Below are 53,899 nucleotides of genomic sequence, written 5' to 3'. Positions count from 1 at the left end.
GACGCCCTGGTGCGGTTTCGCGAAGGGGGCGGCAAGGTCTGCCTGATCACCAATGCGCCTGTGCCGAAACAGCAGGTGATCGACTATTTCGAACCCCTTGGCGTGCCTGCCGCGGCCTATGATGATTGCGTGTCTTCCGGCGATGCCACGCGGGAAGAATTGCAGCGTCGCAAGGATCAGGTCTTCTGGCGGATGGGCGTCAATTCACGATGGGAGCGCGACCCGTTCCTGTATGAAGGGCTGGACCTGTCCTTTGGCGAACCGGAGGAGGCCGATGTGCTGCTGTGCGTCGGGCTCAGGGACTCGCTGAATGACCACCCGTCAGATTATGCCGACGAGATGCGTCCCGGCGTGGATCGCAACATCCCGATGATCTGTGCCAATCCTGACAAACAGGTGCGAATTGGCGGCAAGCTCCACTGGTGCGCCGGCGCGCTGGCCGAATTGTACGAAGACATGGGGGGCCGCGTCATCTATCCCGGCAAGCCGCATGCCGCCATTTACGAGCTCGCAATTGCACGGCTGGGGACGGCTGCCGAAAACAGGGGGCGGATTCTCTGCATCGGCGACAGCCCGACCACCGATATGCGCGGGGCACGCCTGCAGGGATTTGACGGCCTGTATGTCGGCACCGGGCTGAAAGAGCATGGACAGGATTTTCAGACAGAGGTGGCGGACCTTCTGGCCGACTATGGCGAGATCGCCACCTATGCCATGACTGGCCTCAGATGGTGACGTGTTGCGCTGCAGCGTGTAACGAAACTGCCGAAAAGCAATCAGGAGCCCCAGCGGGATGAGCGTATTTACCGGTTACAAGTTTGAAGACCTCGACATCGGCATGTCTCACGAGACGGTCCACATCATCACCGAAAACGACATTCAGCGGTTCGCGGAAGTGTCAGGGGATTTCAATCCGTTGCACATGTCGGATGAATTCGCGGCACAAACCGTGTTCGGCAAGCGGATCGCCCATGGTGCGCTGACGGCCAGCTATATTTCCGGCATCCTTGGCAACAATCTGCCGGGCCCCGGCGCGATCTTTGTCGGCCTGTCCATGCGCTTCAAGCGCCCGGTTCATATTGGTGACGAGGTCACGGTGCGCGCGGAAGTCTCGGAGAAGAAGGCGCGCGGCAACCGCGTGACTCTGAAGGTCTCATGCACCGTGGATGGCAAGCGGGTCATTACCGGCGAAGCCGAAGTGGTGGCGCCGAGCCGGGAGGCCTGATGCCTGTCTTTGCCGATTATCGCGGCCTGCCGGCCTCCGCACGCGGCGCGTCGATTGCCCTTGGCAATTTCGACGGCCTGCATGCGGGCCACAGGGCCGTGATGTCGGCGGCGCGGGAAGCGGGCGAGGGCGCCTTTTCAGTTGCCACGTTCGAACCGCCGCCACATGCCTATTTCCGGCCGATGGACCCGCCGTTCCGCATATTCCGCCCGGAACGGCGCAATGAAGCGATCCTGGGCGAGGGCGCCGATGCGGTGTTCGAGCTGCCCTTCAATGGCGAAATGGCTTCGAAGACGGATGAGGAATTTGTCCGCCAGGTTCTGGTGGACGGTTTGGGGGTCAGTCATGTCTCCGTCGGGTTCGATTTCCGATTTGGCCGCGGCCGGATGGGGCATGCCCAACGTCTTGCCAGTCTTGGCCGCGCGCTCGGATTTGGCGTCACGATTGTCGAGGAAGTGAAGGCGCTGTCCGAAAAGGCCTCCTCGACTGCAATCCGGCAGGCGCTTCGGGCGGGCGAACCGGAAGTGGCCGCCGAGATACTGGGCCGGCCCTGGGTGGCAGACGGGCCGGTCATGCAGGGCGAGCAGAACGGCCGAAAGTTCGGCTACCCCACCGCCAACACAAATCTTGGCGAACTGATTCATCCCAAGCATGGCGTCTATGCCGTGCGCGTGCGCATTGACCGGGACGGCGACTGGATGCCCGGCGTGGCCAATTTCGGGCGGACACCGACCACAGGGCTGCGCGATCCGCTTCTGGAGGCGCATATCTTCGATTTTGACGGTGACATTTATGGCCGCTGGATCGAGGTCCAGATGATCGCCTATCTCCGGCCAGAACTGCATTTCGAGACGGTAGAGCTGATGACGGTCCAGATGGGCAAGGATGTGATCGAGGCGAAAAAGAAGCTGGTGGCCAGCTGATCGGCAGGCCAGCTTGCCCGCCTGTCAATTCACCGCCACATTCATCCCCTAGGTGATTCAACGCAATGGTTTGAGGGACGGCCATGTTGAAACTGATCGTGAGTGCGGGCCTGGTTCTGGCTGCCGCAATGCCAGCCGGGGCACAATCCGGTACGCCGGAACCGGAGACTCCTGAACAGATCGAACTGGTTCAGTCGGTTTCGATGGACGATCTCCGGCAATTGTTGACCGATCTCGATGCAAAATTCATCGCGGCGGGACGCACCGGCGACGGCGCTCCCTTTGTATTCGGCCAGTTCGATGAAGGGCTGACGTTCGGCGCCTATGCCGTGTGTGCCATTCCGGATGGATCGGATTGCCGCGGCCTGGAATTGATGGCGGTTTACGGCTCCAGGGCGGAATCTGAGGAGATTGCCGGGATTGACCGTGATTATCCTGCCATCTCTCTATACAAGTCCGATGGCCAGAAGGTGCGGGTGTCACGCTATGTCATTCTCGATCACGGGGTCAGCTGGGCCAATCTGGTCGAGAATGCGCGTGTGTTCCACACGCTGTGCGGCAAGGTATCGGAACGGCTGGCCGGGCTGGTCGAGCCCGAGGCCCCGCCTGAATGGGAATAGTGACTCGTTAAGCCGCGCCTGCTAGGCAGGCGGCATGGCACGGATATGCTGCATTCGAATTAGCCGCCCGGCTGCGCGCTGACCCGGTTTTCCCGGGGCCGCGAAGCCGGGAGCCCATGCTCTGTACGCATGAAAAAAAGCCGTGGCCATTGCCCGGCATTTCCGTAAAACACGCCAAAACTGCCATAGGCCCGACATGACCGATTCCCTGACCGACCGCGATTATCGCGACACGCTGTTCCTGCCTGCCACCGAGTTTCCGATGCGGGGCGGGCTGCCCAAGCGCGAGCCCGACTGGATCAAGCGCTGGGACGAGCTGAACCTGTATGAAAAGCTCCGCGCCGATGCGAAGGCGCGCGGGGCGAAGCCGTGGATTCTGCATGACGGCCCGCCCTATGCGAACGGCCATATTCACCTCGGCACGGCGATGAACAAGATCGTCAAGGACATCATCGTGCGCTCGCACCAGATGACCGGGCATGACGCCTCCTACCTGCCGGGTTGGGACTGTCACGGCCTGCCCATCGAGTGGAAGGTGGAGGAGGAGTTCCGCTCCAAGGGCAAGACCAAGGATGACGTCGCGCCCGGAGATTTCCGCGCCGCCTGCCGGGCCTATGCCGGCAAATGGGTAGACGTGCAGAAGGCGGAGTTCCGCAATCTCGGCATTGAGGGCGAGTGGGACAATCCGTACCTGACGATGAAATTCGAGAGCGAAGCCTCCATCGTGGGCGAGTTCCTTCGCATGGCGATGGGCGGCACGCTGGTGCGCGGCGCCAAGCCGATCATGTGGAGCCCGGTAGAACGCACGGCGCTGGCCGAAGCGGAAGTGGAATACCACGACCGCAAGGTGCCGGTGATCTGGGTGAAGTTTGGTGTTCCGTCGCGTGATGATGGTGCACAGCTGGTCATCTGGACCACGACACCGTGGACGATCCCTGCCAATCAGGCCGTGTCCTACAGTACTGGCATTTCTTACGGGCTCTACGAAGTCGAGACCGTGATGAGTGAGGAAGAGCTTGGATTTCCTCCGTACGCCGCGACGGGTGACAAGCTGATCCTTGCGGACAAGCTGGCAAAAGACGTCCTCGACGCTGCCAAGGTGACCGGTTTCAAACGCGTGGAAGACGTGGATCCGGCATCGCTGGGTTCGCTGACCCATCCGCTGGCGGGGGTGGACGCGTTCTTCCAGCATGAGGTGCCTTTGCTCGCGGGCGAACACGTCACCGATGATGCGGGTACGGGCTTCGTACATACGGCGCCGGCGCATGGTGAGGACGACTTCAATGTCTGGATCGCGTCCGGGCGCAAGGCTTCTGATATTCGCGACATCGTGAATCCGGATGGCGCTTATCAGCACCCGGAGCTGCCGGAGGCGCTGCAGGGGCTCGATATCATCCGCACGTCCGGCAAGAAGCGGGGCGAGCAGGGCAAGGCGAACCCGGAAGTCATCAAGCTGCTGGCCGAGAGCGGGAACCTGCTCGCGCGCGGCATGACGACGATCCGCGACGCGCATTCCTGGCGCTCCAAGGCGCCGGTGATCCGCCGTGCGACGCCGCAATGGTTCATCTCGATGGACAAGCCGGGCCCGAACGGCAAGAGCCTGCGCGAGAATGCGCTGAAGGCCATCGAAGACACCGAATTCTTCCCGGCAGTTGGCCGCAACCGGCTGCAGGCCATGGTGGAGGGCCGTCCGGACTGGCTGATCTCCCGCCAGCGCAACTGGGGCGTGCCGATCACAATCTTCGTCAACAAGGATGGCCAGCCGCACACGGCCGCGCTGGCTGCCGATCAGGCAGAGCAACTGAACGAAGCCATCAAGGCGGCGATCGCACAGGGCGGCGTCGAAGCCTGGTTCGATACGCCTGCGGAAGACTTCCTGTCGCCGCTCGGCCTGTCGGCCAATGAGTGGGACAAGGTGACGGACGTTCTGGATGTCTGGTTCGACTCCGGCACGACGCATGCCTTTGCCCTGCGTGAGCGCGGCATCATCGATGCGGAGACCGGGCAGGCGGACCTCTACATGGAAGGCTCTGACCAGCATCGCGGCTGGTTCCAGTCCTCCCTGCTGGAGAGCTGTGCGACGCGCGGCATGGCGCCGTACAAGCAGGTGCTGACGCATGGCTTCATCGTGGACGCCGACGGCAAGAAGATGTCGAAGTCGATCGGCAACACGATCGAGCCGCAGGAAATCCAGAAACAGTACGGCATCGAAATCCTCCGTATCTGGACGGCGTCCGGCGATTATACCGAAGACCTCCGCATCTCCGACGAGATCATCAAGGGATCGGTCGAGACGTATCGCAAGCTGCGCAACACGGTGCGCTACCTGCTTGGCGCGCTGGATGGCTGGAGCGAGGCCGAAGCCCTTCCGCATGACAAGATGCCGAGCCTTGAGCGTTGGGTGTTGCACCGTCTCGCGGAACTGGATGACCAGGTCCGTGCCGCCTACAATGTCTATGACTTCAAGCGCGTCATGGCGCTGTTGATCAATTTCGCAGGCGTTGATCTTTCGGCGGTCTATTTCGATATCCGCAAGGACAGCCTCTATTGTGATCCGCGCTTCGACACCGAGGCGGCCTGGGACACGGACACCGCTGTGTATGGCAACCGCCGCCGCGCCGCGCGCACGGTGATGGCCGCCGTGCTGGAACGCCTGTTGACCTGGCTGGCCCCGGTCATGCCGTTCACGATGGAGGAAGCCTTCCTCGAAAGCCACATGAAGGACCGTGCCGAGTCGGTGCACCTGCTGCAATTCCCGGAAACGCCGGAGGGCTGGAAGGATGATGCGCTCGCCGCACGCTGGGCGAAGATATTTACGGTGCGCCGCGTTGTGACCGGTGCGCTGGAAGTGGAACGCCGTGAGAAACGGATCGGTGCTTCGCTGGAAGCAGCGCCGAAGGTCCACATCGCCGACCAGGCCTTGATCGAGGCATTTGACGGGGAAAGCCCGGCCGACATCTTCATCACGTCCGGCGCCGACCTTGTGCATACGTCGAACGGCAATGGCGGCGGATTCACGCTGGACGACACGGCCGGGGTGGTCGTGTATCCGGAAAAGGCAAGTGGCATCAAATGCCGCCGCAGCTGGAAATATTTCGATCCGGCCACCGCCGATCCGGCGTTCCCCGACATCACGCCGCGTGATGCGCTGACCGTGAAGGCCTGGGACAAGGTTCACGGCTGAGTGCGGGGAATCGCTTGATCGACACGGCTGAAGCTGCAATCTGCGCGGGATGATGCTGATACGCGACAAACTCTGGGCGCTGGCCCTGATCCCGGTCTTCGTCCTGGTGGACCAGTGGTCGAAATGGCTCGTGCTCGGCGAGCCGCGCTTCAATGCCCTGACCTGTCTGGAGACGCGTCAGGGGTGTGGCCATATCCCGCTGCCCGGCCCGATCGACCTGTCCATGGTGTGGAACCGGGGCATGAGCTATGGCCTGTTCCAGTCCGAGGGGCTGGGGCGCTGGCTTCTGGTCGTGGTGATGCTGGTGATCGCCGTCGGCTTCCTGTACTGGCTTGTGCGGTTTGCCGACCATTGGCTGCTGAAACTGTCCCTCGCCATGGTGGTTGGCGGGGCATTCGGCAATGTGATCGACCGGATCCGGTTCGGCGCGGTTGTAGACTTCATAAACGCCGGTGACCTGTATTTTCCATGGGTCTTCAACGTGGCCGATGCTGCAATTAGTGTCGGTGCAGTCTTGCTGTTTGTGGACCAGTTCTTACTGTCGGGCCGGAAACAGGCTAAGTAGCAGTCTTGAGTGTATTAACCGTGATGGCGAGGACGCCCTGATATGAAGAAACAGATTCTCCTTCTGGCCGCTGGAGCCGCGCTGGCCGCTGCGCCGGCCTGCACGTCGTCCAATGGCAGCGGTGCCCGCACGCCCGACGAATTCCGCGTTGTCACCATGGCGCCCCTGACGGTGCCGCCGAACTACAAGCTGCGTCCGCCACAGGCAGGGGGTGCCCTGCCGCCGGAACTGGACGGTTCGCGCGCAGAAGTCACCGCGGCCTTCGGTTCGACCATTGGCCGCAATGCCAGCGCCTCCGAGCGCGCCCTGGTGGCCGCGGCAGGGGCAAATGCCGTTGACCCGGTCATTCGCACCCAGGTCGACTATGAAGAGACCAAGACGATCCGCAAATCCGCCAGTATCGCAGACCGTATCCTGTTCTGGCGCAGCGATGATGAGGAAACGGCCGAAGCACTGGCCACCGACAATGCCACCGGTGGAGAGCCAGTCGTGATCGAGCGGTCCAGCGAGGCACCGCGTATCAAACTGCCGGGGACCTGATCCGCCCCAAACAGCCATGTCGTTCGAACAGCCGAGAGGAACCAAGCCCATGAAACGGATACTTGCCGGGGGGCTTGTCGCGCTCTCGGCTCTTGTGAGCAGCGCTGTGGCCGAAGAGGCCGAATGGGCCCCGACCACGTTCAGCCTGGACAATGGCATGGATGTGGTGGTCATTCCTGACCATCGTGCGCCCGTTGTCACGCACATGGTGTGGTACAAGGTGGGCGCCGTGGATGAAGCCGAAGGCAAGTCCGGCATCGCCCATTTGTTTGAGCATGTGATGTTCAAGGAGACCGATGATCTGGCGCCCGGCGAATTCGACGATATCGTTTCGCGCAATGGCGGGGTCAGCAACGCCTTCACCAGCTGGGACTATACCGCCTATTTCGAGCGGGTGGCGAAACAGCATCTCGGCACGATGATGGCACTCGAAGCCGAGCGGATGACCGACCTGATCATCAATGACGATCCGGACGGTCCGTTCATTTCCGAGCGGGATGTGGTGAAGGAAGAACGCCGCCAGCGCATCGACAACAATCCGGGCGTGATCCTGCAGGAAATGGTCCTGTCGGAACTGTGGAAGGGCCATCCCTACGAAATCACGGTCATCGGCAAGATGGATGAAGTGGCTGCGCTCACGCCGGAAGACGGCATGGCCTTCTACAAGGAATATTACAGCCCGGAAAACGCAATCCTGGTCGTGGCCGGGGATGTGACACCCGAAGAGGTTCGTGTTCTGGCGGAAGAGCATTACGGCCCGATCGCGCCGACGGGCACCGCACATGGCGAACGGAAATGGGCGCCAGTCCCCTTGCTCAGCGAGACCCAGGAACTGGTCTATTCCGACCCGAAAGTGCGCCAGCCCAGCTGGAGCCGATATTATTCCGGCACGTCCGAGACCCGCGACCGCGAACTCTCCTATGCGCTTGACGTTGGCCTGGAAGTGCTAGGCGGGGGCATGACCAGCCGACTCTACCAGTCGCTGGTTGAAGAGCAGAAGCTGGCGATCAATGCCAGCACGTTTGCCTGGACCACGCTGCATGATGAAGGACCAGCCGTGATCTCGGCCAGCCCCGCACCGGGCGTGCCGCTGGACGAGCTGGAAGCCGCCATCATGGCTGAAGTGGAGACGGTGCTCGAGGAAGGCTTCACCGATGCAGAGGTCGAGCGGGCGCGCAACAAGCTGGCTGCGCAGGCCATCTATGCGCGCGACAGCCAGTCCTACATGGCCAATACGTTCGGATCGACGCTGGCCCTGGGCGGATCCGTCGAGGACGTTCTGAACTATCCCGATGGCATGCGGGCGGTGACAACCGAACAGGCGATTGCCGCAGTCCGTCAGGTCTTCGGTCCGGATCGTCACTATATTGAAGCGCACCTGCTGCCGGCTGAGGGGGAGTCCTGAGATGAAACCGAGTGAACTCGTGATTGGCGCCGTCCTGGCCCTGAGCCTGAATGCCTGCACATCCCTGGATACAGCGCCGGCCGAACCGGCTGTAACGCCTGACGCTGCGGCGCTGGATGTCCAGCCGGCAGAACCGGGCCTTGAGACGACGGTCTATGCCGGCGACTTTGTCGAGATCCAGCAATTCGTCACGCCGGGCGGCGTGTCGGTCTGGCTGGTCTCGGAACCTTCCATTCCGATCCTGTCGGTCGCCATGGCCTGGGAAGGTGGCTCGGCGGCCGACCCGGACGGGCTGGAAGGTCTGGCCGATGCGGTCGTCTACCATATGAATGAAGGGGCTGGTGACCTCGACTCGCTTGCCTATCAGACCCGGATGGAAGAGCTGAACATGAGTTTCGGCTGCAGCGCATCCGACGATTGGACCTCCTGTTCAGCGTCCATGCTTACCGACAATGCTGCTGACGCGATGGACCTCGTCGCCCTGTCGTTTGAGTCGCCGCGGTTCGATGACGGGCCGTTTGCCCGGTTCGTGCGGGAACGTGAAGTGTCGTTGAACACGCGTGAGACCAATGCGCGCTACCTTGCCAACCGGGCGGAGGCACAGGCGCTGTATCCGGACCATCCCTATGCCAGGGAGACGTCGGCCGAGAGCATTGCTGCCCTGACCCCGGACCTTGCCCGGGATCACATGCGCCAGCTGATGGTGAAGGACCGTTTGATCGTAACGGCGGTTGGGGCGGTCACGCCGGAAGAACTCGCCCCGATGATCGACAAGGTGGCAGCCAATCTGCCGGACAGCAGCGATCTGCCTGAAATCCCGGAGATCAGCTTCACGACAGACGACACGTTCGACCCGATCATTGTGGACCTTCCGCAACCCCAGAGCCTCGTGAATTTCGTGGCACCCGGACTGAAGCGGGAAGATCCGGATTTCTTTTCCGCCTATGTGCTGAACTACACGTTCGGCGGCGGCGGATTTGGCAGCCGGCTGATGGACACGCTGCGGGTCGAAAAGGGGCTGACCTACGGAGTCTATACGTGGCTGACCTTTAGCGACAATATCCAGACCTGGAGCGGCAGCGGACAGACCAAGAATGAAAGCGCCGGAGAATTCATCGAGGCGCTGATGGCCGAGACCGCGAAAATCGGCGAGGCCGGAATCACGGAAGAGGAACTGGCGGACGCCAAGGCCTATCTGACAGGCTCCTATCCGTTGGCCTTCGACTCGAATGCCAAGATCGCCGGCCAGATGATGACCGTGCGTCAGGAAGAGTTGGGCATCGACTATTTTGACCGGCGCAACACGCTGATCGATGCGGTGACGCTGGAAGATGTGAACCGGGTTGCTGCTGAATTCCTTCAGCCGGAGAATTTCAGCGTCATCGTGGTTGGCCAGCCGCAAGGGGTCGACGCGGAATAGCGATTGCGGCCTAGTCCGCGCTCCGGCGGGGTGCGGACAGGCCCGTCGTGGCGGAGCCGAACATGCTGTCCCGATTGTAGCTGTAAAGCTCGGCCGGGCGCCCGCCGGTGCTTGTTTCCATTGCCCCGGTTCCGACGACAAACCCAGTCTTGTCCAGTGCGCGACGGAAATTCTGCGTGTGCAGGGACAGGCCGAGAATGCCTTCCACTACGCGCTGCAGCGCTGACAGGGTAAACCGGTCCGGCATCAGCTCAAAAACGACCGGGCGATATTTGAGTTTCCCGCGCAAGCGTGAAATGGCCGTCGCCAGAATGCGGCGGTGGTCGGATGCCATCGGCTCGCCGAGACGGACATCCGGCTTCGGCAATCCGGCATCCCGGGCGCATTCGATGACGAGCCCCGCTTCATAGAGCAATTCGTACCGGTCCAGCACGCGCTCCTCGATCCAGCGAATTCCGTCCAGCGCAAACGCGGCGCGGGCCCGCTCCATGCGACGTTCATTTCCGGCCGCCCAGGTCATGAGGCGCGGGGCAATCTGGCTGTCGATGATGTCCGGCCGGCCATTGCGATGATCTTCCCACGGAAAATACCTGTACCAGCTCTGCCAGCGGGCTTCGAAGGAGTCTCCGGCGGGACGTGCATCCGGTGTCAGCGCCAGATACCCGACCGAGATCACGCGCGCATTCGGCGCAGCGCCCGCAAGGGTGGCTTCCGGCGTTTCGCGGTCCTTGTCGCCAAACGTGTAGAGCTGTTCGACATAGCCGAGTTCAAAACCTGTCTGCTCGCGTACCCAGCCACGCAGCGACAGGTCGAACGTCCGGTGACGGTCCGGATCAAACACGCCGAAGGGCAGGGCGTCCTCGCCTGTTTCCCGGCGGGTGACCAGGACGAGGGGGCTGTCCGTCTCAACAGCCACCATCACGGCTGACAGGCCGATCAGGAGGGGCGATGCCGGGCTCATGCGGCAACCTCGATCTGCTTGTTGATCTGGGCGTAGCGTTTCAGGAATGCGGTCTGGGCGTCGGGCACGGATTTCGGTGCCAGGCGCAGGCGCGTGCCGTCAGGGGGCGTGCCGAACAGCCGGTTCGCTTCGTCCTCTGAGAACCCTGCGAGTTGTACCGCTTCACTCCAGGCGCAGATGAGGTCGGCCTTCTTGATCAGGCGTTTCAGTCTTTGCGGAGTCACCGGACGCAGTCCGAAACGGATATGGATAGCCTCTTGTAGGCGGCCTTCAATCGACTTGTATCCTTCGCCCAGCAGTGCCTTGAAGGGAGAGATCATGTCGCCAATCACGTATTCCGGACTGTCATGCAGGAGGGCTGTCAGACTCTGCTGAGGCGTAAGTTCCGGTTGCAGCGTGCGGCAAATCTGTTCAACCAGCACAGAATGTTCGGCTACGGAGAATGCGTGTTCGCCGCGCGTTTGACCGTTCCATCGCGCCACGCGGGCAAGACCGTGGGCAATATCCTCGATTTCCACATCCATTGGGGAGGGATTCGCAAGATCCAGCCGTCGGCCCGACAACATGCGTTGCCAGACACGGGGGGCCTTAACAGATTGCTTCGCGCGAGAGGTCATCACTACCTTATTTAAAGCTTTCGAAACACTGGTAAAGAAACGGAGGCATTCCGGTTACGAACTCGTCGCTTTTCTGCCCCGATTGGCAAATGCGCTGTTAAGCGGTTTGGGGCAAAAGGGTCAGGTGAACAAGGGCCGCGTTCAAGCATTCGCGGCCGCCGACAACAAGAGGTGACCATGCTGGATTCTTTGACGAGTGTTGTATCTACCCAGGCTCTGGCGTTCGGGGTCCTGCTGATCGGATGCAGCATTGTCGTCGTGGAAGCCGTGCGCGCCAGCAAGGAAATCCTCTGGGGCGACATGTTCATGGACGATCTCGACGACTAGTCGGCCCCTGGTCCTGATCAGGCCGTTTTCTCCACAAACACCGTCCCAGCCGAATACCCCGCTCCGAAGGAGCAGATCAGGCCGCGCTCACCCGCCTTGAAGTCACCGGAATTCTTGTGGAAGGCAATGATCGAGCCGGCAGATGAGGTGTTCGCATAGGTGTCGAGCACGGTTGGGCTTTCCTCGTCCGTGGCCTCGCGACCCAGAACTTTCGAAGAGATGAGCCGGTTCATGTTCGCATTGGCCTGATGCAGCCACATGCGGCGCAGACCGTCTTTGGCAATGCCGAGTTCATCCATCTGGGTCGAGATCATGGTAGCCACCATGGGCACGACTTCCTTGAACACTTTCCGGCCTTCCTGGACAAAGAGCTTGTCGGGCGCATCGATGCCCTCCGGGGCGGCGCGGTTCAGGAACCCGAAATTGTTGCGGATATTGTTCGAGAACTGGGTCTTCAGCTTCGTGCCAAGAATTTTCCAGTGACCGACCGGCGCGATGCTCTCTTCCTCCACCAGAACGGCGGTCGCCACGTCTCCAAAGATGAAATGGCTGTCGCGGTCGGTAAAGTTCAGATGCCCTGAACAGATTTCGGGATTCACGACCAGAACCGATTTGGCGCTGCCCGAGCGGATGAAGTCTGCCGCTGTCTGAATTCCGAAAGTTGCGGAAGAGCAGGCGACGTTCATGTCGAAGGCAAATCCACCGCAGCCCAGCGCGTCCTGGATCTCGACCGCCATGGCAGGGTAGGCGCGCTGCATGTTGGAGGCGGCGCACAGGACGGCGTCCACATCTTCCGGTTTCCGGCCGGCACGCTCCAGGGCGTCGCGGGCCGCATTCACGGCAATCTCTGCCAGAACCGAGATCTGCTCATTGGGGCGTTCAGCGATGCGGGGCGCCATGATATCCGGATCCAGAATCCCGGCCTTGTCGATGACATAGCGGGATTTGATACCGGAGGCCTTCTCGATGAACTCCACGGAGGAATGAGTTTTCGGCTCAACCAGCCCGGCGCTGATGTCGGCGGCCCATTCGCGGTTCCAGTTGTCGGCCCAGGTGTTGTAGCTGTCCACCAGTTCCTTGTTGGAAATGGAGTTGGGCGGCGTCCAGAGACCTGTCGCCGAAATTACGGGTGTGTTCATACCGTCCTCTAATCCAGGGCCTCCGCCACGCGGTCAGGCCCTGTTCGACTCCTGAAATTGGTTTTGCGGCAGTTTTGGTCGACTTGTTCGGTTTTGCAAGCCTTGGCAGCTGTTGGCTATTGAGGCGCGCGCAATCCTGAATCGGTTGTTTCGCGGGCATCTTCGCGTGAAATGCCCTGGGCTTCGCGTATGGCTTCGCGCTCTTCCGCCGCTTTCCGATCGGCTGCCCGTGAGGCAGCTTCACGATCCTGGCGCGCTTCCAGCAGGGCGATTTCGGTCTCGATGCAGCGGTCCCGTGTCTCCGGATTGGGCGCTGTCCGGCACCGGCTCCAGGCTTCGGCACGATTGGCCTGATCCCTCGACGACGTGGCACAGCCCGCCAGTATCGGCGCAATCAGCAGGGCGGCAGCAAACAGCGGGGCTTTCATCACTTACATCTCCTGAACGGCCGAATGTCTGGGACAGGCTACATCATGGTCATTCACCATGCCAACAGCCTGGGCCCATGCATAGACAATGGTCGGGCCAACAAATTTGAATCCGCGTTTCTTCAGATCCTTCGACAGGGCAGCGGACCAATCGGTCTGGGTCGGTGCCTCCCGGAAATGGGTCCAGCGGTGCACGATGGGGCAGCCGCCCACCGCTTGCCAGCAGTAGTCCGAGAAGGACTGTCCAGCCTCTTCCATGGCCAGAAACGCCTGCGCATTGCCAATCACGGCGTCGACCTTTTTGGGGCTGCGTATGATGCCGGGATTCTTGAGGGCTCTGGCGGCGCGGGCCGGTGTCCATCGGGCCAGCTTTTCCGGATCGAACCCGTCAAACTCCTCCCGTATGCTGTCGCGCTTGCGCAGGATCGTGATCCAGGCGAGCCCGGCCTGCATGCCGTCCAGTTGCAGCTTTTCCCATAGGGTCCGGCCATCCCGCTCCGGTACGCCCCATTCCGTGTCGTGATAGGTACGATACAGGTCGTCCGACACGGGCGCCCAGGCGCAGGGAAAGGAATCAGTCATCGGCTGGCTCCGCGACGTGACTGTCGATTTCCGCGCGTTGCCAGTCAGTCAGGTCGAATGTAACGGGCGCGCCATTGCAGGTGAATTGCGCGCCGTCCTGTTCAGCCTTTGCCAGCCGGTCCGTGCGGACGAGCGCCAGTCCTGTCGTGCCGGCAACACTGGTGACCGTGCCGACCGGAGTGCCCGCCAGGATATCGGCGCCGGGGGTCAGCTTGTCGCCACGCAGCTTTACCGTGCGCTTGCGGATCTTGCCCTTGCGTTTCATGCGGCTGGCCACTTCCTGACCGACAAAGCAGCCTTTCCTGTAGTCGATGCCGCCCATCATATCCATGTTGATGTCGGTCGGGAAAACCTCGGCTGCGCGATAATCGGCCCCCCATTCCGGCACGCCGGCAGCAATGCGGGCAGCATGCCATTCCTCCTCAGGCATGGTGATGGCAGACACTCCGTCTGGCGTGATGGCCCGGTGTGGCATTTGCGGCGACCGGACATCAATCCAGCTGCCTTCGGTCACGACATCTCCGGTCAGGCGCTCGATTGCGACATCGCTGCGCATCCTGAACATTTTCAGCCGCTTTTCGAGATCGTCGGCCGCGTCCGCATGCACATCCAGATAGATATTGTCGAGCGCCAGCATCGCCAGATAGTCGGCGATCACCTTGCCCTGTGGTGTGAGCAACGCGCCATACCGCATTTCACCCGTCTGCCAGTTGTCGACCGAATGAGTGACCGTCCGCCCCAGCAGAAGCAGCATGTCTGGGCCGCTCAGGCGGAGGATGGCGCGGTTCGGGAGAATGCGTTTCATATGCCTGTTGTAGGAAGGGTATTGACCCATCTCAAGAGGCGGTTGCCATGGCATGATACGGAAAACCACCCTTGACTTGACCCCTTCGGAAGCACACCCCATTCGCCATGACCTATGATCTGATCCTGAAAGGCGGCACCGTCGTTTCTCCCGGCGGCATGGTGCAAACCGACATTGGCGTGGTGGGCGAGCGCATCGCCCATATTGGCGATCTGACCGGCGTGGATGCCGGCGAGACATATGATGCCACCGGACTGCACATCCTGCCCGGCGTCATCGACAGCCAGGTACATTTCCGGGAACCTGGCCTGGAGCACAAGGCAGACCTCGAGACCGAGGCCCGCTCCGCCGCGCTCGGCGGCGTTGTGGCCGTGTTCGAGATGCCGAACACCAACCCGTCCACGATCACGCCGGATGCGCTGACCGACAAGCTGGCCCGCGCGAAGGGGCGTATGGACACAGACCATGCCTTCTATGCCGGGGCGACCCACGACAATACCGACCTCCTGCCTGAAATGGAGCAGATGCTGGGCTGTTGCGGTGTGAAAGTCTTCATGGGCGCCTCGACCGGCGATCTGCTGATCCAGGATGATGAAGGGGTTGAAGCCGTGCTGCGCGCCATCAAGCGCCGGGCGGCATTCCATTCCGAGGACGAGTATCGTCTCGAGGAGCGCCGCAGCCTGGCTGTGCAGGGTGACTGGCAGAGCCATATCGTCGTGCGCGATGTGGAGGCCGCTGTCAGCTCGACGCGCCGCCTGCTGCGCCTGGCGCGCAAAACGGGTAAACGGATCCATGTCCTGCACATTTCAACCGCCGAAGAAATGGAATTGCTGCGGGACGCCAAGGATCTTGCCAGCGTCGAAGTCCTGCCGAACCATCTCACGCTGGCCGCGCCGGATTGCTATGAACGCCTGAAAGGCTTCGCCCAGCAAAATCCGCCGGTGCGCGAACAGCGCCATCAGGATGCACTCTGGCGCGCACTGAATGCCGGCATCGTGGATGTGCTGGCCACCGACCATGCGCCGCACACGCGCGAGGAAAAGGAGCGGCCCTATCCCGCGTCACCCTCCGGCATGCCGGGTGTTCAGACACTCGTGCCGGTCATGCTGACCCATGTGAACAATGGGAAGCTCAGCCTGCAGCGCTTTGTCGAACTGACCAGTGCCGGGCCGCAGCGTGTCTTCGGGCTCGCTGACAAGGGCCGCATCGCGGAAGGCTATCATGCCGATTTCACGGTGGTGGACCTGAAGCGCAAGGAAACCATCACGCATGACTGGACGAAGTCGAAATGCGGCTGGACGCCCTATGACGGGTTCGAGGCGACCGGCTGGCCGGTAGCGACCATCATCCGCGGAGGCTTTGTCATGCGGGACGGTGAAATCGTTCGGAAAGGTGGTGGCCAGCCCGTTCGCTTCAACGAGACACTGGAGCCGATGGGGTGATCCCTGCGCCGCTGCTGAGCGGATTGCGCGCGCGCCACGCCGAGCCGCAGCGCCACTATCATACATGGGCGCATGTCGAGGCTCTGCTGGGCCATTACCAGCGCTGGAAAGCGGAGTTCCACCGGCCAGAGCCGGTGCTGTGGGCGCTCTACTGGCACGATGCGATCTATGATCCGGCTGCACGGGATAATGAAGAACAGAGCGCCCGGCTGCTGGAGCATGATGCGGCCGGGCATCTCACGGCTGGTGATCTGGCCTTTGCCGCCACCATTATCCGCGCCACAGCCACCCATACTGTGCCGGACGGCCTGGCCGAACATGACGCGGCGGATCTGTCCCTGTTTCTCGATCTCGATCTGGCGATCCTGGCGGCGCCCCGGCCCGTCTACGACCGGTATGAACAGGATATCCGCGCCGAATATGCCTTTGTCCCGGAAGAGCAGTTTCGCGCAGGCCGGTCGGCGATCCTGAAGGGTTTCCTGCAGCGGGAACGGCTTTACTTCACGCCGCTGGCCCATAGAGAATGGGAAGAGGCGGCCCGCGCAAATCTCGCACGGGCGGTTGCGGCGCTGGAGGGGGCATGAAGAAGGAACGCAAGGGGCTCAATCGGGCACTGTTCTGGCTGTATGAGGGCACGGGCCGTTGGCCGTTCCTGTTCCGCTGGGCCATGCTGGCCTTCGACGTCATTACGATCGGATATTTCCTGTGGGCGCCCTTCGACCAGCGCGACCGCACGCACTTCGCCATCGACTATGTCATCGGCAGTGTGATCCTGGCGGACCTGCTGGCCCGCTTCTACATCGCACGCCATCGTTGGAATTTTGTGGTCCGCCCGATCAACATCGCCGATCTGATCGTGGTGATCACCATGTTCGCGCCGCTTCTGGTATCGAATTTTGCCTTCCTGAGGGTCCTGCGGGCGGTACGGGCAATCCGCGCCTTTACCTTCATCAAACGGGTGAAAGTGATCACGCCCTTCTTCCAGCGTCACGAACGGATCATCGACAAGGTGACCAATCTCGTCGTGTTCGTCTTCATCATGGCGGCGCTGGTCTACTCGACCCAGGTCGGCATCAATGACGGCATCCACACCTATATCGACGCGCTCTATTTCACAGTCACCAGCCTGACGACAACCGGGTATGGCGATGTACTGATGGTCGGCCCCGGCGGAAGGTTGCTCTCCATCATTGTCATGGTGCTGGGCCTGACCCTGTTCCTGCAATTGCTGCGCACCATTGTGGAGCCGCGCGACAAGGTGGAGCAGGAGTGCGAGGAGTGCGGTCTGCGTTTCCATGAACGCGACGCGGTGCATTGCAAGCATTGCGGAGAAGTGATCCATATCCCCACACCGGGCTTCGAATAGGCCGGACAGAAAAAACCATCACGGGAAGAAACGCGCTCACTATGCCAGACACGTTGGACATACCCTTCCGCGAAGTGCCCTATCTGCCACTCAAGCTGGAGGTCGACCGCCGGCCGGATGGCACGATCTATCTGAACAGCGGCCAGCCGCTGAAAGCCTGCCCGCCGCACATGCTGGCGCCGCTGGTGCACTGGGCCAAACATCGGCCGGACACGGTCTGGCTGGCAGAGCGCGATCCGGAAAATCCGTCAGCCGAGGGCTGGAACACGATGACCTATGCCGCCGGTCTCGAGTCCGTGCGCCGCCTCGTGCAGGGTTTTCTGGATGCCGGCGCAGGGCAGGACGCGCCACTGATGATCCTGTCGCGCAATTCCATCGCCAATGCACTGATCATGTACGCGGCCATGTGGGCCGGCAGCCCCGCTGTGCCGGTGACGCCAGCCTATGCGCTGCTGAGTGAAGATCTGGGACGGCTCAAATACATTGACGGTCTGACCCGACCGAAATTCATCTATGTCGAAGATGGTGCAGACTATCAGCGCGCACTGGACGGGATGGACCTGCAGGGGCGGCTTGTCATCTATAGCGGCCGCGCGCCGGAGCGCTGCGAAGCCATCCGTCTCGAACAATTCATGCGCGCGCCAACCGAAGCCGTCGATGCAGCCTATGACCGGCTGACTCCGGACACGGTCGCGAAATACATGATGACCTCCGGCTCCACAGGGGAGCCCAAGGCCGTGATCAACCTGCAGGGCATGGTGGCCTCGAATGCCCGCATGATCCGGTCCGTCTGGGACGAAGCGCGTCTGGACGAGATCACCGGTGGCCCGCAGGTCATGTGCAACTTCCTGCCGTGGAGCCACACCTATGGCGCGCATGCCATTCTGCATAACATGCTGGACTGGGGCGGTACGCTCTACATTGACCAGGGGGCACCAACCCCGGCGCGCCTGCCGGACATGTTGCGAAACCTGAAAGATGTCTCCACGACCCAGCACACGACGGTGCCGGCGGCGTGGGCCGCCCTGGCAACAGAGCTTGAGCGCGATGATCAGCTGGCGGAGGTGTTTTTCAGGCGTCTTGTCTGCATGGCATATGGCGGTGCTTCGATGGGGCAGGATATCTATGAGCGTATTCAGGCCGTGGCCGTAAGGATCACGGGCGAACGCATTTCCCTGTCCGCAGGGTATGGCGCGACCGAGACGGCGCCGACGGCCTCCAATGTCCACTGGCCAAATGACCGGATGGGTCTGATCGGACTGCCCCTGCCGGGCAATACGTTCAAGATGGTGCCGAATGCGGAAAAGATGGAATTGCGGGTGAAAGGCGTGAACGTCACGCCGGGCTATTTCCGCAACGACACCAAGACCGCCGAGGCCTTTGACGAGGAAGGCTGCTACAAGCTTGGCGATGCCGTGAAATTTATCGATCCGGATCGCCCGGAGCGCGGGCTCGCCTTCGACGGGCGCACGGCGGAAGAATTCAAGCTGGCCAATGGCACCTGGGTGTCGGCGGGGACTGTGCGCGTGCAGGCTGTGGCTGCAACTGGCGGCGCGCTGTCGGACGCCGTCGTGTGCGGTCTGAACCAGAACGACATCCGCTTGCTTGGTTTCCTGAACGAGGCTTGGTGCCGGCGTCTGGTCGGCGAGGACCTGCCTTTGGCGGAACTCGTCAACCATCCCGCAGTCCATGACCGGATTCGCGAAGGGCTGGGGGCACACAACAAGGCTCACCCCAATGTCTCGGCGCGTGTTGCGCGCGTCCTCCTGCAGGCAACTCCGCCGTTGGCGGACAATGGGGAGATCACGGAGAAGGGTTACATCAACCAGTCCCGCACACAGGCCCTGCGACAGGGTGAGGTGGAGCGGCTCTACCAGGACGCCGAACCGGCACCTGCGAACCTCCTGATCCTCTAGAATTCACGAACCAGAACAAACACGACACAAGGGACACCGGATGACAGACCAGCCAATTCAGACACTGACAGGCGCCGAAGCGCTTGTTTCGACCTTGGCAGATCATGGCGTGACCGCCTGCTTCGCCAATCCGGGCACGTCGGAAATGCACCTCGTCACGGCGCTGGACCATGAGCCGCGCATAAAGTCGACGCTGTGCCTGTTCGAAGGCGTCGCCACCGGCGCGGCGGACGGGCATGCCCGGGTGACCGGCATGCCGGCCATGACTTTGCTGCACCTCGGGGCAGGGTATCTCAATGGCGGGGCGAACATTCACAATGCCCGCCGCGCATGGACACCCATGATCAACGTGATTGGCGATCATGCCGTGCCGCACCAGCGCTATGATGCGCCGCTGGCCTCGGATGTGATCGGCATGGCCGGGCCAAATTCCCGCTGGATCAAGTCAGCTGATGCGGTGGCGAAGGCGGGCGACCTCGCCGCGCAGGCCTGGGAAGCCAGTTTCGGGCCGCAGCCCGGTCCGGTTTCGCTGATCCTGCCGGCAGACACCGCCTGGCTGGAGGGAGGCAGGCCCGGCGCGAAGCGAACCCGTCCCGCTCTGCGCCAGCCGGGTCCCGCCGCCATCGATGCTGCTGCAGCAGCCGTCAAGGCCGCCAGCAAACCGGTCGTCATCATCAACGGCACGGCGCTGACCGAAGCCGGGCTGGCCCAGGCCGCGCGGGTGAAGGCAGCCGGTGTGCGGGTGCTGACCGACACGTTCTTCCCGCGACAGGCACGCGGTGCGGGCCGCTTCGTGCCGGACCGGATGCAATATTTCGCTGAAGGCGCGATGGCAGATCTCGAAGGCTCAGATCTGATGCTGATCGCGGGCACGCAGGTGCCGGTGGCCTTCTTTGCCTATCCCGGCAAGCCCAGCGTGCTGGTCCCGGAGGGCTGCACGCCCATGATGATCGGCGGACCGGATACGGACAGTGCAGCCATTCTCGCTGCGTTGGCCGACGCGCTCGGCGTAAGAGACGCCGCGCCCATGGCCGAACTGGACCTGCCGGGCGCGCCTACCGGCACACTGAACGCAGCAGCCATCGGCGCGTCCATTGCGCGCCACATGCCCGAAGGCTGCTTCGTTTCGGATGATGGTGTATCCAATGGCCTGCCGAGTTTCCTGATGACGCAGCGCGCCCGTCCGCACGACTGGATGATGCTGACCGGGGGTGCAATCGGGCAGGGCATGCCGCTCGCACTGGGGGCGTCATTGGCAGCCCCTGACCGCAAGACCCTCTGCATCACGGGGGATGGTGCCGGCATGTATACCAACCAGGCCCTGTGGAGCATGGCGCGGGAGAGTGCGAATGTGGTCAATGTCGTCTTCGTCAACCATTCCTACCGCATCCTGAACATTGAACTGGCCCGGACCGGCGCCGGCAATCCGGGGCCGGCTGCGCAGGAATTGCTGGGGCTGGGTCACCCGGAGATCGACTGGGTGAAACTGTCGGAATCCCAGGGTGTGCCCGCGGTAAATGCAACGACAGCGGAAGAGTTTGACACGGCCCTCGAGCGGGCGTTTGCGTCGGACGGCCCCCGGCTGATCGCGGCCCATGTGCCGGCCAGATAGGGGACAGGTACCCCGCAAAGGAAAGAGGGCGACACGGCCCCAAGTGCCGTATCGCCCTTTCTGTTTGCGCGTGTTGCCGGTCTAGTAGCGGGCCGAGAACCTGACGCCATAGGTCTGGGGCGCCCCGAAGACGGAGACTTCATCCCCGGCAAAGGGAATGATGCTGACGCGATACAGCTCATCGGACATGTTCTTGCCCCAGATCGTGGCCGTCCAGCGTCCGTCAGCGGACGCGACGCCGATCCGGCCGTTCAGCAGGCCATAGCCCGGCTCTTCATTGTGATTGTCCGGGCCCCAGAACATCTGGTCCTGATAGGAATAGTTGAGGGCCGCCACGAAATCGAGCGAGTCCGTCAGGCGGAGGTCGACATCGGCGCCGATCGTGTACTGGAAGTCGGGCGTCCGTTGCAGCTGGTTGCCGCTATAGTCGATGCCACGGAGCGGATCGATGTAATCCTTGTATTCCGTATCGAGGAAGGAGCCTGCCGCGAACAGGGTGAGCCATTCGGTCGGCAGGACGCGGACTTCATACTCCACCCCCTTGATGGCGGCATCTGCCGCATTGGCCACAACCAGCGTCAGGTTCACATCGTCCAGCAGCTCCACTTGAAGGTCGGTGAAGTCGGTATAGAACGCGGCCAGATTTGTGCGGAGGCGGTTGTTGTACCATTCCGCCTTCAGGCCAACCTCATAGGTCGCGGCAGATTCCGGATCATAGGGGGTGGCCGCTGCGATGGCATTCGCTGTTGCGCCCTGCCAGCCGCCGCCCTTGTAGCCGCTGGCATAGGAGGCATACAGCAGCGCATTCTCGGTCGGAGTCCAGTTCAGTGCCACTTTCGGCGTGAATTCCGACCATTCTTCGCTTTGTACGACGTCATATTCTTCCTGCAGCGGCGCCGGAGACAGGATGTCTCCCGGCAGGCCGTAGTCCAGAATGACGGCACGCGTATCGAGATCCTTCTTGTCGGTCGTGAAACGTCCGCCCACGGCCAGGGTCAGGTCCTGGGTGAGATCATACTCGATCTCCCCGAATACGGCATAGCTGGCCGTGTCGCTGTAACCCAGATAGATGTTGTCTCCGTCGAGCGAGTCACGTGTCCCGCCGGGGCCACCGGGGAGGAAGGATGTGGCGGTGTTGCGGGACACGCGCTTCACATTCTCGTCCAGGTAATACAGGCCAGCGATCCAGCGCAAAGCGTTGTCCTGGGAGGAGGCGAGGCGGAGTTCCTGCGTGACGCCCTGATAGAGTTCATGCTGGGTAAGCGTGCTGTCCGTGATGGAGGGGGGAGAGCCCGCGCCTGCCTGTGTCCAGCGCCCGTCTCCCTGTCCATAGCGATAGGCTGCCAGATAGACCAGCGACATGTCGCCGATATCCCATTCGACGCGTCCGGTCAGGCCGGCGGTGTCCCGGTCGGCATACTGATCATAGGGAGAGACGTTCACACGCGGGTCTTCCGGAATGTTTGGCGTGATGAAGCCAAAGCCCGGCGTTTTCGGATCATCGACGGCATGACGGGACGGGCCGCCGGCGCGATCCTGGCTGTAATCGGCGACAATCGACACGAATACGGTGTCAGAGGCATCCCAGTTCACCGACAGGCGGCCAGCTGTGGAATCCTTGTCTTCAAGATCCTGTCCGGTGACGATGTTCTTGGCGTAGCCGTCATGGGTTTCGCGGAACAGCGCCAGGCGGGCCGACACCGTGTCCGTTACGGGTCCGGTGACGAAGCCCTCAGCCAGAACGCTGGAGTAATTGCCGATGGACAGAGAGCCTCCGGCATCGAACTCGTCCTGCGGCGCTGCGGTAATCAGATTGATTGCACCGCCCACAATGTTCTTGCCGAACAGAGTGCCCTGCGGGCCGCGCAGGACTTCCACTCGCGACAGGTCGAAGATCGGAGGCGTCGCAGAGCCACGGCGGCCGACATATACCTCATTGAGGAATGTGCCGATCGAGGGGTCTGCCGTGGCGCCATTCAGGCGTACCGAACCGACGCCCCGAATGAACATCTCCGATTCCATGCTGTTCTGGGACTGGAAGGTGAAGCTCGGCACCTGAAGGGCGATTTCCGACAGGTCCGTAATCTGCTCGTCGCGCAGCTGGTCACCGCCAATGCCGGTCACGGCTATCGGAACGTCCTGCAGGCTTTCCTCGCGCTTCCGGGCCGTGATGACCAGTTCGTCCAGCATCAGCGCACCGGATTCAGTTTCCGGCGTGTCTTCCTGAGCCCAGCCCTGTGCGGGTACCAACAATCCCAGCGCCGTTGCCGCAGCTGCTGAGTAGAGCACATTCTTGATCGAACGCGGTTGCGCCATGTCTCAATTCCTCCCGAATTATGCAAGTAGGTTTTATTAAGCAAGCTTCTCGATTGAGTGGGCTGGCTTGTCAAGCTCGCAAATATTGGGAGTTGGGCCCCTTACGCGAGGGAATTGGCTTGCATAATCGTTACCTACGGGCGGCATCCAGATGCAGTCGTTTGTATCCGGGCATCGTGTCGCAGCAATGAAATCGAAATGCGCGAAAGGCGGAAGCTGCCTCCGGGCGCATGGGGCCATGCGACCATCCGAGACGTGGGAGAGGCTGGCCTTCGACGCTCCTGATCGGCCCTCTTTCAGGCGTCCCGGATGGCCTGCGTTCCTATTCCCGTCCGCGCTTCAGGTCTTCCTCGATCTGGATTTCGACCGGTTCGCCGAGAAGGCGGTGACGGTAGACCTGTGTATTCTCCAGCACGCGCTGGACATAGTTGCGCGTCTCCGAGAATGGAATGAATTCCACCCAGTCCACCGGATCGACCTGCCCGGTGCGTGGATCGCCATAATCGCCGATCCACTGGCGCGGACGGCTCGGCCCGGCATTGTAGGCTGCAGCGGTCATGATGTAGCTGCCATTGAATTGCGACAGCAGCGTATCGAGATGCTGGCCGCCCAGCGTCATGTTGTAGCCCGGATCATCGGTCAGCCAGGACGTGCGATACGGCAGGCCGCGCAGACGCGCTTCATTGCGGGCCGTGGCCGGCATGAACTGCATCAGGCCGCGTGCGCCGACATGGCTGATCGCATTCGGGTTCATCTCGCTTTCCTGGCGCGACAGGGCCAGCATCAGCGGGCGTTCCACCTGCGGTTCGCGCAGCAGCGGATAGGCAACCACCGGATAGGCCGCATCGGTCGAGACAATGCCCTTGGCAAGTCCGGCCTTGGCCCCGCGCACGCCGACATCCGGAACCTGGTATTCCGTGGCCATTCGGGCCAGCAGAAGGTATTCGCTTTCGGTCTCCAGAAGGTCGTCCAGGTGATAGGCGAACTCGCGGAACAGGCGTTCCTCACCGCTCTCTCCCAGCAGGCGCAGGGCACGCACCATCGGGCGGGCTTCGAACGCTTCGATCTCGGCTTCGGTCGGTTCTGCCGATTTCGGGAAGGCGAGTTTCTTGTCGTCCAGGCGTTCTGCTGCCAACTGGCCATAATAGGTGAATTTGTGTTCCGCTGCGGATGTGTAGTCGGTCCGCGCCGCATCGGTCTGGCCCAGCGCGTCGTGGGCGCGGCCCGACCAGTATTTGCCGCGTGCCAGGCTGATCGGCGTCGACACCCCGTCCGACATGGTCTCGAAGTGATCGAGGCTGCGGCCCGCATCGTTCTTCAGGCGAAGGGCAATCCAGCCCGCGACCCATTCTGCCTCTGCAAAGTCACCGCCGCTATCCATGCCATGCGGTGCGGCCAGCTGATAGGCGCGGGTCCAGTTGCCTTCCTTCAGGTCGGTGCGGATGGCGATGTTGCGCTCGTCCCACAACCGGGACCGACCGGCGGCCGGTACATCATTGCCATCGATCCCGGTCAGCAATGGCGTCGCGACATCCTGATTGCGCAGCTTCTGTCGGCGCCACCGGGCGCGCTCATAGAGCAGTCCGGGATTGTCCTGCAGATGGGCCGGGACGGCATTGACCAAGGCATCGACATTCCGCGAACGTGCGGCCAGCGCAATACGGGCATCCACAAGTTTGCGATAGTCGTCGGTCAGCAGGTATTTCAGTTTCGACGCGGCGGTCCGCTGGTTGGTCCACAGCAGGAAGTCGACCCGGGCGCGGTGATCATCCTGGGTCAGTTGCTTGCCATAGGTGGAAAGAACCTGACGTTCGACATCGCGTTCAAGGGAATTGTTGTGCCAGGCGTCGCGCACCGCCTCCAGCGCCTTGGCCGGCTCGCCAATGGCGCGCCAGCTGTCTGCCAGGGCGATCTTGCCGGCGCCCGTGACCGGCCCGGAGGCTGTCAGCCAGTCGATCCGTTCCTTGTGGCTGTAGGAGGACAGGCCGATGATTTCCTCGGCGCGGCGGCGCATGGCGACCGTTTTCGGCCAGTCGCTCAGCGTTTCCAGCGCATAGGACACTTCCGAGAAGTTCATGCCGGGCACGCCGCGGCTGGCGCGCACCCACATGATCACATTTCGCACGTCCGGGTCCGATGCCTGCGTCTGCAGATGCGCCACCGTCGGCCAGTCATAGCGGTCTGCGGCCCGCAGCGCCTTGTGCAGGATCTCGGCATTGCGGGCGTCCGTGACGGACGAAACATAGGGGCGGGCCGGTTTCAGGCTTGGCGCTTCGGGCACGCCAGCGGCTGCAGCAGCCTGTGACAGGACGGCAAGGGAGGCAATAATGGCAACGGGTCGCATCATGAAACGGCTCAGCAGAGTTTATTTCTTGGCCAAAGCGTGAGAAGGCATTGGCGATTCATACTCGATCAAACCAAACAACACCTGAATCGCGGCAAATTTACGATGTTTCATGGCTCAATCCCAGCGCTCGTCACACCTTTCAAAAATGGTGCCGTTGACCGGGACGCATTCGTTGCGCTGGTAGAGCGCCAGATTGCCGGCGGTTCCAGCGCGCTCGTGCCGGTCGGCACCACGGGCGAGACGTCCACACTCTCCACGCAAGAGCATAAGGATGTCGTAACGCTTTGTGTTGAAATTACCAAAGGCCGCGTGCCCGTGATTGCCGGGGCCGGGGCCAACGCCACAGATGAGGCGATCGATCTGGTCCAGCATGCCAAGACCGTTGGCGCCGATGCCGCGCTGGTCGTCTGCCCCTATTACAACAATCCCAATCAGGAAGGCCTTGAGGCCCATTTCCGCGCCATCAATGACGCCGTGGCCCTGCCGGTTCTGTTGTACAATGTGCCCGGCCGCACAGTGGTTGACCTTGCGCCGGATACCGTCGCGCGCCTGGCCCAATTGCCCAATATTGTCGGCATCAAGGATGCTACCGGCGACATGGAGCGTGTCAGCCAGCATGCCGCTGCCATTCCCGAAGGCACTCAATTCGTGCAGCTGTCCGGCGATGACCCAAGCGCCCTCGGCCACCTTGCCATGGGCGGCATGGGCTGCATCTCGGTCACCGCCAATGTGATGCCAGAGGCATGTGCCGCAATGCATGCATCCTTTCAGGCGGGAAATCTGGCCGAAGCGCGCGCCATCGAGCGCAAGCTGATCGCGCTGCACAAGGCGATGTTCTGTTCGCCCTCGCCGGGGCCAGCGAAATATGCCCTGTCGAAACTGGGCCTGTGCACCGATGAGGTGCGCCTGCCGCTCACCGCGCCATCTGCAGAAAAGCGGGCTGAAATCGATCAGGCCATGGCGCTTGCGGGTTTGAACGCCTAAATCAGGGCGATGGCAAAGAAGAGTCAGACCAAGGGCCGCTCGGATGGGCTGGTCGCGGAAAACCGCCGCTCCCGCCGCGATTATGCGGTCGAGGATACGCTGGAGGCTGGCATCATGCTGGTCGGGTCAGAGGTGAAATCCCTGCGCCAGGGCAAGGCCAACATCGCCGAAGCCTATGTCAGCCCGGAAGATGGCGGCCTCTACCTGATCAATGCGGACATCCCGATCTACAATGCCGCCAACCGGTTCAATCATGAGCCGAAGCGCAAGCGGAAACTGCTCGTGTCAAAGCGCGAACTGGCGAAACTCTCCCAGTCGGTCGACCGGGCTGGGCGCACCATCGTGCCTCTGAAGCTCTATTTCAACGAGCGCGGTCTCGCCAAGCTCCTCATCGGCCTCGCGACCGGCCGCAAGAGCCATGACAAGCGCGAAGTCGAGGCCAAACGCGACTGGCAGAGACAGAAGGCGCGGATCCTGAAAGAGGGGTGAGGAATGCCGCTCAAGCAGCGCGCAACTTCTCGCCGCGAAGCCTCAGCAGGCCCTGCCAGACAATCAGCGCAATCAACGGTGCAAAGGCCAGCAGGAAGGGCCAGGCGGTCTGGTTGAAGCCCTCGGGAAACACTTGCGGCTGCCCCAGGAAAAGTGAGCCGGATGCGATGAACATCGAGAAGCACATGCGCCAGAGGTGGCGGGAGATGCGCGCCGTGTAGGACAGCGCCTGTCTCACGATCACGTTCAATTCGCCAAACGCGGCAATGCTGCCGGCGACAATGAACAGGATGAAGGCTTGGGGCGGCGAGCCGTCTACGGTGCCGCTTGGGCTGTTCGCGCCCATTTGCATGAACACAACGCCCATCAGCGTGATGCCGAGCGCCGTCACCAGTCCTGCATAATGCCGCCAATTGACCCGGACAGGCCCGCGCTGGCGAACTGTGAGCAGAGCCGTGATGAGCAGGTACAAGGCCAGGATGCCGGCCACGAAGTTTGGGCGCTGGCCCTCCTCAAGGAACGGCGCAACGCCTGCGCCGATCAGATAGGTGATGAACATCGAAACGAAGAAGACTTTCCCCGCAAGGCGGTGCATGGCCCGGCCTTTGCGTGCTGCAATCGCTGCGACGCCGGATACGAGCCCCACCGCGCCGCCACCAATATGGGCATAAAGCAGGGCGTCCGTGGCGAGCCTGATCCATAGGGGCGCGTCCGGGTCAACTTCGAGCTTTGCGGCATGCGCGACACCGGTGCCGAGAAAAACCAATGCGAAAACGCATGTAAGCAGCGGAGCGGCATATCTGGGCATCGGACAATCCTTTATCGAATAACGATATTATCGATAAACGGAAAGTACGGCGATGGCAACTCCCTTAGGCCGGATCGGTCACACTCTTCGCCATCGCAAACACATCCTCGAACATCTCTGCCGTCAGGCGACCGGTATTCGTGTTGTAGCGGCTGCAATGATAGGACGAGATCAGCGCCAGCGGCCGGCCTTCGAACGCCACATCATAATGCGTGCCGTGGCCAAAGGGGTGATCCTTCAGTTTCAGGCCCAGCGTGCGTACCGTGGAATCATGGGAAATCTTGCCGAGGCAGATCATCGCCTTCAGCTTCGGCAGCGCCGCAATGCGGGCCGACAGGAAGGGCCGGCACTGATTGATCTCCGCGCCAACCGGCTTGTTCTGCGGCGGCACACAGCGCACGGCATTTGTGATCATGGCGCGCTTCAGCTTCAGCCCGTCATCCGGCCGCGCATCATATGTGCCGGTTGAATAGCCGAACTTGTCGATGGTTGCGTAGAGCAGGTCCCCGGCCCAGTCGCCGGTGAATGGCCGGCCTGTCCGGTTCGCCCCGGTGACGCCCGGCGCAAGGCCGATGATCAGCAATTCGGCATCCTCCGGCCCGAAACTCGGCACGGCGCCATTGAACCAGTCCGGTTCTTTCACGGCGACCTCTTCCCGATACGCCACAAGGCGCGGGCATAGAGGACAATCGGCGGGAGCTTCCGGACTCATACCCCTCTCCCCTCGGGGAGAGGGGCTGGGGTGAGGGGGCACACAGTTGAAGTCATAGTCCCAATCTCTCCTGCACAAGACCCATCAGATGGTCGGCATCAAACACGTCGCTAGCTGGAACTCGCAGGAAATCCCAGCCAAGTCCACGCAAGGCCTGCCACGCGACCTGTTCAGGGGCATTGGCGTCCTGTCGCAGACGGCGGGCGCGGGGCGTGGACGAGTTTCGTGTCATCGACTCCGCGCTCCCTCACCCCCGGCCCCTCTCTCTCAAGGGAGAGGGGAGGCTAGTACCCATCCGCGCTGCCATCCTTGCGCATTTCGGTGGCGGCAATCCAGGCGCCGCTTTCGAAGTCGCGCATGATGGCCTGATAGCCGCCTGCATTCGCCTTGCAGCATTCCACCGTGTGGCCGCGGGCCTCCAGTTCGGCGCGGGTTTCCGGCGGGATGCCGCTTTCCAGATGCACGACACCCATGTCGGTTTCGCAGGCGTCGCCATTGAGGTCATCGGTTGGCTCGCACCCGCCAACATGTTCCCAGCGCGCGGCATCACCGGCTTCCTGCAGGCCCATGTCGAAATCGACGAGGTTCAGGATGATCTGCACATGGCCCTGCGGCTGCATGCCGCCGCCCATCAGGCCGAAGCTCAGCCATGGCTCGAACCGGCAGGCCTGTTCGATCGGCTCGGCGCGCACCTGACAGCCCGGCATGTCCTTCTTGAAGGCGAAGGCCGGAATGATCGTGTGGAAGGGCCGCTTGGCGGGTTCGAACACGTTCGGATGGTCCGGGTCGAGGCTGAACAGCTGCCCGCGATCCTGGAACATGAAGCCGAGGCCATCCGCGACGAGCCCCGTGCCCATGCCGCGATAGTTCGACTGGATAAGCGACACCATCATGCCGTCCTTGTCGGTGACGGTGAGGTAAGTCGTGTCGCCGTCGTTCAGCTTGGCATCTGCGTCTGCGAAGCCGGGGGCAGGAGGTGCCATCGCCTGACCGAGGTCAATCGTGTCTGCCCGTTCAGCATTGTAGCCGGGGCGAACAAAGATAGCGGGATCAATCCCGGACGTTTCTGGATCAGCATAGCCAGCCGCCCGGTCTGCAAAGGCGAGCCGTTTCGCTTCCACCTGCGCCATGATGCTGTCGGCCGAGCCGAAGCCCATGCCGCGCAGGTCAAACCGTTCGAGCATCTGCAGCATCTGCAGCGCCGCGATGCCCTGCGTGTTCGGCGGCAATTCGCAGACCTTGTAGTCGCCGCGATAGGTCACACAGATCGGCTCGACCCATTCGCCGGTATGGGCGGCAAAGTCCTCATAGGTCAGGAAGCCGCCGATCCGTTCGAAATAGTCGCCCATGATGTGGGCGGTTTCGCCGGAATAGAATTCGTCCCGGCCCTTGTAGGCGATCCGCTCAAGCGTGTCGGCGAGGTCCGGATTGCGGAACAGGCTGCCTTCTTTCGGGGCGGGCGAGAAATAGGTCGCCTTCGCATTGTCGAACTCTTCCAGCATGCCGCTGTCAGCCGCTTCCTGCAGGCGCGTTGCATTGCGGCCCCAATAATAGGCGATGACCTCAGGAATCGGCGCGCCGTTACGGGCGTACTGAATGGCCGGTTCGAGGTTCATGTTCATCGGCTGCTTGCCGAACTTGTCATGCAGCGCGTACCAGCCATCGACCGTGCCGGGCACGGTCACCGGCGCTGCGCCGAAGGGCGGGATCTCCTCGCCTTGCATGAACTCGTCGGCCTTGGCCTGCATGTCGTTCAGAGTGGCGCCCATGGGCGAGCGGCCGGAGCCATTATAACCGTAGAGCTGCTGCGTCTCCGGATCCCAGACGATCGCAAACAGGTCGCCGCCGATGCCGTTGCCTGTCGGTTCGACAAGGCCCAGCATCGCGTTCGCGGCAATCGCGGCGTCCACGGCCGAGCCGCCGGCTTTCAGCACGTCGAGCGCGGTCTGGGTTGCCAGCGGGTGGGCCGTGGCGGCCGCGCCATTCGGGGCTACCACGGAGGAGCGCGTGCCCAGCGGGCGGCCCGCCGGCATCCGGTCACCCGGCCCCGGCTGGCTCGCCTCATCTGGCTTGCGGACTTCTATCCGCACCACCTTCTTGTGTTTCACTGTCGCATCCGCGTCGATGCGTGTCTCATCCTGCGCTGGCGCTGTAGCGCACGCGCACAATCCGATAGCCAGAACTGTCGCCGCGACGACGCGTGTGATGGGCATCCGTCTCTCCTGCTTTCTGTTGAGAGGAGCTTAGCGCGCTTCGGGGCAGAAGCGAGTCCCAGTCGGCCCCCGGGAATGCGTCGCGCGGTTGCCAGGCCCGGCCAACCGTATCGAGATAGGCATGGATCAATCCATCAAGCATAGCTCACAACCTCCCATTCGATGTTGTCGTGGTCATGGAAATAGAAGCGGCTGCCGGGGTCATAGGTCTGGTGACTGTGGGTGCGATAGCCGGCGTCGAGGATCTTCTGTTCCGTCGCGTCGAGGTCCTCCACCAGGATGCCGAAATGGTTCACCGCGCCGGTGCGGTAATAGCTTTCCTCTTCCGGCTGGTCCTGTCGGGGCAGGGTATAGAGCGCGATGTAATCCTCGTCCGTGCCAACATGCACCGTGTAGCCATCATATTTCGACGGGCCTTCCCAGCGCACTTTCCACCCAAACAGCTTCGTCAGCATGGACGCCGTTTTCTTCGGGTCGCGGACCGTCACATTCACATGTTCGAATTTGGCAATACTCATTGGTCTCAACTCCATTTCGCTTTCATCAAATCTCTGATAAGGCTGTCGTAATTCCTCAACTTAAGTTGAGGTCAAGCGCGAGTTGGGAGTTTTTTTCATGACGGTTCAGAAGGGGCTGACAATCGGAGATGTGGCGGCGCGGACGGGCCTGTCGGTCTCGGCGATCCGGTTCTATGAGGGGCGGGGGCTCGTTCATCCCGAACGCTCGTCCGGCGGTCAGAGAGTATTCCTGCGCTCTGACATACGCCGCCTGTCCTTCATCCTGATTGCGCAGCAGATCGGCCTGACCATCGAGGAAATCGGCCAGCTCCTGTCATCCCTGCCGGAACGGCGTACGCCGACCAAGCGGGACTGGACCCGGATCAGCACGGCGTTCCGGCACTTGCTGGACGAGCGCATTGCCCTGATGGAGCGCACACGCCGGAAGCTGGATGGCTGCATCGGGTGCGGTTGCCTGTCGCTGAAGAAGTGCCAGCTCTACAATCCTGAGGATCGTGCGCGAGGGCTCGGCACCGGGCCGCGCTTCCTTCTGGAGGATGTCAGCGTGGTGTCGACCGAATCCTAGTCGTTTCGCGCCGGGGGCTGCGGAAAATAGTGGGTCGCCATGCGGGTCGCGATTTCCTGGCCTTTCACGGCGAAATCCGCCTCGGCTTCGACGGCGCGATTGTCACAGGTCTGGTAGACCCGCCCGGCACTGGTGAACGCCTCATTGAAGGATTCGACCAGGCCGCTGCGCACCGCCCCGCGATGAGGTGCTTCATATTTCAGCATGTCGGACATGTAGCGCCGCCAATACTGGTCTTCGCGGCCATTGCACTTCACGCGTATGGCATGGGCCGCTCCCAGTGTTGCCGCCAGATCCCGTGCATCCCGGAAATAATCCGGTCCGCGCATCGGCAGATCCGATTGCGCTGCGCTTGCGCCGCAGAACATGAGCGCGCTAAGCAGGAGGGCATGAAAACCTGTTTGCTTCATGCGAAGACTTTTGCCCGCATTCGTGAAAGGCTCAAGGGCCTTGAACACAAGGTCGAGTTCATTGTCATGGACGAGGACGGCCTGTTCTCGCATGCGGGGGATGGCACGATCGTGCACGATATCCGGCCGGACATTGTCTTTGGCAACACCGATGTCTGGTTCGGCGATCATGCAAGGGACTTCATGATTGCCGTGCTGAAGACCGGCGGGATTGACTGGTTCCAGTCCTCGGCGGCGGGCCTCGACAATGCGGCCCTGATTTCGGTGGGAAAGATTTCCCGCCTCTATACGACCAATCACACCCAGTCCGAAGCCATGGCCGAATGGGCGCTGTGGCAGGCCTTCGACTTTCTCAAGCGCGGCCCGCAGCACCGCGCCCAACAGGGCGACGCTGTATGGAACCGGCTGGAAATGCGCGAAATGATGGGCTCGCGCTGGCTGATTGTCGGGTTCGGCTCCATCGGGTCCGCAGTCGGCAAGCGGGTGCAGCTGCTCGGCGGACATGTCACCGGGGCGCGGCGGTCTCCCGGTCCGGCAGACGGCTCGGACCACATCGTTCCCATGGCACTTGTCAAAAGCGAGCTGGAGCAGGCCGACATTGTCCTGCTCAGCCTTCCGCTGACGGAGGAAACAGCCGGTATGGTGGATGCCGAGTTTCTGGCAGCGATGCGCCCGGATGCGCTTCTGTTGAATCTGGGGCGCGGGCAATTGGTGGACGAGCCGGCGCTCGTCGAGGCGCTCGATGCCGGCCGACCTGCCTTTGCCGCGCTTGATGTTACGACGGAGGAGCCATTGCCGGAGACCAGTCCACTCTGGCGTCACCCGAAGATTGCCGTCACCCCGCATGACAGTGCAGTGACCCAGGCGACCTATGTGCGGGCCGACGAGACCTTCCTCGACAATCTTGGGCGATATCTGGCAGGTGAACCTCTGAAACATGTTGTTCCGCCGGAGACATTCATCGACTGAATTGCGGGAACCGCACGGGTCCTCCCGCGTTTTCCGGGGCAGATATCTGCCTCCGGAGGACTTTCCATGACCACATCCATTCTGCGCGCCCTGGCGAGCGCGAGCGCCGCGGCCTTGCTGATCGGCTGCGCCAGTGCTGAACATCACGAACAGGCGCCCGATTCCCTGACCGTCACCGGGACGCAGGGCACCCCCCTGACCGCGACGCCGCTCGAAACCTTCGACAGTGCCTGGGCCATGACATTCCTTCCGGACGGCCGTGCCCTGGTCTCCGAAAAGGACGGCAATCTCTGGCTGCTGGGCACTGACGGCAAAAAGCTCGGCGAGATTACGAATGTGCCGTCGGTCAAGGCCATGGGACAGGGCGGGCTTGGGGACATCATCCTTCATCCCGAATTTGCCGAAAATGGAACGGTCTTCCTGTCCTATGTCGAGCGTGACCCGGCCGACGACAGTCTCAGCGGTGCGGCCGTCGAGCGCGCCACCTTGCGTCTGACCGAGCAGGGCGGTGTGCTGGAAAACCGCGAAGTGATCTGGCGGCAGTCCCCGAAAGTGACCGGCAACGGACATTACGGGCATCGCCTCGCTGTCGGGCCGGAAGGCCATCTCTTCATTGCTTCCGGAGAGCGCCAGAAATTCACCCCGGCCCAGAACATGGCGACGAATCTCGGCAAGGTCGTCCGCATCAATCAGGATGGCTCGATCCCGGAAGACAATCCCTTCCATGGCAACGGGGCTGTGACGGATCAGGTCTGGACGCTGGGGCATCGCAACCCGCTCGGCATTGCATTTGACGCACAGGAACGTCTCTGGGTGGTCGAAATGGGCCCGAAGGGTGGCGACGAACTGAACCTGATCGTGCGGTCCGAGAATTATGGATATCCTGAAGTGTCCGAAGGGGATCACTACAGCGGCAAGCCGATCCCCACGCATGAAAGCAATCCCGTCTTCGAGGATCCGGCCATCGCCTGGATCCCCGCCATCAGTCCGGCCGGGCTCGTCTTCTATTCCGGGGACGTGTTCGAGGAGTGGCAGGGGCACGCCTTTATCGGAGGCCTGTCCTCACAAGCCCTGATCCGGGTGTCGTTCGAAACACAGCCAACGGACAATCTGGGCCAGCCGCCCAAGGACGGTCAGACAGAGCCGGTCGCCACGGAGGCCGAGCGCTATGAGTGGGGCAAGCGCATTCGTGAAGTCGAACAGGGCCCGGACGGCGCGCTCTATGTGCTTGAAGACAAGGAAGGCGGACGGTTGATCCGGCTGACCCCGGCATCGAACTGACATCATGAAGAACAGCCGGGCGCCGCCAGGACCCGGCTGTTCCTGTCACCCCTGTCACCCCAGTTGCCGGAATCAGGCGGTGGCCTTCGCCTTCAGCGCCGCCATCCGGTCAATGGCGCCCTCGGCATCCCGCATGATGTCACCGACGATATCTGCCACGGGTTTGACCTCCTTCACGCCGCCAGCCGACTGGCCCATCGCGAAACAGGACGAGTCCGGATTGAGTTTGGCTTCATCCGTGATCCCGCCAATGCCGCCGATCACGCCGGTCTGATGGGAATGGATGGCCTGGTGCGGAAAGGGCTGGATGTCCTCCGGGCGGCTCTCCCAATCCTTGATATAGTCATTCGTCCGACAGCGCATCGGCTTGCCGGAATAGCAGCGCGTGCGGGTCGTGTCGGTATCCCCGGCGCCAACCACAGTGTCCTTGTACATTTGCGCGGCATGCGCCTCGGTCGAGGCGATGAAGCGCGTGCCCATCCACACGCCGCACGCGCCCAGCGCCAGTGCCGCCGCCAGGCCCCGGCCGTCATAGATGCCGCCGGCTGCGATCACCGGAATGTTCACGGCCTCCACGGCCTGCGCGACCAGCGGCATGGTGCCGACAAGGCCCGTATGGCCACCGCCTTCACCGCCCTGCAAAATTACGGCGTCACATCCGGCCTGTTCGGCCTTGATCGCATGCTTGACCGCGCCACCGACAACCATGACCTTCACATTGGCCTTTTTCAGCCGTTCCATGATCGGCATCGGCACGCCAAGACCGGCCACAAAACTGTCAGCGCCATTATTGATGATGACATCGACGCTTTCCTCCAGGCTTTCCGGGCTGGCAGCCAGCAGGTCCACGCCGAAGGGCCGGTCGGTCAGTTCACGCACACGTTTCATCTGGCCTTCGATGAAGTCCGGGGTCGTACCGGCCATGCCCAGCACACCATAGCCGCCAGCATTGCACATGGCCGCGCAGACTTCGGCATAGGACACGCCCCCCATGCCGGCCAGCATGATCGGATGTTCGATGTTCAGCAGTTTTGTAAGTGCGGTATTCAGGGCCATGGTGGACGTCTCCCGGGGTTTTGTCTGATTTTGTGGAAGCCTAGACTGGCGTCCTTGCGTCAACGCAAGTCGCTTCCGTCCGGCTCGGGCGAGAATGGGGCGGAGGCATCGAAGGAGAATCGAAGGAGACAGGGATGAAAGGAATTGGCGCAGGCATGATCCTGATGGCGTGGACCGCGGGTTGCGTGGCCCCTCATGAAAAGCCGCCGGGCTTGGAGAGCCGGCAGATTGTCGTGGAGCCGGAGCATGACGCCACGCAGAATCACCCGAATCGGACGCCAAATGCCGAATTGGAGGTCGAAGAAGCCACACTTGCCGGGTCGGAAGTCGAGCTGGAAGGCGATCTGGATGATGAATAAACGCCCGATCAGGCTGAAAAATGCCTTTGGATGGCGCGGTTTGGCAGATTTCACCGTGAAACCTGCAGAAAACAGTGCCAGTGTCTATCAGCGGAAATCATCTTTTCGTGATGGTCGGCAGGTGGTACACGTCTGCCCGGTCATTTTTGGCCTGAAGTAGGGGAAATAGGTATGAAACAACTCCTGGTTATCGGTGCTGCAGCGCTTGTTCTGGCTGCTTGCGGTGCAGAAGAGACGACGGCTCCGGAAGAGACGACGGCTGCTGAAACCGTTGAAGAGGCAGTGGATGACGCTGCTGACGCTGTGGACGAGGCTGCTGACGAAACCGGCGACATGCTGAGCGAAGCTGGCGACAACATGGAAGCGGCTGCAGAAGACGCAGGCGATGCCATGGAAGACGCACTGTCTGACGCGGAAGAAGCCGTCGAAGAGGCTGTTGAAGAAGCTACGGACGAAGAGCCGGAAGAGTAAGCTCTTCGGTTTCCGGATACGGAAAGGGCTGCCCTCGGGCAGCCCTTTTTGTTTGTCGGAGCGTGCCAGGCTCAGAATTTCTGGTAGGCACCGTCGATCAGCAGCGTGTCGCCGGAATGGAAGCTCGACGCATCGGAGGCCAGATACACGGCGATCCCGCCGAAATCCTCCGGCTGGCCCCAGCGGCGCACCGGGACGCGCGAAATGACCTTGCTGTTGAAGACATCGCTGTCCTGGGCCCCATCGGTCATGTCGGTGGCAATCCAGCCCGGCAGGACGCAATTGGCGCGAATCTGATAGCGGCCATATTCCACAGCGATTGCATTCATCATGGCGATCAGGCCGCCCTTGGTATGGCCATAGGCCTGGTTGCGGGCTGCGCCGGACAGGGCGGCCAGCGATGCGGTCCCGACTAGGGACCCGCCTGGATCCCCGGCCTTGGCGCGGGCGACCATGGATTTGGCGGCCTCGCGTAGCGTGATGAAGGCCCCTTCGGAATTGATGCGCTGATTGTATTGCCAGGTCTCCAGCGTCATTTCGTGGAAATTGTTCGCGCCCCGGCCCACGCCCGCATTGGCGATGCAGGTGTCGATCCGTCCGAACTCTTCCTCGGTCTCGGCCATGGCCTTCACGATCTGGTCTTCTTCGGCGACATCCACCTGTTTCGCAGCGGCCTTGCCCGTGCCGAGGCCTTCCAGCTTTTTCAGGGCAGCGGCATTGTCATCGGTTTTGCGGCCCCAGATCACGACATCGGCATTCGACGCGGCCAGTGCCTCGGCCATGCCAAGGCCAATACCCTTGTTCCCGCCGGTTATGACGCAAACCTTACCTGCGAGGTTGAATGGGGCGTATGTCATCTGGTGTCCTCCGCTGTGTTGTGATTGCACAGCTGATCAAGCGGGTGACGCAAGGGCGGTCAAGCCTCCGATTTTGCCTCCACTGGCGGTGGTTCCGGCCTGATGGCGCGAATCCAACCGGTTTTCCGGCCGATATAGTAGGCGCACTGATCCAGCCAGTCCCCGTTCAGGATGTCGTCGTACAATTCAAGATGAATGTTTGCGATGTCTTCCGACTCAATCAGCAATCGATCAGTCTTCACCCTTTGACCATCCGCCTTCGCGCCGGAATCGGCGACAATGAGAAACGGCTTCCTGGTGACCGGATAGCCATCCTGTTCAGTGCCACCGGCAAACTTGTGCTTGCCATCGGACAACAGCGACTTTGTAATCTTGCCACTGATCACGACAAAATCGACTTTCCCCTCAGGACCGATCTGTATGCCGTGCAAACGACCATAATACACGATCAGCTTGTTGTTGATTTGCGTCGTTGTCAGAACTGCGGCGCCCACCACCGGCAGCGTGGTTCCCCCCATCAACGCATCCAGTGGGTGCGCGCCCAACTTGTTGGGCCCGAGACGCCATAGCTCGACCTTTCCGAAAACAGCCCCAAACAGGAATCCGAGGACGGTGGACAAGGCGAGCAGGGGCAGGAAACGGGTCAGGCTGGGCGGTCCAGTCTCCGGGCTGGAGCCGATAAGCGCATCGTAGTCGGCGGGGGCAACCCGCAAGTCGGTGCAGTGGAGCAGCAGATGTGCGATGGCGATGAACAGCAGCGAAAGCGGGACCAGCAGTGAAATCACGCTGAGCAGGTCACGCTGAGACCGCTGGCGCACCCGCATGACCCAATTGCGTCCCGCTCGGGCTGCCAGGCCGGGAATGGCCAGCAAAAGCAGCAACAGAACAGATGACGACAATGTGTGGCCCCCCGACCGATGTGCAGCGCCGGGCCCGTCAGACCCCCTCGGTTACCTCTGGCACAGCATCCCGTTTCGCGGGCGGCGGCGCGTATCCTTCGCCTTCAAGCTCTGCCAAGGCCTGCTTCACGGTCTTTGGGGTGACGCGCTTGCGAGGATTTTTGAAACGAATGTATTTGGCGACATAAGACAAATGGTCGAGATGGCCGTTGGTCAGCGCCAGCATCTCGTCAATATTCTTGTCAGAAAATGTCGCGAGCATCCATTCGTCTCCTTGGAACATATATAGTACGTTCCGCGGCCCCAGACAATGATCTCCTCGTCAGACCAACATGTGGGCGGCAGCAATGATGCGGCGGGTCTCGTCCCATAGCGGGAGTTGCGCCAGACGGTCGGGGCTGATCCATTCGGCATGGGCCGCGTCGTCTCCGGCCAACGGTTCCCCGGCTTCCCAGACCGCCGCATAGTCGAACAAAAGATAATGCCGCGCCACGGCGCCCGTCCGGCGAGAGGTGAAGATTGCGTCCACCACATCCACCAGGCCGATCAGGCGGGCCGTCACGCCGGTTTCCTCTGCCAGTTCCCGCAAGGCCGCCGCTTCGGCGCGCTCGCCACGTTCGATCCGCCCGCCCGGCAGGGACCAGTCACCGGCCAGCGGCGGTGTTCCACGGCGGATGAGAAGAACGTCCTTTCCCTTGAAACATACGGTCCCGACGGCAGGCACGACCCGGCCAGCCACGGTCGGGGTCACGCGGTGCCCTGTGCGCGCAGGCCATTCAGTTCCGCTTCAAGACGGGGATCGGACCGCACCAGCGGATTGCCCGTTCGCTTCAACACCCGATGCAAAACAGGCAGGCGCAGGAGCGGGATCACGGACGGATTGTTCGAAATTTCGCGCAACGCCGACAGCACATCCTTGCGCTTCAGTGCCACGATGATCCTGTCAAAGGACACCGCGCGGCGAATGGATTTGAGGCGCGCCGCATGGGCGGCGGTCACTTCGGCATGCGGCGTGGGCTGGCGAAGGGCTTCACTGGCCGTCTGCTCCAGTGCGTCCAGTGCCACTGCATCCAGCCGGTGCGAAATGGAATTTCCATGCTTGCGATAGAAATACATCACGTCCGGAATGCTCATCATGCGCGCACCCGCCGACAGCAGCCGCACGATCAGGTCATAATCCTCGCCGATGCGCATCGTCTCATTGTAGCGGATCTGGTTCGTGTCCAGGGCCGTGCGCCGGATCAGTGGCTTGGCATAGCCCAGCTTGCTGCCGCGGGAGTACAGCATGTTGGCCTTGATGTATTCGCTCTCCATGATGCGGGCCGGCCGCTCGCGCAGGTCGCCTTCGAACATGGTGGTGATGTTGGCCGGGCCGTCGGACTGGAACACGGCCAGATTGTCGATCAGGATGTCGGCGCCGGTGTCCTCGGCAGCCTGCAGCATGCGGTCCAGCCGGTCCGGACGGATCAGGTCGTCGCTGTCGACAATGGCAATCCAGTCCCCCTTGGCCTGTTGCAGGGCGTAGTTCCGCACCGGGGCCGGGCCGCCGAAGCGCGTGCCGCTGAACACTTTCAGGCGGCCGTCTTCCTTTGCGATCGCTTTGGCAATTTCCACGCTGCGGTCCCGCGAGCCGTCATCCACAAGGATCAGCTCAATCGCCGGATTGGTCTGGTTCAGCACAGACCGGATCGCGCTTTCCAGAAACGCGTCGCAATTGTAATTCGCCATGATGACGGAAATCACGGGCTTTGGAGGCTCATAGGGCACGGCGTCAGACCTGTTCATCCGGTTCGCACAGGCCCGCTTCAACGCAAGCCTTGTGCCAGTTTCGACAGCAGGCCCCGTATTCTGCGGGCCAAATGGAAAGCGGGCATGGAGCCGGCGGGTGGAACGTCATATGGCTTTGGTGAGGTCCCATTAAGACGGCGCCTTGCAAAGTGCGATATCACCAGAATAGCAGGGATTCCGGTATGGCAAAGCAGAAGCCGAAACAGCTCAGCCTGGCGCTTCAGGGCGGCGGCGCGCATGGCGCCTATACCTGGGGCGTCCTGGATCGCCTGGTCGAGGAAGGCGGACTCGAGATCAACGCCATTTCCGCCACGTCTGCAGGTGCCATGAATGCGGTCGCCTTTTCCGCCGGCATGGCGGAGAATGGCACGCAGGGGGCGAAGGATACGCTGGAGGCGCTTTGGCACGGCATCTCCCGGTCCGGGCGCAGCGTCACACCCTATGGCGCGCTCAGCCCGATCGTCTTCGCCTATGCCAGCGCCGTGCAGAGCCTTGCCAGCCCCTACGATCTCAATCCCTTCAACATCAATCCGCTGCGGGATGTGGTGAAGGATGTCATCGATTTCTCGAAAGTGGACGAATCCGGCATCCAGCTCTTCCTGTCGGCGACAAATGTCGAATCCGGTCATGTCACCGTGTTCGAGGATGGCGACATTTCCCTTGATACGGTGCTGGCGTCGGCCTGCCTGCCTCAGACGTTTCAGGCCGTGGAGATCGATGGACAGGCCTATTGGGATGGTGGGTTCATGGGCAATCCCAGCCTGTTCCCGTTGATCTATTCCGGTGCGCCGCGCGACGTGTTGCTGGTCATGCTGAACCCGATCCGCCGCGACGGCATCCCGAAACGGGCCGGTGAAATCCAGGACCGGATGAACGAGATCAGCTTCAACGCGGCCCTGATCGGGGAGTTGAGGGCCATCGCCTTCGTGCAGCGCCTGCTGGATGACGGCATGCTGAAGGAGCCAATGCTGAAGAAATACCGCCGTCTGAACATTCATGCGATCAAGGGCGGACAGGATCTCATGGAGTTCAGCCTTCGGACCAAATACGACACGAGCTGGGATTTTCTGGTCAAGCTCCGGAACATGGGCCGTGCCGCTGCCGAATCCTGGCTTGGCGAATGTGGAGAGATGATCGGGACGAACCAGACCCATCTCGATCTGCGCAAGGAATTCTTTGAAGGTTAGGCCCGGTTCAGGAACCAGATCCGCGCGGCGCCATAGTCGCGCGTCTCGATCACGTCCCAGCCCTCGGGCGCGATCATCTCGTCCGATCCGGTTTCCACGATTGCCAGCGCGTCTTCGTCCAGCCAGTTACCGGAGACAAGACAGGCGAGTGCCGGCTCGGCCAGGCCCTTGTGATAAGGCGGATCGAGAAAGGCCAGCGTGAAGGGCTGGCCGACGCCGGCAGGTTTCTCGCCCAGATCGGTGGCCGAGCGGCGGTGCAGGCGCGTATTCCCGTAAAGCCCCAGCGTCTCGATATTGTCGCGGATCGCGCCGCGCGCGCCGTGATCGGTTTCCACGAACAGGCAGAAGGCCGCGCCTCGGCTCATCGCCTCCAGCCCCAGCGCGCCGGAGCCCGCGAACAGGTCAATCACCCGTGCGCCCTCGATTTCTGGCGCCCAGTCGGCATGGGCCAGCATGTTGAAGATGGATTCGCGCGCGCGATCCCCGGTCGGCCGCGTGCCCTGTCCTTTTGGCGCGGCAATGGCCCGCCCCTTGTGCTGTCCGGCAATGATGCGCATTCGACAAGCCATCCCTTTACTTTGCGCCCGTGTAGGGCGATCCCATCCCCATGACAATTCCTGTAGATCCGATGACCCGCGCGCTGGAGCTGGCGCGGCAGGCCGCCGAGGCCGGTGAGGTGCCGGTTGGCGCAGTCATCATCGATCCGGAGACGGGAGAGATTGTCGGCGAGGGCGCCAATTGCCCTATTGCCGGGCAGGACCCGACCGCGCATGCCGAAATCGTCGCCTTGCGGGCGGCGGCGGCCTCTACGGGAAATTACCGGCTGACCGGTCTGCACCTCTATGTGACACTGGAACCATGCGCGATGTGCGCCGGGGCGATCAGTCTGGCGCGCATCGGCAAGCTTGTCTTTGCGGCGTGCGATCCGAAGGGCGGCGCGGTGATCCATGGCGCGCGCTTCTTCGAACAGCCGACCTGCCACTGGCGGCCGGAGGTCGAGCAGGACGAGGCAGCGGGCGAGACGGCCAGCGCGCTGCTGAAGGCATTCTTCCGCGCCCGGCGCGGCTGAGACGGGACAGATCAAGGGAACACAGGCGGGCATGGCAGAACCGGGACACGAGATACTCATCAAGGATGCGGTCGTCTTCCTGTTTGCGGCCGGGGTCGCCGTTCCGGTGTTTCGCTATCTGAAATTCCCCGCCGTGGTCGGCTTCATGCTGTCCGGCATCGCGCTTGGCCCCTATGCGCTCGGCCAGTTGGCGCATGCCTATCCCATTCTCGAATATGTCTCGATATCGGAACCGGAGGCCGCCGCGCCATTTGCAGAGCTTGGCGTGCTGTTCCTGCTCTTCCTGCTTGGGCTCGAATTCTCGTTCGAGAAACTCTGGGGCCTGCGGCGGGCCGTGTTCGGCGCGGGCGGGCTTCAGGCCGCGATCAGCGCCCTCGCCATCGGCCTGATCGCCTGGCAGGTGGGCCTGCCGGCAGAAGCGGCGATCATCTGCGGTCTTGCCCTGGCCCTCTCCTCCACTGCCATCGTCATGCAGCTCCTTATCGAGCAGAAGCAGGCGGCCCAGCCGGTCGGGCGCGCTGCCCTTGCCGTATTGCTGTTCCAGGACATTCTCGTCGCGCCCATCCTGATCTTTGTCGGCTTCGTCAATATCGAGGCCGGCGCCAACCTCACGGCGGTCCTGCTGGAGGCGCTGCTGAACGGCGTGATCGCCATCATCGTGATCATGATCATCGGCAGGTTCGGCCTGCGTCGCATGTTCCGCCTCGCAGCCGCGGCCGGGGGCCGCGACTTCCTCATGGCACTGACCCTGCTGACCGTGGTGGGGGCGGCGGCCATCACCGCCACGGCAGGCCTGTCGCTCGCGCTCGGCGCCTTCCTCGCAGGGCTGCTTCTGGGAGAGACCGAGTTCAAGCACCAGACGGAAGTGGACCTGGAGCCCTTCAAGGGCATCCTGCTGGGCCTGTTTTTCATGACGGTCGGCATGGGGCTGGACCTGCCCTCGATCCTCTCCCAGCCCTGGACCATCCTGGCCGGGCTCGGTGTCCTGCTGGCTCTGAAACTGGTCATCGGCTTCGGCGCGCTGCGCCTGTTTGCGGGGCCGACGCCGATGTCCATCGAGGCGGCCTTCCTTCTGGCGCCAGCCGGAGAATTTGCCTTTGTCGTGATCGCCGCTGCCACGGCGGCCGGCGCGCTTGCGCCCGAACCCGCCGGAATGATGGCCGCGATTGCCGGCCTGTCCATGTTGCTGATCCCCGTGCTCGGCCGGATCGGCACGCTGATCGGGGACCGCCTCACCGCGCAGGAACCGGCGCACACGCTGGAAGAGGATTTCTCGGACCTCGAGGGCCATGTCATCATTGCCGGCTTCGGACGGGTCGGCCACGCCGTCGCCCGCATCCTGGCGGCGGAGGAGGCCGACGTCGTCGCGCTGGAACGCAGCGCTTTCAACGTCTCCCGCGCCCGCAATGCCGGCTGGCGCGCCTATCTGGGGGACGCCGCCCGCCCCGAAATCCTGCACAGCGCCGGGGCCGACGGGGCGCGCCTGTTCGTGGTCACCGTGGACGATGTCTCCGCTGCCGAGGCCATGGTCAGGGCATTCCACAAGCTGCGGCCGGAAGTGCCCATCATTGCCCGCGCGCGCGACCATGAACACGCCCAGCGCCTGATCGATGCCGGCGCCAAGGAAGTCATTCCGGATGCCGTGGAATCCGGCCTCCAGATGGCTGGCCGCACCTTGCTCGAATTCGGCTACAACGACGAAACCATCCGTGATCGGCTGGCCGCCGAACGGGATGAGGAATACCACCGCATCGCCACCTGACGGGCGGCTAGATCCAGCCCGCTGTCTCCGCGACCAGCCAGACACCCAGCACCAGGAACAACAGGGCTGCCAGCCGTCGCACAAGGCGGAGCGGCACCCGCCGGATCACGGCCTCGCCGAACCAGACCGCCGGCGCATTGGCCAGCATCATGCCCAGCGTCGTACCCAGCGTGACCAGGGCCACCTGCTCAAACTGGGCGCCAAGGGCGATCGTGGCCACCTGGGTCTTGTCGCCCATTTCCACCAGGAAGAAGGTGATCAGTGTCGTGAGGAATGCGCCATCGCGCAGGCGTGGGCGCTCCTCCTCGTCCAGCGTGTCGGGGATCAGGGTCCACAGCGCCATCAAAAGGAAGGATGCCGCAACCAGGTAGCGGAACCAGTCTCCCTCGAGAAATGCAGCCGCCTGCGCGCCGACCAGCGCCGCCAGGAAGTGGTTGGCAAGGGTGGCAGCAAGTATCCCGGCCATGATGACCAGCGGTTTTCGGAATTGCACTGCCAGGAGAATGGCCAGCAATTGCGTCTTGTCGCCGATCTCGGCCAGCGCGACCACGAGTGTGGAGGTAAGCAGGGCTTCCATGAATGACAGTCTCCAGGCCGGGCAAATCTGACGCAATGACACCATCTCTCCATGCCCGGCCAGAGCAGAAAAGCGGCGTCATTGGTCTCGCCCGAACGGTTGCCCGCTCCCTTCGCGCCACGGCCGGCCGGCCGAGTGTGTTGACGCGGAGGCCCGGTCATCCGACCGGCTGGCTACTCCCCAAGTGACAGCGCCTTCCGTATCGTCTGATCAGGCAGATGACAAGCGCGGCGCGATGTCCTGAACGGTTTCGAGGATCAGCGAGCGCAACCAGGACAGCGCCGCGTCCTCCGAATTCTCCCGGCGCCAGTACAATTCGCTGTCGAGCGGCGGGAACACGCCCGGCAGGTCATGCGTGACGAGCCCCGGGGCGGTCGCCATGGCCGCAGGCAATGTCAGGGCAAGGTCCGTCTCGCGGACGATTTCCATGGCCGGCATGTAGTGCGGCAGGCGCATCACCGGCGTGATGCGTGCGCCATGTGTGCGGGCCACTTCCTCGACATAGGACCGGCCCTCCCGGCGGCTGGACACGACCACATGGCGCAGGTCCAGATAGGTCTCGAAATTCATGGGCGTGCCCGCCAGCGGATGGGATTGCGACACGACGCAGACATAGGGCGTCATCATCAGCGGTTCACGCTCGAGGTCGGATCCGCGAATGCCGGGCACGTCAATTGCCAGGTCCAGGCGGCCGGAGGCCAGTTCGGTCGAGATTGCGCCCCGGTTCAATTGGGTCCAGGCAATCCGCACGCCCGGCGCGGTGGACTGCAGGCGTCGCGCCAGGCCGGGCGCAATCATGAACGCCCCGGCATCGCGGGCGGAAATGTTGAACACACGGGTCGACCGGGATGGCTCGAATGCCGAGCGTGGCTCCAGACCGGCCCGCAGCCGGTCCAGCGCGTCCCGCACCGCCGGCATCAGCGCCTCTGCCATGGCCGTCGGCTTCACGCCGCGCCCCTCGCGCACGAACAGCGGATCCTCGAAATGGGTGCGCAGCCGGGCCAGGGCATTGCTCACGGCGGGCTGCGTGATGTGCAGGGACTCGCTCGCCCGGGTCAGGCTGCGCTCGGTATAGACCGCCTCCAGTACGGGCAGCAGGTTCAGGTCCAGCGATCTGAGGTTCATCTTCGGCTCCAAACATCACCATTCGTGATGTGTTGTCTTCATATAATAAATTTCCCGAATGATCGAGCGCACGCTATCGTCGCTGCCAGAACAGAGGTGGTGAATGATCGCGGCGAGAACGCCCACACAATCGAACCGCTTGCGCGCAAGGGTGTCAGAGCCAGCCTGCGGCGCGCATCAGCATCACTGCGCCGACTGCCGTGACCAGGTATTTCATGCCGCGCTTGAAGTTCACGTCGCTCATCCGGTCCAGCACCTTGCCGCCCAGAGTCGTGCCCAGCATGGACAGCGGGATGGCCGCCAGGACCAGCCAGGCCGGCGGAAGGGCCTGCATGCCGGATGCCAGGACGACCGGAACGCTCCAGAAGATGATCTTCACGAAGTGCGCCAGAACCTGCGTGATGGATTTGGTTGCCACAATCTCGTGCCGGTGCAGGTCGGTATGGACGAAGAACTGGTCCATCAATGGTCCGGCAACGCCGGCCACCGTGTTCAGCGCTTGTACGACAAAGCCCGCGCCTTCGGCCTGAAAGGGTTTCTGGATGTCCAGATCGGCAACCGATTTCGGCAACCAGACCAGCAGCGTCACCAGACCCAGCAACAGGTACACCATCTGCTTTTCCGGGCGCCAGCTGAGCGCGAACAGCAGGGCGACTGCCGCAATCGAGCCAAGCGCATAGCGGCGGAAGACACGCCAGTGAATGTGCTTGCGCCAGAGATAGGCGCGATAGCCATTCGCCACCATCTGCACCGTGCCGTGCAGGATCATCGCGGTTGCCACGGGCAGCAGCGCCGTCAGCACGCCCATGAAGATGATGCCGCCTGCCATGCCGAATATGCCGGACAGGAAGCTTGTGGCCAGCACGGTGACCAGGATGATGACGGCGGAAACCGGGCTCATGCCGCTGACCTAGACCGGTTCGTCGCGAAACGCCAAACAGCGCGTGGCGCGACGTCCTGCCGACACAAAAGATTTCATAGAAACAATTTGCGGCGCCCCAGCCGCAAGGCGTACCATTCCCCCAACAACACAGTCTGAGAGGAGACACCGAAATGGCGGATACCGAAACGTCCATGGACGTCCAGAATGATTTGAATGATCTACGCATGTCGGATGCGGCCGTGCCGCTCTACGAGCATGTGAAGACCTTCATTCGCGACGTCGTGAACCCGATGAGCGAGGAATTTGAACGCCTCGGCGAAGGCAAGACGGATATCTGGTCCTATGCGCCGGGCCAGCTGGAAGCGCTCGAAAAGGCAAAGGACGAAGCCAAGAAGCAGGGCCTGTGGAACTTCTTCCTGCCGGATGCCGAAACCGGCGAAGGCCTGAAGAATCTCGACTATGCCTATATCGCGGCAGAGCTGGGCAAGAACCCGCTGGCTTCGGAGACCATGAACTGCTCCGCGCCGGACACGGGCAATATGGAAGTGCTCGAGCGTGTCGGCACGCCGGAACAGAAAGAGCGCTGGCTGAAGCCTCTGCTGAATGGCGAGATCCGGTCGGCCTTCGCCATGACCGAGCCGGCCCTGCCGTCTTCCGACGCCAAGAACGTCTCCATGAGCGCCGTGCTCGAAGGCGATGAGTGGGTGATCAATGGCGAAAAATTCTACATATCCGGCGCCGGAGACCCGCGCTGCAAGATCATGATCTGCATGGTGAAGACCAGCCCGGATGCCGCGCCGAACAAGCAGCAGAGCCAGATCCTTGTGCCGCTGCCGCACCCGGGAGTCACCATTCTCGGACCGATGCATGTCTTTGGCGATCCGGATGCGCCGCACGGTCACATGCATATCCGTTTCGAAAACGTGCGTGTACCGAAGGAAAATATCCTGCTCGGCGAAGGCCGCGGCTTCGAAATCTCTCAGCTCCGTCTCGGGCCGGGCCGCATCCACCACTGCATGCGCTCGCTGGGCGCTGCTGAAAAGGCGCTGGACCTGATGGTCGTGCGCGGCATGACACGCCAGGCCTTTGGCCGTGACTTGATCAAGCTGGGTGGAAACCTCGAAAAGGTCTCGCGTGCCCGCATCGAGATTGAAGCCATGCGCATGATGGTCCTCAAGGCCGCCAAGGCGATGGACGTGCTGGGCAACAAGGAAGCCCGCGTCTGGATTTCCATGGTCAAGGCCATGGTACCGGAACGCGTGTGTGCCATCATCGACGATGCCATCCAGATGCATGGCGCTGCCGGTGTATCGCAATGGACGCCGCTGGCCCGCATGTATGCCAATCAGCGCACGCTGCGCCTGGCGGACGGCCCGGACGAAGTGCACCACATGGTGGTTGGCCGCGCCGAAACCCGCAAATACACGGGCGAAGAGGAAGACCCGGCCATGGCCGCCGTCTGGCGGAAATAGGCGCCTTCACCAGCGCAATTCACAGGCGCGGTTCCAATCGGAGCCGCGCCTTTCTTGTATGCGGACGGATTGGGCTTCGCCATTTAGCCCAAAATCGGCTAGGCTTGTCCTCTTGGTAGGGAGGACGCCATGATAAGACTGTCGAAAATATTGCTCATCGTGTTTGTCGGGCTGCAGGGCCTGTTCTATGCGCTCAATAACGTCGTGAATTTCGAGGCCGCGAAAGGATTCGTCCAGGGCGTGCTGCCGATGGCGGGCAACGAGGCCTATCCCAACGCCTTCGGGCCAGCTGTTTCATCTCCGGTCCTGATCACGATTGTCCTGTGTTGCATCATCATTGGCGAACTTTTGGTTGCCGCATGCTCGTTCAAGGGCGCGTATGACATGTTCCGGGTGCGGGGCAGTTCTGCAGAGAGTTTCCACGATGCAAAAACCTGGGCAATCATGGGCTGCGTCATGGCGCTGCTGGTCTGGTTCGGCCTGTTCATGGTGATTGGCGGCGCCTACTTCCAGATGTGGCAGACCCCGCTAGGCGCGGCCGCACAGGGCGGCGCATTCCAGTACGCAATCTCCAGCGGCATCGTTCTCTTGTTCGTCAACGCGCCTGACTGACGCCGCCTAGAACGGTACGTTCGGATCATCTTCACCCGGATCGCCAATTTCGAGGCCAGCGAAGTCGAACACGCGCGGGTCGTGCAGATGGCTTGGGCGCACTGTGGCCAGCGCATGGGCCATCACCTGCCGCACGCCCGGCTTCTTCTTCTCCCACTCGTCCAGCATCTGCTTCATCGCCACGCGCTGCAGGCCGTCCTGGCTGCCGCACAGATTGCAGGGAATGATCGGGAATGCCATCGCCTCGGCAAACTTCGCAAGATCGTCTTCCGCCGCCGTAATCAGCGGGCGGAGCACAAACACGTCGCCCTCGTCATTCAGCAGCTTTGGCGGCATCGCGGCGAGCCGCCCGCCATGCACGAAATTCATCATGAAGGTTTCCAGCGCATCGTCACGGTGATGGCCGAGCACAATGGCGTCACAGCCTTCTTCCCGCGCGATGCGATACAGGATTCCCCGGCGCAGGCGGGAACACATGGCGCAGAAGGTGCGCCCTTCGGGAACCTTCTCGGTGACGATGGAATAGGTGTCCTGCGTCTCGATCCGGTAGCGCACGCCAACCGTGTCCAGCCAGTCCGGCAGGACATGTTTCGGAAACCCCGGCTGGCCCTGGTCCAGATTGCACGCGACCAGGTCCACCGGCAGTGCCCCCTGCCATTGCAAATCCAGCAGGACCGCCAGCAAGCCATAGGAATCCTTGCCGCCGGACAGGCAGATCAGCCATTTCGGCCGTTTCGCCTCTCCGGCATCCACCGCCCGCCGGTCGACCATTTTGTAATCGTCAATCGCCTTCAGCGCGCCGCGCACCAGCCGCTTGCGCAGCTTCTTGAAGCTGACGCCGGACGGCGCATCCGCAAACAGGGGCGGCGCGGCGGAAAAGGAGGTCGTGTCATCTGCCATGCGCGCCCTATCTCACGGGCCGGGTTTGCCGCGCAAGCCTTCCTGCGCAACAGGATCAGTCCGCCGCGCCAATTTGCTGCTGGTAGCGCGCGGTCAGTTCGACCAGGACTAGGGCCAGGCCATGGCCGGCCAGGCCGACCGTCCACCAGATTGTCGGCGTCAGCATCGCATAGCGCTCCCCGCCAATGCTCAGGCTGATCCCGGCAAACACGACCATGCCGAACAGATAGCTGGCCAGATGGATGAAAAAGCCCAGACGCATCGCGGCGGTCACCTTGGCGTTCTTTTCCCGGATCATGGCCTCGGCTTCGGTCTTCGCGTCCAGCGTCAGCGCCATGACATCGACATTGAACGCCGCCGCCAGCGCCTTCAGGGAGTCGCCGGAGGCCTTCTCGCCGGTCTCGATCCGCTGCACCGTGCGCACGCCAATCCCGGCCAGTTCGGCCAGATGTTCCTGTGACCAGTGGCGTTCTTCCCGCCAGCGTTTGATCTTTGCGGCATCTGTGTCGAACTGCATGTGTCGTCCCCTTTCCTCGGGCTGTTTGTAACCGCGTTGAAAGTGGGGAAAAACCCTTTGTCCGGCCACGTCATGGCGCCGTCACGGCCCCGTCACAGGCCCGCCAGCGACCCGTCACAGGGCCGCCACCTCGCTGAATTGTCAGGAAATTCGCGAAAACGCGGGCCTAGCGTGCCAGGAAGGGGATCCGGAACATGCGCTTCAGCTTCCACCAGAAGCGCAGGCGGGCATTGTTGGGCGCATCATTGTGGCCGCGCGGGATCAGGATGTCGTTCATGCGCGGCTGATAGCGGCGGATCAGGTCTTCCTCGATCCGCGCCCGGTCAGAGGCTTTCTTCACGACCAGCACGTGCCGCTCGGTCGCGCCGCGTTTCCACCAGGCTTCCCACCAGCGCTCATGGCCGATCAGCCGGTTCTTGAAGTTCGCGGCCTTGCCGATATAGAGCGGGAACAGGAAGAAGGCGAAGCGGCGCTGCACGAAGATATAGATGCCGGCATCGTCCGGCAGGCCCTTCTTGGTCAGCGTGATCTTGAAACGATAGGGCCGTCCCGACTCGCCCCACCAGGTGTGCCACCCGAACAATATCCACATATGCCGGTCCCTCCAGATTCGCGCGAAGCTCTCCTGCTACGGTTAATCAGCCGTTAAAATGTGGCCGCTTCGGGGGGCTTTGGGGGAGAATTGCTTACAGGATCGCCCAATTGGTTAAGACTGGGCGTGCGGGCAGGGGAGGCGGGCGCTCAGGCCCGCGCCAAGGCCCGTTTGACCGGGGCAAAGCTTTGCCGGTGGTGCGGGCAGGGGCCGTGTTCGCCCAGCGCTGCGGCATGGGCCGCCGTGCCATAGCCCTTGTGCCGGGCAAACCCATAGGCCGGGAAGGCGGCGTCCAGCTCCTTCATCAGCGCGTCGCGCACCGTCTTCGCCAGGATCGAGGCGGCCGAGATCGCCGGTTCGGTCAAATCGCCCTTCACGATGGCCTCCGCGCTGCAGGGGAAATTGGCGGGCAGGGCGTTGCCATCCACCAATATGTGCTCCGGCACCAGGCCGAGCCCCGCCACCGCCCGCTCCATCGCCAGGAAGGTCGCCTGACGAATGTTCAGCCGGTCGATCTCCTCCGGCGTGGCATGCGCCACGCTCCAGGCCGCCGCGCGCTCCCGGATGATGGGGGCCAGCGCATCGCGCCGTGGCTCGGTCAGCTTCTTGGAATCGGTCAGGCCTTCAATGGGCCGCGCCGGGTCCAGGATCACTGCGCCCGCCGTCACCGGCCCGGCCCAGGGGCCCCGGCCCGCCTCGTCCACACCGGCAATGATTAGCGTCGTCTTCGTCATCGCGCCAGAGAAACGCGAGTCGCTCTTGCGCTCCAGCGCGCCTCGGGTCTCTATAGCAGCCATGACCCAGCCCTATCGCATCCAGATGCACGAGACCGGTGGCCCGGACGTGCTGAAAGTCGAAGACTTCATCCCCCGCAAGCCCGGCCCCGGTGAAGTGACCGTCCGCCAGAGCGCGGCGGGCCTCAATTTCATCGACACCTATCACCGCACCGGGCTCTACCCCGTGCGTTTCCCCTTCACGCCCGGACAGGAAGGCGCCGGCGCCGTGCAGGAAGTGGGCGAGGGCGTCACCCATCTGAAGCCTGGTGACCGGGTCTGCTATCTGGCCAGCGGCACCTATGCCAGCCATTTCACCGGCCCGGCCGAGCGCATGATTCCCCTGCCGGAGGGGATCACCCCGCAGGATGCCGCCGCCGTGCTGTTGAAGGGGCTCACCGCATGGGCGCTCCTGTTTGAGGTGCGCCCGCTGCAGGCCGGGGAGACGATCCTGGTCTGGGCGCCGGTCGGCGGCGTCGGCACTCTGCTCGTGCCATGGGCCGCCAGCCTCGGCGCGCGCGTCATCGCCGTCACCTCGACAGAGGCGAAGGCCGAAAAGGCCAGGGCGCTCGGCGCCTCGGATGTGATCGTCGGCTATGAAGGCGTCGCCGAACAGGTGAAGGCGCTGACCGATGGGCGCGGCGTCGATGTCGCCTATGACAGTGTCGGCCGCATCAGCGCGGAGGAAAGCCTGAACAGCCTGCGCACGGCGGGCTGGTTCGTCACCTATGGCAATGCCTCCGGCCCTGTCGAGCCGATCCCGCCCGGCCGCCTCGCCCAGGGCGGTTCCCTCGTCATGACGCGGCCCACCCTGTTCAGCTTCATTCAGGATACAGACAGCCTCGCCCGCGGCGCCAGCCTCCTCTTCAGTGCCCTGAAGTCCGGCACCCTGAAAGCCGACATCGGCCAGCGCGCCCCGCTCTCCGAAGCCGCGAAGGCGCACGAGGCGATCGAAAGCGGCACGACGACGGGAGCGACCATCCTCATCCCGTAGGGCGGGTCAAGACCCGCCACACGGAGGCAAACAGGGAGAAACACCATGCCGGATTATAGGCGCCTCTATATTCCGGGTGGGACCTATTTCTTCACGGTCACGCTTTTTAATCGCGCATCTGACCTTTCGGTGAGGGAAATCGGCACGCTACGCCGAAGCTGGCGCGACATCGTTCGTCGCTATCCGTTCGAAACCCCGCAGCGGTGATCTTGCCCGATCACATGCATTTCCTGATGGCGCTGCCGGAAGGCGATTCTGACTATTCGACCCGCATCCGCCTCATCAAGTCTGGCTTCACCAAACGCCTTTCCGAGAGCCTGAAGGGGCATGGACGAAAAGGCGAGCGGAAAATCTGGCAGCAAAGGTTCTGGGAGCATGCCATCCGGGACGAGAGGGACTTTGAGGCCCATGTGAATTACATTCACTACAATCCGGTCAAGCATGGCTATGTCGAAGATCCAGACGACTGGCCGCATTCGACATGGCATCGCTTCAAGCGTGATTGGTATCAGACCCGGAATCCCGGCGAATGGCGGGTTACGCTTCGCTAACCCGCCCTACGGTGACGCGCGTTTCGTAGGGCGGGTCGTGACCCGCCATTCTGCGCGGCGCCTCCACAATCCCGAAATCCTTATCCGACGGCTTTCGGGCCATGGTATTGTGTCAGCCTGGCGAGCCCCGAAAGTGCAAAACCATTCGCCAACGCACAAGGCCTGTGCCGGGGCCCGCCCTGCGCGTGGACAAGGGCCCGAAACGGAGTGAAACCCGGCGACACGATCTGGGAATTTTTGAAACGATCTGACACGATTTGAAACGCGCTGAAACGGCGTGAACAGGGCTCAAATCGTTAAAGGGGACGGGGAAAACCTGCCGCAGCCGCCTCGGCGCTGCCTGCCCGGGTGCGTGAGGGTGGACAGGCAGCGCCATGGGCGGCGGGGTGCAGTCGATGGGAACCGCCCATTCAATTTCGGTGTGCCGCAGCCATTACAGGACCCGCGGAACCCCGGGGGGATGTGGCGCGAACCGGGAGAGGGAATTGATTTCGCGTCACACGCGAAACATGCGTGATAAGCATGACGATCCGGTTGCCGCCGGCCGGGCAATTTGACGGATGCGGGAAAGGCCGCGCTAACCCTCGTTAATCCGGGCCGTTCCCGGCGGCCGGCAGGTCCAGCAGCAGGGCCGGATCGAGATAGAAATCGCCGCCCCGGTCGCCGGCCTCCGGATTGCGCCATTTCACCGCCCAGTGCAGGTGCGGCCCCGTCGTGCGGCCGGTATTGCCGGTCCTGGCCAGCAGGTCGCCGGTGTCGACCACAT

The 53,899-nt window shown here is 62.4% G+C and carries 60 protein-coding genes and 1 riboswitch (2 of these 61 cut by a window edge); of the genes, 31 read left to right on the top strand and 29 right to left on the bottom strand.

The features are described 5' to 3' along the window. The 9 genes from HF955_RS01075 to HF955_RS01035 form a co-directional block, all read left to right on the top strand. Nucleotides 1-735, top strand: the 3' portion of a protein-coding gene (locus tag HF955_RS01075) for a TIGR01459 family HAD-type hydrolase (RefSeq protein ID WP_291077177.1). Its footprint begins 117 nt before the window's first position; the window shows 735 of its 852 coding nt (coding positions 118-852); the start codon falls outside the window, past its left edge; the stop codon is at nucleotides 733-735. Nucleotides 736-793: 58 nt separating this feature from the next. Beyond that, nucleotides 794-1,225: a MaoC family dehydratase gene (locus tag HF955_RS01070; RefSeq protein ID WP_291077176.1), complete on the top strand. Its 432-nt coding sequence runs from the start codon at nucleotides 794-796 to the stop codon at nucleotides 1,223-1,225. Further along, on the top strand, nucleotides 1,225-2,148 hold the full coding sequence (gene ribF, locus HF955_RS01065) for a riboflavin biosynthesis protein RibF (protein ID WP_291077175.1): 924 nt from the start codon (nucleotides 1,225-1,227) through the stop codon (nucleotides 2,146-2,148). The genes HF955_RS01070 and ribF overlap by 1 nt, the downstream gene beginning before the upstream one ends. A gap of 83 nt (nucleotides 2,149-2,231) precedes the next feature. Beyond that, nucleotides 2,232-2,768 (top strand): hypothetical protein, encoded by a 537-nt coding sequence (locus HF955_RS01060; protein WP_291077174.1) that lies wholly within the window; start codon nucleotides 2,232-2,234, stop codon nucleotides 2,766-2,768. Between the two features lie 196 nt (nucleotides 2,769-2,964). Next, nucleotides 2,965-5,952 (top strand): isoleucine--tRNA ligase, encoded by a 2,988-nt coding sequence (gene ileS / locus HF955_RS01055; RefSeq protein WP_291077173.1) that lies wholly within the window; start codon nucleotides 2,965-2,967, stop codon nucleotides 5,950-5,952. A 49-nt stretch (nucleotides 5,953-6,001) separates the two neighbouring features. Continuing rightward, nucleotides 6,002-6,517, top strand: coding sequence for a signal peptidase II (lspA, locus tag HF955_RS01050; RefSeq protein WP_291077172.1), 516 nt, complete (start codon nucleotides 6,002-6,004; stop codon nucleotides 6,515-6,517). Between the two features lie 42 nt (nucleotides 6,518-6,559). Beyond that, the gene (locus HF955_RS01045; RefSeq protein ID WP_291077171.1) at nucleotides 6,560-7,057 is read left to right on the top strand and encodes a DUF3035 domain-containing protein; all 498 of its coding nucleotides are present in this window, start codon (nucleotides 6,560-6,562) and stop codon (nucleotides 7,055-7,057) included. A 49-nt stretch (nucleotides 7,058-7,106) separates the two neighbouring features. Beyond that, nucleotides 7,107-8,462 carry a pitrilysin family protein gene (locus HF955_RS01040; RefSeq protein ID WP_291077170.1) on the top strand — a complete coding sequence of 452 codons (1,356 nt, stop codon included), beginning with the start codon at nucleotides 7,107-7,109 and terminating at the stop codon, nucleotides 8,460-8,462. A 1-nt stretch (nucleotide 8,463) separates the two neighbouring features. Beyond that, complete coding sequence (locus HF955_RS01035) at nucleotides 8,464-9,882, top strand: pitrilysin family protein (RefSeq protein ID WP_291077169.1); 1,419 nt, start codon at nucleotides 8,464-8,466, stop codon at nucleotides 9,880-9,882. 10 nt (nucleotides 9,883-9,892) lie between these two features. On the opposite strand, the gene HF955_RS01030 is transcribed toward HF955_RS01035, so the two are convergent. Both HF955_RS01030 and HF955_RS01025 read right to left on the bottom strand, forming a co-directional pair. Beyond that, nucleotides 9,893-10,843, bottom strand: coding sequence for an NAD regulator (locus HF955_RS01030; protein WP_291077168.1), 951 nt, complete (start codon nucleotides 10,841-10,843; stop codon nucleotides 9,893-9,895). After that, nucleotides 10,840-11,460 (bottom strand): HD family hydrolase, encoded by a 621-nt coding sequence (locus HF955_RS01025; protein ID WP_291077167.1) that lies wholly within the window; start codon nucleotides 11,458-11,460, stop codon nucleotides 10,840-10,842. Before HF955_RS01025 ends, HF955_RS01030 begins: the two co-directional genes overlap by 4 nt. 177 nt (nucleotides 11,461-11,637) lie before the next feature. On the opposite strand from HF955_RS01025, the gene HF955_RS01020 reads away from it, so the two are divergent. Next, nucleotides 11,638-11,787, top strand: coding sequence for a hypothetical protein (locus HF955_RS01020; RefSeq protein WP_291077166.1), 150 nt, complete (start codon nucleotides 11,638-11,640; stop codon nucleotides 11,785-11,787). Nucleotides 11,788-11,804: 17 nt separating this feature from the next. Here HF955_RS01020 and HF955_RS01015 read toward each other — a convergent pair whose 3' ends face one another. The 4 genes from HF955_RS01015 to HF955_RS01000 all read right to left on the bottom strand — a co-directional run bounded on the left by HF955_RS01015 (nucleotide 11,805) and on the right by HF955_RS01000 (nucleotide 14,741). Beyond that, a complete protein-coding gene (locus HF955_RS01015) occupies nucleotides 11,805-12,926 on the bottom strand; it encodes a beta-ketoacyl-ACP synthase III (protein WP_291077165.1) in 1,122 nt (373 codons plus the stop codon). A gap of 116 nt (nucleotides 12,927-13,042) precedes the next feature. Then, a complete protein-coding gene (locus tag HF955_RS01010) occupies nucleotides 13,043-13,354 on the bottom strand; it encodes a hypothetical protein (RefSeq protein ID WP_291077164.1) in 312 nt (103 codons plus the stop codon). Nucleotides 13,355-13,357: 3 nt separating this feature from the next. After that, nucleotides 13,358-13,936 (bottom strand): DNA-3-methyladenine glycosylase I, encoded by a 579-nt coding sequence (locus tag HF955_RS01005; RefSeq protein ID WP_291077163.1) that lies wholly within the window; start codon nucleotides 13,934-13,936, stop codon nucleotides 13,358-13,360. Beyond that, nucleotides 13,929-14,741, bottom strand: coding sequence for a folate-binding protein (locus HF955_RS01000; protein ID WP_291077162.1), 813 nt, complete (start codon nucleotides 14,739-14,741; stop codon nucleotides 13,929-13,931). The genes HF955_RS01005 and HF955_RS01000 overlap by 8 nt, the downstream gene beginning before the upstream one ends. Before the next feature lie 107 nt (nucleotides 14,742-14,848). Between HF955_RS01000 and HF955_RS00995 the strand changes: the two genes are divergently transcribed. The 5 genes from HF955_RS00995 to HF955_RS00975 are packed head-to-tail and all read left to right on the top strand — an operon-like array spanning nucleotide 14,849 to nucleotide 21,077. Further along, nucleotides 14,849-16,183 (top strand): dihydroorotase, encoded by a 1,335-nt coding sequence (locus HF955_RS00995; RefSeq protein WP_291077161.1) that lies wholly within the window; start codon nucleotides 14,849-14,851, stop codon nucleotides 16,181-16,183. Then, nucleotides 16,180-16,767: a hypothetical protein gene (locus HF955_RS00990; protein WP_291077160.1), complete on the top strand. Its 588-nt coding sequence runs from the start codon at nucleotides 16,180-16,182 to the stop codon at nucleotides 16,765-16,767. Before HF955_RS00995 ends, HF955_RS00990 begins: the two co-directional genes overlap by 4 nt. Then, complete coding sequence (locus HF955_RS00985) at nucleotides 16,764-17,549, top strand: ion transporter (RefSeq protein ID WP_291077159.1); 786 nt, start codon at nucleotides 16,764-16,766, stop codon at nucleotides 17,547-17,549. The genes HF955_RS00990 and HF955_RS00985 overlap by 4 nt, the downstream gene beginning before the upstream one ends. A gap of 41 nt (nucleotides 17,550-17,590) precedes the next feature. Continuing rightward, entirely contained in the window at nucleotides 17,591-19,465 is a 1,875-nt protein-coding gene (locus HF955_RS00980; protein ID WP_291077158.1) for a feruloyl-CoA synthase, read from the top strand. Nucleotides 19,466-19,505: 40 nt separating this feature from the next. Further along, nucleotides 19,506-21,077, top strand: coding sequence for an acetolactate synthase large subunit (locus HF955_RS00975; RefSeq protein WP_291077157.1), 1,572 nt, complete (start codon nucleotides 19,506-19,508; stop codon nucleotides 21,075-21,077). Between the two features lie 81 nt (nucleotides 21,078-21,158). Here the strand turns inward: HF955_RS00975 and HF955_RS00970 are convergent, their stop codons facing one another. Next, nucleotides 21,159-23,393 (bottom strand): TonB-dependent receptor, encoded by a 2,235-nt coding sequence (locus HF955_RS00970; RefSeq protein ID WP_291077156.1) that lies wholly within the window; start codon nucleotides 23,391-23,393, stop codon nucleotides 21,159-21,161. A gap of 322 nt (nucleotides 23,394-23,715) precedes the next feature. Continuing rightward, a complete protein-coding gene (locus tag HF955_RS00965) occupies nucleotides 23,716-25,740 on the bottom strand; it encodes a lytic transglycosylase domain-containing protein (protein WP_291077155.1) in 2,025 nt (674 codons plus the stop codon). A gap of 102 nt (nucleotides 25,741-25,842) precedes the next feature. Between HF955_RS00965 and dapA the strand changes: the two genes are divergently transcribed. Beyond that, a complete protein-coding gene (gene dapA, locus HF955_RS00960) occupies nucleotides 25,843-26,724 on the top strand; it encodes a 4-hydroxy-tetrahydrodipicolinate synthase (protein WP_291077154.1) in 882 nt (293 codons plus the stop codon). A gap of 9 nt (nucleotides 26,725-26,733) precedes the next feature. Continuing rightward, nucleotides 26,734-27,213 carry an SsrA-binding protein SmpB gene (gene smpB / locus HF955_RS00955; RefSeq protein ID WP_035552979.1) on the top strand — a complete coding sequence of 160 codons (480 nt, stop codon included), beginning with the start codon at nucleotides 26,734-26,736 and terminating at the stop codon, nucleotides 27,211-27,213. A 10-nt stretch (nucleotides 27,214-27,223) separates the two neighbouring features. Here smpB and HF955_RS00950 read toward each other — a convergent pair whose 3' ends face one another. The 5 genes from HF955_RS00950 to HF955_RS00930 form a co-directional block, all read right to left on the bottom strand. After that, entirely contained in the window at nucleotides 27,224-28,021 is a 798-nt protein-coding gene (locus HF955_RS00950) for a hypothetical protein (protein ID WP_291077153.1), read from the bottom strand. Between the two features lie 64 nt (nucleotides 28,022-28,085). Further along, the gene (locus HF955_RS00945; RefSeq protein WP_367279746.1) at nucleotides 28,086-28,733 is read right to left on the bottom strand and encodes a uracil-DNA glycosylase; all 648 of its coding nucleotides are present in this window, start codon (nucleotides 28,731-28,733) and stop codon (nucleotides 28,086-28,088) included. A gap of 284 nt (nucleotides 28,734-29,017) precedes the next feature. Beyond that, nucleotides 29,018-30,841 carry a gamma-glutamyltransferase family protein gene (locus tag HF955_RS00940; RefSeq protein ID WP_291077151.1) on the bottom strand — a complete coding sequence of 608 codons (1,824 nt, stop codon included), beginning with the start codon at nucleotides 30,839-30,841 and terminating at the stop codon, nucleotides 29,018-29,020. A 25-nt stretch (nucleotides 30,842-30,866) separates the two neighbouring features. Next, nucleotides 30,867-31,088 (bottom strand): hypothetical protein, encoded by a 222-nt coding sequence (locus tag HF955_RS00935; RefSeq protein WP_291077150.1) that lies wholly within the window; start codon nucleotides 31,086-31,088, stop codon nucleotides 30,867-30,869. Next, complete coding sequence (locus HF955_RS00930) at nucleotides 31,081-31,464, bottom strand: VOC family protein (RefSeq protein WP_291077149.1); 384 nt, start codon at nucleotides 31,462-31,464, stop codon at nucleotides 31,081-31,083. Before HF955_RS00930 ends, HF955_RS00935 begins: the two co-directional genes overlap by 8 nt. A 97-nt stretch (nucleotides 31,465-31,561) precedes the next feature. Here HF955_RS00930 and soxR point away from each other — a divergent pair, with 97 nt between their 5' ends. Beyond that, complete coding sequence (gene soxR, locus HF955_RS00925) at nucleotides 31,562-32,029, top strand: redox-sensitive transcriptional activator SoxR (RefSeq protein ID WP_291077148.1); 468 nt, start codon at nucleotides 31,562-31,564, stop codon at nucleotides 32,027-32,029. Here soxR and HF955_RS00920 read toward each other — a convergent pair. Continuing rightward, nucleotides 32,026-32,439, bottom strand: coding sequence for a TIGR02301 family protein (locus HF955_RS00920; protein ID WP_291077147.1), 414 nt, complete (start codon nucleotides 32,437-32,439; stop codon nucleotides 32,026-32,028). The two genes, soxR and HF955_RS00920, sit on opposite strands and share 4 nt — an antisense overlap. Here HF955_RS00920 and HF955_RS00915 point away from each other — a divergent pair. Further along, complete coding sequence (locus tag HF955_RS00915; RefSeq protein ID WP_291077146.1) at nucleotides 32,419-33,408, top strand: D-2-hydroxyacid dehydrogenase; 990 nt, start codon at nucleotides 32,419-32,421, stop codon at nucleotides 33,406-33,408. The genes HF955_RS00920 and HF955_RS00915 overlap by 21 nt on opposite strands. Before the next feature lie 66 nt (nucleotides 33,409-33,474). Continuing rightward, nucleotides 33,475-34,689: a PQQ-dependent sugar dehydrogenase gene (locus tag HF955_RS00910; protein ID WP_291077145.1), complete on the top strand. Its 1,215-nt coding sequence runs from the start codon at nucleotides 33,475-33,477 to the stop codon at nucleotides 34,687-34,689. A 72-nt stretch (nucleotides 34,690-34,761) separates the two neighbouring features. On the opposite strand, the gene HF955_RS00905 is transcribed toward HF955_RS00910, so the two are convergent. Beyond that, on the bottom strand, nucleotides 34,762-35,745 hold the full coding sequence (locus HF955_RS00905; RefSeq protein WP_291077144.1) for a nitronate monooxygenase family protein: 984 nt from the start codon (nucleotides 35,743-35,745) through the stop codon (nucleotides 34,762-34,764). A 134-nt stretch (nucleotides 35,746-35,879) separates the two neighbouring features. On the opposite strand from HF955_RS00905, the gene HF955_RS00900 reads away from it, so the two are divergent. The 3 genes from HF955_RS00900 to HF955_RS00890 are packed head-to-tail and all read left to right on the top strand — an operon-like array spanning nucleotide 35,880 to nucleotide 36,575. Then, the gene (locus HF955_RS00900; RefSeq protein WP_291077143.1) at nucleotides 35,880-36,104 is read left to right on the top strand and encodes a hypothetical protein; all 225 of its coding nucleotides are present in this window, start codon (nucleotides 35,880-35,882) and stop codon (nucleotides 36,102-36,104) included. Then, the gene (locus HF955_RS00895; protein ID WP_291077142.1) at nucleotides 36,094-36,264 is read left to right on the top strand and encodes a hypothetical protein; all 171 of its coding nucleotides are present in this window, start codon (nucleotides 36,094-36,096) and stop codon (nucleotides 36,262-36,264) included. The genes HF955_RS00900 and HF955_RS00895 overlap by 11 nt, the downstream gene beginning before the upstream one ends. Before the next feature lie 11 nt (nucleotides 36,265-36,275). Next, the gene (locus HF955_RS00890) at nucleotides 36,276-36,575 is read left to right on the top strand and encodes a hypothetical protein (RefSeq protein WP_291077141.1); all 300 of its coding nucleotides are present in this window, start codon (nucleotides 36,276-36,278) and stop codon (nucleotides 36,573-36,575) included. 71 nt (nucleotides 36,576-36,646) lie between these two features. Here HF955_RS00890 and HF955_RS00885 read toward each other — a convergent pair whose 3' ends face one another. Genes HF955_RS00885 through HF955_RS00865 form a run of 5 tightly spaced genes read right to left on the bottom strand, consistent with a single transcriptional unit; the run spans nucleotide 36,647 to nucleotide 40,116 of the window. Then, the gene (locus HF955_RS00885; protein ID WP_291077140.1) at nucleotides 36,647-37,432 is read right to left on the bottom strand and encodes an SDR family oxidoreductase; all 786 of its coding nucleotides are present in this window, start codon (nucleotides 37,430-37,432) and stop codon (nucleotides 36,647-36,649) included. Nucleotides 37,433-37,491: 59 nt separating this feature from the next. Further along, nucleotides 37,492-38,331 carry a hypothetical protein gene (locus HF955_RS00880; RefSeq protein ID WP_291077139.1) on the bottom strand — a complete coding sequence of 280 codons (840 nt, stop codon included), beginning with the start codon at nucleotides 38,329-38,331 and terminating at the stop codon, nucleotides 37,492-37,494. A 37-nt stretch (nucleotides 38,332-38,368) separates the two neighbouring features. Then, the gene (locus HF955_RS00875) at nucleotides 38,369-38,614 is read right to left on the bottom strand and encodes a hypothetical protein (RefSeq protein WP_291077138.1); all 246 of its coding nucleotides are present in this window, start codon (nucleotides 38,612-38,614) and stop codon (nucleotides 38,369-38,371) included. Nucleotides 38,615-38,653: 39 nt separating this feature from the next. Next, nucleotides 38,654-39,082, bottom strand: a complete 429-nt coding sequence (locus HF955_RS00870; protein ID WP_291077137.1) for an NUDIX domain-containing protein — start codon at nucleotides 39,080-39,082, stop codon at nucleotides 38,654-38,656. Beyond that, nucleotides 39,079-40,116: a glycosyltransferase family 2 protein gene (locus tag HF955_RS00865; protein ID WP_291077136.1), complete on the bottom strand. Its 1,038-nt coding sequence runs from the start codon at nucleotides 40,114-40,116 to the stop codon at nucleotides 39,079-39,081. The genes HF955_RS00870 and HF955_RS00865 overlap by 4 nt, the downstream gene beginning before the upstream one ends. Nucleotides 40,117-40,301: 185 nt before the next feature. Between HF955_RS00865 and HF955_RS00860 the strand changes: the two genes are divergently transcribed. After that, complete coding sequence (locus HF955_RS00860) at nucleotides 40,302-41,306, top strand: patatin-like phospholipase family protein (protein ID WP_291077135.1); 1,005 nt, start codon at nucleotides 40,302-40,304, stop codon at nucleotides 41,304-41,306. Here the strand turns inward: HF955_RS00860 and rsmD are convergent. Further along, the gene (rsmD, locus tag HF955_RS00855) at nucleotides 41,303-41,863 is read right to left on the bottom strand and encodes a 16S rRNA (guanine(966)-N(2))-methyltransferase RsmD (RefSeq protein WP_367279768.1); all 561 of its coding nucleotides are present in this window, start codon (nucleotides 41,861-41,863) and stop codon (nucleotides 41,303-41,305) included. The genes HF955_RS00860 and rsmD overlap by 4 nt on opposite strands. A gap of 50 nt (nucleotides 41,864-41,913) precedes the next feature. Between rsmD and HF955_RS00850 the strand changes: the two genes are divergently transcribed. Together HF955_RS00850 and HF955_RS00845 are read left to right on the top strand one after the other, a co-directional pair. Beyond that, the gene (locus HF955_RS00850; protein WP_291077133.1) at nucleotides 41,914-42,375 is read left to right on the top strand and encodes a nucleoside deaminase; all 462 of its coding nucleotides are present in this window, start codon (nucleotides 41,914-41,916) and stop codon (nucleotides 42,373-42,375) included. A gap of 31 nt (nucleotides 42,376-42,406) precedes the next feature. Then, complete coding sequence (locus HF955_RS00845; protein WP_291077132.1) at nucleotides 42,407-44,137, top strand: cation:proton antiporter; 1,731 nt, start codon at nucleotides 42,407-42,409, stop codon at nucleotides 44,135-44,137. Between the two features lie 7 nt (nucleotides 44,138-44,144). Here HF955_RS00845 and HF955_RS00840 read toward each other — a convergent pair whose 3' ends face one another. From HF955_RS00840 to HF955_RS00830, 3 genes are all read right to left on the bottom strand, one after another. Then, a complete protein-coding gene (locus HF955_RS00840; protein WP_291077131.1) occupies nucleotides 44,145-44,714 on the bottom strand; it encodes a TMEM165/GDT1 family protein in 570 nt (189 codons plus the stop codon). Nucleotides 44,715-44,783: 69 nt separating this feature from the next. Next, a riboswitch (yybP-ykoY riboswitch) is annotated at nucleotides 44,784-44,911 on the bottom strand. A gap of 13 nt (nucleotides 44,912-44,924) precedes the next feature. Continuing rightward, complete coding sequence (locus tag HF955_RS00835; protein ID WP_291077130.1) at nucleotides 44,925-45,839, bottom strand: LysR family transcriptional regulator; 915 nt, start codon at nucleotides 45,837-45,839, stop codon at nucleotides 44,925-44,927. A gap of 154 nt (nucleotides 45,840-45,993) precedes the next feature. Next, nucleotides 45,994-46,740 carry a sulfite exporter TauE/SafE family protein gene (locus tag HF955_RS00830; RefSeq protein WP_291077129.1) on the bottom strand — a complete coding sequence of 249 codons (747 nt, stop codon included), beginning with the start codon at nucleotides 46,738-46,740 and terminating at the stop codon, nucleotides 45,994-45,996. Between the two features lie 152 nt (nucleotides 46,741-46,892). Between HF955_RS00830 and HF955_RS00825 the strand changes: the two genes are divergently transcribed. Together HF955_RS00825 and HF955_RS00820 are read left to right on the top strand one after the other, a co-directional pair. Beyond that, on the top strand, nucleotides 46,893-48,194 hold the full coding sequence (locus tag HF955_RS00825; RefSeq protein WP_291077128.1) for an acyl-CoA dehydrogenase family protein: 1,302 nt from the start codon (nucleotides 46,893-46,895) through the stop codon (nucleotides 48,192-48,194). Between the two features lie 129 nt (nucleotides 48,195-48,323). Further along, nucleotides 48,324-48,806 carry a DUF2165 family protein gene (locus HF955_RS00820; protein ID WP_291077127.1) on the top strand — a complete coding sequence of 161 codons (483 nt, stop codon included), beginning with the start codon at nucleotides 48,324-48,326 and terminating at the stop codon, nucleotides 48,804-48,806. Nucleotides 48,807-48,812: 6 nt separating this feature from the next. Here the strand turns inward: HF955_RS00820 and ttcA are convergent, their stop codons facing one another. From ttcA to rnhB, 4 genes are all read right to left on the bottom strand, one after another. Continuing rightward, the gene (ttcA, locus tag HF955_RS00815; RefSeq protein ID WP_291077126.1) at nucleotides 48,813-49,706 is read right to left on the bottom strand and encodes a tRNA 2-thiocytidine(32) synthetase TtcA; all 894 of its coding nucleotides are present in this window, start codon (nucleotides 49,704-49,706) and stop codon (nucleotides 48,813-48,815) included. A 55-nt stretch (nucleotides 49,707-49,761) separates the two neighbouring features. Beyond that, entirely contained in the window at nucleotides 49,762-50,223 is a 462-nt protein-coding gene (locus HF955_RS00810) for an XRE family transcriptional regulator (protein ID WP_291077125.1), read from the bottom strand. 166 nt (nucleotides 50,224-50,389) lie between these two features. Next, on the bottom strand, nucleotides 50,390-50,815 hold the full coding sequence (locus tag HF955_RS00805; protein WP_291077124.1) for a GIY-YIG nuclease family protein: 426 nt from the start codon (nucleotides 50,813-50,815) through the stop codon (nucleotides 50,390-50,392). Nucleotides 50,816-50,964: 149 nt separating this feature from the next. Further along, entirely contained in the window at nucleotides 50,965-51,549 is a 585-nt protein-coding gene (gene rnhB, locus HF955_RS00800; RefSeq protein WP_367279767.1) for a ribonuclease HII, read from the bottom strand. 61 nt (nucleotides 51,550-51,610) lie between these two features. Here rnhB and HF955_RS00795 point away from each other — a divergent pair, with 61 nt between their 5' ends. The 3 genes from HF955_RS00795 to HF955_RS00785 are packed head-to-tail and all read left to right on the top strand — an operon-like array spanning nucleotide 51,611 to nucleotide 53,133. After that, a complete protein-coding gene (locus HF955_RS00795; RefSeq protein WP_291077122.1) occupies nucleotides 51,611-52,582 on the top strand; it encodes a quinone oxidoreductase in 972 nt (323 codons plus the stop codon). A 45-nt stretch (nucleotides 52,583-52,627) separates the two neighbouring features. Continuing rightward, on the top strand, nucleotides 52,628-52,789 hold the full coding sequence (locus tag HF955_RS00790) for a hypothetical protein (protein ID WP_291077121.1): 162 nt from the start codon (nucleotides 52,628-52,630) through the stop codon (nucleotides 52,787-52,789). Then, on the top strand, nucleotides 52,786-53,133 hold the full coding sequence (locus tag HF955_RS00785) for a transposase (protein WP_291077120.1): 348 nt from the start codon (nucleotides 52,786-52,788) through the stop codon (nucleotides 53,131-53,133). The genes HF955_RS00790 and HF955_RS00785 overlap by 4 nt, the downstream gene beginning before the upstream one ends. Before the next feature lie 587 nt (nucleotides 53,134-53,720). On the opposite strand, the gene HF955_RS00780 is transcribed toward HF955_RS00785, so the two are convergent. Continuing rightward, nucleotides 53,721-53,899 carry the 3' end of a M23 family metallopeptidase gene (locus tag HF955_RS00780; protein ID WP_291077119.1) on the bottom strand. The gene runs 838 nt beyond the window's last position, so 179 of the gene's 1,017 nt are visible here — the last part of the coding sequence; its start codon lies off the right edge, out of view — the gene reads right to left on this strand; it ends in the stop codon at nucleotides 53,721-53,723.

The organism is Hyphomonas sp. (assembly GCF_017792385.1).
Taxonomy (GTDB): Bacteria; Pseudomonadota; Alphaproteobacteria; order Caulobacterales; family Hyphomonadaceae; genus Hyphomonas.
Note: the sequence above shows the minus strand (reverse complement) of the source record. Positions and strands in the feature narration are given on the sequence as shown.

What these genes read in the sequence shown, in the direction of transcription:
- HF955_RS00795 (WP_291077122.1), top strand. Translation starts at nt 51,611, where the DNA reads ATGACCCAGCCCTATCGCATCCAGATGCACGAGACCGGTGGCCCGGAC.
- HF955_RS00885 (WP_291077140.1), bottom strand. Translation starts at nt 37,432, where the DNA reads ATGACATACGCCCCATTCAACCTCGCAGGTAAGGTTTGCGTCATAACC.
- rsmD (WP_367279768.1), bottom strand. Translation starts at nt 41,863, where the DNA reads ATGCGCATCATTGCCGGACAGCACAAGGGGCGGGCCATTGCCGCGCCA.
- HF955_RS00860 (WP_291077135.1), top strand. Translation starts at nt 40,302, where the DNA reads ATGGCAAAGCAGAAGCCGAAACAGCTCAGCCTGGCGCTTCAGGGCGGC.
- HF955_RS01070 (WP_291077176.1), top strand. Translation starts at nt 794, where the DNA reads ATGAGCGTATTTACCGGTTACAAGTTTGAAGACCTCGACATCGGCATG.
- HF955_RS00865 (WP_291077136.1), bottom strand. Translation starts at nt 40,116, where the DNA reads ATGAACAGGTCTGACGCCGTGCCCTATGAGCCTCCAAAGCCCGTGATT.
- ileS (WP_291077173.1), top strand. Translation starts at nt 2,965, where the DNA reads ATGACCGATTCCCTGACCGACCGCGATTATCGCGACACGCTGTTCCTG.
- HF955_RS00825 (WP_291077128.1), top strand. Translation starts at nt 46,893, where the DNA reads ATGGCGGATACCGAAACGTCCATGGACGTCCAGAATGATTTGAATGAT.
- HF955_RS00805 (WP_291077124.1), bottom strand. Translation starts at nt 50,815, where the DNA reads ATGTGGATATTGTTCGGGTGGCACACCTGGTGGGGCGAGTCGGGACGG.
- HF955_RS00985 (WP_291077159.1), top strand. Translation starts at nt 16,764, where the DNA reads ATGAAGAAGGAACGCAAGGGGCTCAATCGGGCACTGTTCTGGCTGTAT.
- HF955_RS01010 (WP_291077164.1), bottom strand. Translation starts at nt 13,354, where the DNA reads ATGAAAGCCCCGCTGTTTGCTGCCGCCCTGCTGATTGCGCCGATACTG.
- HF955_RS00845 (WP_291077132.1), top strand. Translation starts at nt 42,407, where the DNA reads ATGGCAGAACCGGGACACGAGATACTCATCAAGGATGCGGTCGTCTTC.
- HF955_RS01030 (WP_291077168.1), bottom strand. Translation starts at nt 10,843, where the DNA reads ATGAGCCCGGCATCGCCCCTCCTGATCGGCCTGTCAGCCGTGATGGTG.
- HF955_RS00900 (WP_291077143.1), top strand. Translation starts at nt 35,880, where the DNA reads ATGAAAGGAATTGGCGCAGGCATGATCCTGATGGCGTGGACCGCGGGT.
- HF955_RS00915 (WP_291077146.1), top strand. Translation starts at nt 32,419, where the DNA reads ATGAAAACCTGTTTGCTTCATGCGAAGACTTTTGCCCGCATTCGTGAA.
- HF955_RS00820 (WP_291077127.1), top strand. Translation starts at nt 48,324, where the DNA reads ATGATAAGACTGTCGAAAATATTGCTCATCGTGTTTGTCGGGCTGCAG.
- HF955_RS00790 (WP_291077121.1), top strand. Translation starts at nt 52,628, where the DNA reads ATGCCGGATTATAGGCGCCTCTATATTCCGGGTGGGACCTATTTCTTC.
- HF955_RS01015 (WP_291077165.1), bottom strand. Translation starts at nt 12,926, where the DNA reads ATGAACACACCCGTAATTTCGGCGACAGGTCTCTGGACGCCGCCCAAC.
- HF955_RS00910 (WP_291077145.1), top strand. Translation starts at nt 33,475, where the DNA reads ATGACCACATCCATTCTGCGCGCCCTGGCGAGCGCGAGCGCCGCGGCC.
- HF955_RS01035 (WP_291077169.1), top strand. Translation starts at nt 8,464, where the DNA reads ATGAAACCGAGTGAACTCGTGATTGGCGCCGTCCTGGCCCTGAGCCTG.
- HF955_RS01000 (WP_291077162.1), bottom strand. Translation starts at nt 14,741, where the DNA reads ATGAAACGCATTCTCCCGAACCGCGCCATCCTCCGCCTGAGCGGCCCA.
- HF955_RS00835 (WP_291077130.1), bottom strand. Translation starts at nt 45,839, where the DNA reads ATGAACCTCAGATCGCTGGACCTGAACCTGCTGCCCGTACTGGAGGCG.
- HF955_RS00975 (WP_291077157.1), top strand. Translation starts at nt 19,506, where the DNA reads ATGACAGACCAGCCAATTCAGACACTGACAGGCGCCGAAGCGCTTGTT.
- HF955_RS00850 (WP_291077133.1), top strand. Translation starts at nt 41,914, where the DNA reads ATGACAATTCCTGTAGATCCGATGACCCGCGCGCTGGAGCTGGCGCGG.
- HF955_RS00810 (WP_291077125.1), bottom strand. Translation starts at nt 50,223, where the DNA reads ATGCAGTTCGACACAGATGCCGCAAAGATCAAACGCTGGCGGGAAGAA.
- HF955_RS00950 (WP_291077153.1), bottom strand. Translation starts at nt 28,021, where the DNA reads ATGCCCAGATATGCCGCTCCGCTGCTTACATGCGTTTTCGCATTGGTT.
- HF955_RS00875 (WP_291077138.1), bottom strand. Translation starts at nt 38,614, where the DNA reads ATGTTCCAAGGAGACGAATGGATGCTCGCGACATTTTCTGACAAGAAT.
- HF955_RS01020 (WP_291077166.1), top strand. Translation starts at nt 11,638, where the DNA reads ATGCTGGATTCTTTGACGAGTGTTGTATCTACCCAGGCTCTGGCGTTC.
- HF955_RS00840 (WP_291077131.1), bottom strand. Translation starts at nt 44,714, where the DNA reads ATGGAAGCCCTGCTTACCTCCACACTCGTGGTCGCGCTGGCCGAGATC.
- HF955_RS00890 (WP_291077141.1), top strand. Translation starts at nt 36,276, where the DNA reads ATGAAACAACTCCTGGTTATCGGTGCTGCAGCGCTTGTTCTGGCTGCT.
- lspA (WP_291077172.1), top strand. Translation starts at nt 6,002, where the DNA reads ATGATGCTGATACGCGACAAACTCTGGGCGCTGGCCCTGATCCCGGTC.
- ttcA (WP_291077126.1), bottom strand. Translation starts at nt 49,706, where the DNA reads ATGGCAGATGACACGACCTCCTTTTCCGCCGCGCCGCCCCTGTTTGCG.
- HF955_RS00930 (WP_291077149.1), bottom strand. Translation starts at nt 31,464, where the DNA reads ATGAGTATTGCCAAATTCGAACATGTGAATGTGACGGTCCGCGACCCG.
- HF955_RS00970 (WP_291077156.1), bottom strand. Translation starts at nt 23,393, where the DNA reads ATGGCGCAACCGCGTTCGATCAAGAATGTGCTCTACTCAGCAGCTGCG.
- HF955_RS00895 (WP_291077142.1), top strand. Translation starts at nt 36,094, where the DNA reads ATGATGAATAAACGCCCGATCAGGCTGAAAAATGCCTTTGGATGGCGC.
- dapA (WP_291077154.1), top strand. Translation starts at nt 25,843, where the DNA reads ATGTTTCATGGCTCAATCCCAGCGCTCGTCACACCTTTCAAAAATGGT.
- HF955_RS00980 (WP_291077158.1), top strand. Translation starts at nt 17,591, where the DNA reads ATGCCAGACACGTTGGACATACCCTTCCGCGAAGTGCCCTATCTGCCA.
- HF955_RS01040 (WP_291077170.1), top strand. Translation starts at nt 7,107, where the DNA reads ATGAAACGGATACTTGCCGGGGGGCTTGTCGCGCTCTCGGCTCTTGTG.
- HF955_RS01005 (WP_291077163.1), bottom strand. Translation starts at nt 13,936, where the DNA reads ATGACTGATTCCTTTCCCTGCGCCTGGGCGCCCGTGTCGGACGACCTG.
- rnhB (WP_367279767.1), bottom strand. Translation starts at nt 51,549, where the DNA reads ATGACGAAGACGACGCTAATCATTGCCGGTGTGGACGAGGCGGGCCGG.
- HF955_RS01025 (WP_291077167.1), bottom strand. Translation starts at nt 11,460, where the DNA reads ATGACCTCTCGCGCGAAGCAATCTGTTAAGGCCCCCCGTGTCTGGCAA.
- HF955_RS00905 (WP_291077144.1), bottom strand. Translation starts at nt 35,745, where the DNA reads ATGGCCCTGAATACCGCACTTACAAAACTGCTGAACATCGAACATCCG.
- HF955_RS00995 (WP_291077161.1), top strand. Translation starts at nt 14,849, where the DNA reads ATGACCTATGATCTGATCCTGAAAGGCGGCACCGTCGTTTCTCCCGGC.
- HF955_RS01060 (WP_291077174.1), top strand. Translation starts at nt 2,232, where the DNA reads ATGTTGAAACTGATCGTGAGTGCGGGCCTGGTTCTGGCTGCCGCAATG.
- HF955_RS00945 (WP_367279746.1), bottom strand. Translation starts at nt 28,733, where the DNA reads ATGAGTCCGGAAGCTCCCGCCGATTGTCCTCTATGCCCGCGCCTTGTG.
- HF955_RS01045 (WP_291077171.1), top strand. Translation starts at nt 6,560, where the DNA reads ATGAAGAAACAGATTCTCCTTCTGGCCGCTGGAGCCGCGCTGGCCGCT.
- ribF (WP_291077175.1), top strand. Translation starts at nt 1,225, where the DNA reads ATGCCTGTCTTTGCCGATTATCGCGGCCTGCCGGCCTCCGCACGCGGC.
- HF955_RS00830 (WP_291077129.1), bottom strand. Translation starts at nt 46,740, where the DNA reads ATGAGCCCGGTTTCCGCCGTCATCATCCTGGTCACCGTGCTGGCCACA.
- HF955_RS00920 (WP_291077147.1), bottom strand. Translation starts at nt 32,439, where the DNA reads ATGAAGCAAACAGGTTTTCATGCCCTCCTGCTTAGCGCGCTCATGTTC.
- HF955_RS00965 (WP_291077155.1), bottom strand. Translation starts at nt 25,740, where the DNA reads ATGATGCGACCCGTTGCCATTATTGCCTCCCTTGCCGTCCTGTCACAG.
- smpB (WP_035552979.1), top strand. Translation starts at nt 26,734, where the DNA reads ATGGCAAAGAAGAGTCAGACCAAGGGCCGCTCGGATGGGCTGGTCGCG.
- HF955_RS00935 (WP_291077150.1), bottom strand. Translation starts at nt 31,088, where the DNA reads ATGCTTGATGGATTGATCCATGCCTATCTCGATACGGTTGGCCGGGCC.
- soxR (WP_291077148.1), top strand. Translation starts at nt 31,562, where the DNA reads ATGACGGTTCAGAAGGGGCTGACAATCGGAGATGTGGCGGCGCGGACG.